Source organism: Streptococcus sp. SR4, assembly GCF_000517725.1.
GTDB classification, from domain to species: Bacteria; Bacillota; Bacilli; order Lactobacillales; family Streptococcaceae; genus Streptococcus; species Streptococcus salivarius_F.
Genome location: NZ_AZYW01000046.1, coordinates 1 through 57671, shown reverse-complemented (window position 1 = coordinate 57671; position 57671 = coordinate 1). Strand labels below are relative to the sequence as shown.

Below are 57671 nucleotides of genomic sequence, written 5' to 3'. Positions count from 1 at the left end.
CCTGAAAAAGGCCGTTATCAATTAGAAATTTTTTCCGTTTACCAAGACCACGCAGAGGATTTAGCTTCTCTCATGAAAAAATTTATGCTCGATGCTAAGGTTTTGAGTCATAAAAATGGGTTTGTGACCTATCTTCAAAAAGCTGAGGACATTATGGATTTTCTCCTTGTTATCGGTGCAATGAACTCTAAGGATACCTTCGAAGAGGTCAAAATTATGCGAGAAACCAGAAATGATCTGAATCGTGCCAATAATGCGGAAACAGCCAATATTGCTAGAACGATTAGTGCTAGCATGAAAACAATTAATAATATTATCAAGATTATGGATACGGTTGGCTTGGAGATTTTACCGGTGGAGCTGCGCCAAATTGCCCAACTCCGTATTGCCAACCCAGATTACTCTATCCAGCAGATCGCAGATAGTATAGAACCTCCTCTGACCAAGAGTGGTGTTAACCATCGTCTCAGAAAAATCAATAAGATTGCCGACGATTTGTAAGTAGAAAGGAAGCTTTTATGGCTTGTACAACGATTTTAGTAGGTAAGAAAGCCTCATATGATGGCTCTACCATGATTGCACGTACTGAGGATTCTCAATCAGGCGTTTTTACGCCCAAAGAATTTCTCGTCGTGAACCCTAAAGACCAACCGCGTCATTACCAGTCTGTGCTTAGCAATTTTTCAATTGATTTGCCAGATAATCCTCTACGTTATACTTCTGTTCCAGATGCGCTTGGGAAAGATGGTATTTGGGGTGAAGCTGGAATTAACTCAGCTAATGTTGCCATGAGTGCAACAGAAACAATTACGACCAATGCGCGTGTTCTCGGCGCTGATCCTCTTGTTAAAGATGGTTTTGGAGAAGAGGATATGTTGACTTTGGTCTTGCCATATATCAAGACGGCGCGTGAAGGTGTCCTTCGTTTAGGAGAACTCCTTGAAACTTACGGAACTTACGAGTCTAATGGAATTGCTTTTTCAGACACTGAAGAAATTTGGTGGTTGGAAACAATTGGTGGTCACCATTGGATTGCAAGACGTGTTCCAGACGATGCCTATGTTACTAATCCAAACCAACTTGGTATCGATCACTATGAGTTTGAAAATCCAGACGATTATCTTGCCTCACCAGACATTCGAAATTTTATTAATAAACATCACTTGGATTTGACTTATTCTAATGAACACTTTAATCCACGTTATGCTTTTGGTAGCCAACGAGATAAGGATCGTCATTATAATACACCACGCGCTTGGGCTATGCAGAAATTTTTGAACCCAGAAAAAGATTATGATCCAAAATCATTCTTTATTCCATGGTGCCAAAAACCATACCGCAAAATTACAGTTGAAGATGTTAAATATGTCTTGAGTCTTCATTACCAAGATACGCCTTATGATCCTTATGGACCTCAAGGAGATGCAGTGAGTCAACGCCAATTTCGTCCAATCGGTATTAACCGTACTAGTCAAACAGCTCTCTTGCAAATGCGTCCTAACAAACCATCAGAAACAACTGGTATTCAGTGGTTAGCCTATGGATCAATGCCATTTGGTACAATGGTGCCATTCTGGACTCAGGTCGGAACAACACCTGCTTATTTCCGTCAAACAACTGATAAAGTAGATACAGGCAATTTCTACTGGAGTAATCGCTTGATTGCTGCTATCTGTGATCCTCATTTCCAACAGCATGAAGCTGATTTGGATGCCTATGTAGAAACAACGATGGCTCTAGGCCATGCCATGATTAATCATGTCGATAATGCTTTAGCAAATGGCGAGAGTATTGATTTTGAATCTGAAAATCAAAAAATTAGTGATAAGATTCAGTCAGAAACAGATAAACTATTGGCAAAAGTCTTAGATGATGCAAGTAACTTGATGACTAATCGTTTTTCTATGAGTGATTAAAGTCATCAAAAAAACCTTTCCATAAAATTGGAAAGGTTTTTTTAGTATTCTAAACATTACTTGTTTTCTTCATCCAGTTTCGAGAGAATCTGATAAAGTGTAATGAAAAAGAAAAGATTGACTGAAATGAGAAGGCCTGATGCCCATGGCAAATCGCTTTCTAAATTTCGAAGAGGTGAATTCCAAGCAAAGTGTGCCACAAAAGCACCGCAAGCATAAAGAATACCAATAAGACTGTACTTGGAATTAATGAGTTTTTGACGTGAACGCCATATAAGGACTAGCCCCATTGCAAGGAAGGATGTGTAAAGCCAGTGAGATGATACAGCACCAACAGTACGACCAAGAATCCCTGAAATCGTATAAGAAAAACCATCAGGCAAATCTGAAAGAATATAGGAGAAGTCTTCACTAATCTGGAAGCCAAGACCTGCCGTAATAGCGACAAGCAAGAGCTCCTTGTAACTTTTTGTTGGCACCATATAGATAGCAAAGAGAAAAGCAGCTAGTTTGAGGGGTTCTTCAACTAGGGGAGCCATAAGAGCATCCTCAAAGCGGTAGAAGAAACTCTTTGAAGAAAGATGAGCAGTCACCCAGTCGTGAGAAATGGTATTGGCATAACCAGCTATCCATCCTGTGATAAAGACTCCACCAATTAGAGCAAATATGAGAACAAGTGGTTTCACCTGCCATCTCTTGCCTAAGTATCGAACCAGAAATATTCCTGGTAGGATATAACATAAGGCAATTAGTGTTGATAGTCCAATAATACCGTATGCTGAACCAGACAAGGCACCTGAGGTGTATGATTGTGTATCATAAGTCAGGCCAATGGATGCAAGCAATAAAAAAAGATATAGGGTTAATTTACGAAACATGTATAACCTACTTTCCAAATGATATTTCCAGTATATCAAATAATTCTTTTTCATCGAAATATTTCAATTTTTTTATTTTAGTACTTGCAAAATAAATGAAGTGTGATATACTTAACCAGTAAACTATTAACTGGTTAAGTATTTTGAAAGGAATATCATGAAAAAGAAACGCATTTTTGGCCTAGCAGGAATAGCAGCAGTTGTTTTAGCTGCTGGTGCAGGTATTTATTATACGACTAGTCACCACGGTTCAAAAGGAAATAGCGACTTGAAGGTTGTGACCAGCTTTTACCCTGTTTATGAATTTACAAAGCAGGTTGTTGGCGATGAGGGAGAGGTGTCTTATCTTATTCCCGCTGGTAGTGAAGCCCACGATTTTCAACCATCTACTAAGAATGTCGCTGATATTGAAAAAGCAGACACTTTCGTCTACCTAAATGAAAATATGGAAACCTGGGTTCCAAAAGTTGAAAAGTCTATCAACACTAAAAATACAAAAATCATTAAGGCAAGTCAAGGCATGGTTCTCTTACCTGGAATAGAGGAAGAAGATCATGATCACGGTGGAGAAGAGCATCACCACGAATATGATCCTCATGTTTGGCTCTCACCTAAACGTTCTCAAAAATTAGTTGAAACTATTAGGGACGGTTTGATTGCTCAACACCCAGATAAAAAAGCAGTCTTTACAACTAATGCTGAGAAATACCTTAAAAAATTAAAGACTTTGGATAAGGAGTATACTGAAGCCTTAAGTCAAGCGAAACAGAAAAGTTTTGTTACCCAGCACTCAGCTTTTGCCTACCTTGCTTTAGATTACGGTTTGACACAAGTACCAATTTCAGGTGTTTCAGCTGAATCTGATCCATCTGCAAAACGTATCGCTAGCCTTTCTAAGTATGTCAAAGAATATGACATTAACTATATCTACTTTGAGGAAAATGCTTCAAGTAGCGTTGCCAAAACCTTAGCTAATGAAGTAGGAGTTAAGACAGCAGTTTTAAATCCAATTGAATCACTAACTAAGGAACAGTTGAAAAAAGGTGAAGATTATGTCAGTGTTATGACTGAGAATCTTAAAAACCTTCGTTTAACAACAGATGTTGAAGGTAAAGCTATCCAACCTGAAACAGGAAGCGATGATAAGAAAACAGTCCAAAATGGTTACTTTGATGACAAAGATGTCAAAGATAGGGAACTTTCTGATTGGTCTGGTGAATGGCAATCGGTCTATCCTTACCTCCAAGATGGTACTTTAGATCAAGTATTTGAATACAAAGCTCTATTGAATAAGGATAAAACCGCACAAGAGTATAAAGAGTACTACACTAAGGGCTATCAAACAGATGTTTCTAAAATTGCTATTGATGGTAAAAAGATGACCATGACTTTCACAAAAAATGATGGAAGTAGCGTGACACACACTTATCGTTATGATGGTTATAAGATTTTGACTTATGCTTCTGGTAAAAAAGGTGTCCGTTATCTCTTCACAGCAACTGACAGTCAAGCTGCTGACAATCCTTACCAATATGTCCAATTTTCAGATCATCAAATAGATCCAACAACTTCAGCACATTTCCATATTTTCTTCGGAAATAGTAGCCAAGATGAGATTCTAAAAGAGATGGATAATTGGCCAACTTACTATCCTGGAAAACTTAGTGGCTTTGAAATTGCCCAAGAAATGGTTAGTCATTAATACTAGAATTGCGCTCATTCGTGAGTGTTTTTCTTTTTTTAAAAAATCTTTCATTTCTTAAACTCTTAGAAAATCGCTAGTGTCATTATTTTTAAATAGAAATTTAAAGCATGGTATTTTTTCTAAAAAAATCCTGTAAAAAATTAAATAATTACTACATTTTTTCATTCTTTAGTGGTACAATAATAGTACGATTTTCAGATGACCAGGAGAGACCCATGAACCAGTATTTAGTAGCGATACATTATATTCAACTGCTTCAAGCAGAACTCGATATTCTAAATCATGATGCACGCTTGCTTTTTGATTTAAAGATTGAACCAAATCTTGCTAAACGAGAGCTTGCTGACTTGAAAGTATCCCTATCTAAATTATCTGACAAAAACCTTTATATCGAAGGTACAATCTGGTATCAACCAAGTTTGTTTGCAATCATTGATCAAAATTTAGGGGTTATTGATGACTGGCTCAAGGAATTAGATGACTTCTTTGAATTTACCTATAGTACAACAGTTTTCACTGTTTTGAAAGAAAATGAAAATCGAAGTTACGACTTATTACTTGGTCTCTATAGCCGTCTTGAATACGTTATTTCAGAAATAAAAAATAGCCGTTAGTCATCTAACGGCTTTTAGTATATAGAAAAATATAGGTTCTGTTTTAAATATCAAATAATTTGACAAAATACCCAAATGTGTGTAAAATAAAATTTGAAAATACTCTAATAAAAATAATGTTAAGTTAAAGGAAGATAACAACTAAGTGAGTAAACAGGGGTTGAAATTGGGGGCTTTTGTTAAATATTATTTGGTGAGCCTTGCGTCACTGAGCTTTTTATGTCTTATTTTGTATGGGCTATATTCTTTAAATGGGCTCATTCCTTTTTCTCTAGACAGAACTTCAAGTCTTGAAGTAAAGCATTATTCAGGGCAGACCACCTCTTCTGTAAAAAAAGATGGTGATTATAAGGTTCAGGATATTAGTGGTGAAACTAAGAGTTACAATGTTGATTTGAAAGTAACAAACGATGGGGACAAGGTTATTCAAACCTATGTCTTTGAGTATAAAAAATGATTCTATAATAAAAACTCACAAACTTAGCAAGATTGTGAGTTTTTTAGATGTCTTTTACCAAAGTCCTAATAGCTTTTGCATGAGAAGAGAAGCAAGACTGATTAATAACCAACAAACTCCTCCCACTAGAAGTGCTGAGCCTCCTTTAGTGATTAGTTGTTTGAGATTTGTTTGGAAACCAATAGCTGCCATGGCCATAACAATCATAAATTTCGAAAGGTCTTTTAAAGGTGAAAAGACGGCAGGTGTTACACCGAGTGACATTGAAACAGTTGTAATCAGTGAGGCCAAAAGGAACCAAAGGATAAAGTTAGGCACTGCTTTGGCTAGCGAGAATGCTTCCTTTGTATTGTCCTTTCGCGACTGCCATACAGAAAGCCCAAGAGTTATAGGGATGATAGCAAGCGTTCGAGTCAACTTAACAATTGTTGCCTGCTCTAGAATGGATGTTCCATGTAAGCTATCCCAAGAGCTGGCTGTAGCAGTTACAGAAGAAGTATCGTTGACAGCTGTTCCAGCAAATATGGCAAAGCCTTGATTACTAAGTCCCAACCAGGATCCCAAGTGAGGGAAGAGTAGAGCTGCTAAGATATTGAAAAAGAAAATTACAGAGATTGCTGTTGCAATAGATTCATCTTTAGCCTTGATTACAGGAGCAGTTGCAGCGATAGCAGATCCCCCACAAATAGAAGAACCAACACCTACTAAAGTAGCAATTTCACTATCTAGCTTGAACACGCGATGGACGACATAAGCAGTAAGCAGTGCTGTAGTAATAGTTACTAGAATAATGGGAAGTGATGTTACGCCAACCTTAAAGACTTGGGAAAGATTTAGTCCAAATCCAAGAAGAATAACAGCGTATTGTAATACTTTTTTAGAAGTGAATTGCATTCCTGCTTTAAGTTTCTGTGAATCTCTTAGAATTATTCCTAGCAGAAGTCCTATAAATAAACCAAGGACAGGTCCACCAATGATAGGGAACAAGTTTCCAAGGAACCATGCTAGGAGAGATATAAGTATTGCAATACTTAATCCGAGTAAGAATTCTTTTATTTTCATTCATCTATCTCCTTAAAATTTGACTATATTATAGCTTATTATAAATATGATGTAAAGATGACATTTGCTTTATTTATCAAGGAAAATAGGTCTGAAAGTTGCGACTTGTCAGTTTTTCTGATAGAATAGTATTAAAATATTATAATCGAAAATATTATGAAGGAAGGGTGTATGTATCGTCATTTAAAGAAGTATATGATTTTTATCGTGGGAGCTTTTATGTGTTCACTTTTTTTGGTTCTAGCTTTCACAACAGATAGAAAAAATGATAACAGTGTTAATGCTAAAGCTGAAGCTGCCTACAATCAAACTACGACGGCTTTTATTGATAGTATCGGAGAGACTGCTAGACAGATTGGTCAAGATTACAATATCTATGCTTCTGTTCTAATTGCTCAAGCCATTCTGGAATCAAATTCAGGTCAGTCAGGTTTGAGTCAAGCTCCTTATTACAACTTCTTCGGGATTAAGGGCTCTTATAACGGGAATTCTGTGACCATGCGTACTTGGGAAGACGATGGTACAGGGAAGACTTATGAGATTGATGAACCTTTCCGTTCTTATGGAAGTCTAAGTGATTCTTTAGCCGATTATGCTGCTTTGATGACGTCATCAACTTATGCTGGTACATGGAAATCAAATACAAGTAGTTATGCAGATGCCACTCAAGCACTGACAGGAACTTATGCAACTGACAGTCTTTACGCTTCTAAATTAAATAGCATTATTGCATACTATGGTTTGACTGCCTACGATCAAGCTCCAGTTACTCAAGCAACTGCTTCAACAAGTGGCCTTGTTTGGAATAGCTATAGAGGCTCATACACAGATGCTGAGACCTTATCTATAGATGAGGCTTGGGCAAGCTATAAAAATTATAAATAATGATGAGAGTCGAAAGGCTCTTTTTTTGTGCACCAAAATTGAATAGTTTGGGCGATAAAAAGTCCCCAACATTATATGCTGGGGACTAACATCTATTAGTTGTCAAAAGTGACTTCTTTAACGAGGTTATCTAGGAATTTTTCCCCCATTTTAGAGAGGGTTGCCTTTTCATGCTTCAAGTAAACAATATCAATCTCATCATCAATATCAAGCGGGATAGAGACAATGTTATCACCATTCAAATTACTATTTAAAATACCTGTAGCAATGGTATAACCATCCAAACCGATTAATAGGTTGAAGAGTGTCGCGCGGTCTGAAACCACGATGGATTTTTTATGGGGAATCTGAGAGAGAATTTCTTCAGAATAGTAGAAGGAATTATGAATCCCTTGGTCGTAGCTAAGGTATGGGAAGTCTTCTAAATCTTCTAAAGAGACAACTTCATGCTTAGCCAAGGGATTTGACTTGCTGACAAAGATATGTGGTCTAGCTTTGAAGAGACTGGTATATGTGAGACGGTTGTCGTCAAACATCTTAGTCAAGACATCTCGGTTATAGCTGTTAAGGAAGAGCACACCAATTTCTGAACGGAAGTTCTTAACATCCTCAATTATTTCGTAAGTACGTGTTTCACGTAGGAAGAGCTCGTAACGTGTCATATCAGCTCTCTTAAGAAGTGAGACGAAGGCATTGACAACAAAAGCGTAGTGTTGAGAGGAAACACTAAACAATTCACGTGTCTCTGTGTGACTCTTGTAGCGTTCTTCCAAGAGATTCGTTTGTTCCACTACCTGACGGGCATAAGAGAGAAATTCAACGCCATCCTTCGTTAAGGTGATTCCCTTAGGGTTACGGATAAAGATATCAATTCCCATTTCTCTTTCCAAGTCACGAACAGCATTTGAAAGACTTGGTTGTGTGATGAAAAGTTGTTTTGCAGCTTCATTCATTGAGCCGGTTTCGACGATTTTGATAATATAATGTAATTGTTGAATTCGCATAGCCTTATTATAGCATATTTTAAGGATTATTCCTTAGGATAAGAGGCGAGTAAAAAGTCTTTTTAGGACTATACCAATTTTTATGCTTGACAATGTCAAATATATGGAATATACTGTCCTCGTTAAGCTTTTTAAAGAGCTTATTGACTATACCAATTTTAAATGAAGGAGACATGACCTCTTTGATCTGAGGTTATTATTAAAAATATGTGTGGAATTGTTGGTGTTGTAGGTAACACAAATGCAACTGATATCTTGATTCAAGGACTTGAAAAGCTAGAATACCGTGGTTATGATTCAGCTGGTATCTTTGTAGCGGGCGATGCATCTAGTCAATTGGTTAAGGCTGTTGGCCGTATTGCGGAACTTGCTGCTAAAACTGAAGGAGTAGAAGGAACAGCCGGTATTGGACATACTCGTTGGGCAACTCACGGTAAACCAACAGAGGACAATGCTCACCCACACCGCTCAGAAACAGAACGTTTTGTTTTGGTTCACAATGGTGTTATTGAAAACTATCTTGAAATTAAGGAAGAATACCTTGCTGGTCACCATTTCAAAGGTCAAACCGATACTGAAATTGCAGTTCACTTGATTGGAAAATTCGTTGAAGAAGATGGTTTGTCAACTCTTGAAGCATTCAAGAAATCTCTTCACATTATCCGTGGATCATATGCCTTTGCTCTCATGGATTCTGAAGATGCCTCAACAATTTACGTGGCAAAAAACAAATCACCACTTTTGATTGGTCTTGGTGATGGCTATAACATGGTCTGCTCAGATGCCATGGCTATGATTCGCGAAACTAATCAATACATGGAAATTCACGATCAAGAGTTAGTTATCGTGAAAGCTGATAGTGTTGAAGTTCAAGATTATGATGGCAATGTAAAAGAACGTGATAGCTACACAGCTGAACTTGACCTATCTGATATTGGTAAAGGCACTTACCCTTACTACATGCTCAAAGAAATCGATGAGCAACCAACAGTGATGCGTAAGCTTATCCAAGCCTACACAGATGATAAGGGGCAAGTGACTGTAGATGCTGATATTATCAAGGCTGTTCAAGAGGCTGATCGTATCTATATCCTTGCGGCAGGAACATCATATCATGCTGGTTTTGCTTCTAAGAAGATGCTTGAAGAGTTGACAGATACACCAGTTGAGCTTGGTATTTCTTCTGAGTGGGGTTATGGTATGCCACTCCTTAGCAAGAAACCTCTCTTTGTCTTTATTAGCCAATCAGGTGAAACAGCAGATAGCCGTCAGGTTCTTGTTAAAGCTAACGAGTTGGGTATTCCAAGTTTGACAGTGACAAACGTTCCGGGATCTACTCTTTCTCGTGAAGCTGACCATACAATGCTTCTTCATGCTGGCCCAGAAATTGCCGTAGCTTCTACTAAAGCTTACACTGCTCAGATTGCAGCTCTTGCTTTCTTGGCTAAAGCAGTCGGTGAGGCTAATGGTAATGAAAAAGCTAAAGCTTTCGACTTGGTACATGAATTGTCACTTGTAGCACAATCTATCGAATCAACACTCTCTGAAAAAGAAGTCATTGACGAGAAAGTGGCAGCTCTTCTTGCAGAAACACGTAATGCTTTCTATATTGGTCGTGGTCAAGATTACTACGTTGCTATGGAAGCTAGTCTTAAATTGAAAGAAATCTCATATATCCAATGTGAAGGTTTTGCAGCAGGTGAGTTGAAACACGGAACGATTGCTTTGATCGAAGATGGTACACCTGTTATTGCGCTCTTGTCTGACGCTGTTCTTGCTAGCCACACTCGTGGTAATATCCAAGAGGTTGCAGCACGTGGTGCTAAAGTGTTGACTATTGCTGAGGAAAATGTTGCTAAAGAAGGTGATGACATCGTTCTTAATAACGTTCACCCTTACTTGTCACCAATTTCAATGGTCGTACCGACACAATTGATTGCTTATTTTGCAACACTCCATCGTGGACTCGACGTCGATAAGCCACGTAACTTGGCTAAATCAGTTACTGTTGAATAAAAATACCAACATCTCTTACAGTGTAAGGGATGTTGTTTGTTTTTATCGTTTTCACCCTTGCTTAATTAGGAAATCTAAAGTAGAATAGTATCTATATCACAATCTTAGGAGAGAATTATGTCATTACCAAATTGTCCAAAATGTAACTCAGAGTATGTTTATGAAGATGGAATCTTGCTTGTATGTCCTGAATGTGCCTATGAGTGGGATCCAAACGAAGTTGCAGAAGAAGAAGGACTTGTGGTTCTTGATAGCAATGGCACACGTCTTGCTGACGGTGACACTGTTACAGTTATCAAAGATTTGAAAGTTAAAGGTGCGCCAAAAGATATTAAACAAGGTACACGTGTTAAAAATATTCGTTTGGTTGAAGGTGACCACAACATTGATTGTAAGATTGATGGTTTTGGTGCTATGAAACTTAAATCTGAATTTGTTAAGAAAATCTAAATAAGCTTTAGAAACACTAGACTTAAGTATAGTTTGTTTCTTAGGACCGATTATTTAAGTCTCTCAGGAGTGTGACTATGAACTCATTTAAAAAGTGGGTCTAGTCGCACTCCTTTTTACTATTTTCAAAATCTTATATCATTTTTTTTAAAAATTTGGTATAATATTCAACAATACTAAATAATTATAGGAGTTTATATGTCATACGTTTTGGAAGTATTACCAGCCCTTTTGAACGGTGCGGTAGTCACACTTCAAGTATTCTTCATTGTTATCGTACTGTCGATTCCATTAGGGATTGTACTTGCTTTCTTAATGCAGATTAAATTCAAACCTTTAAATTGGTTACTAACCCTTTATGTTTGGATTATGCGTGGAACGCCCCTCCTTTTACAATTGATCTTCGTTTATTACGTTCTTCCGAGTGTTGGGATTGTCTTTGATCGTCTGCCAGCTGCTATTCTTGCTTTTACGCTTAATTATGCAGCTTATTTCGCAGAGATTTTCCGTGGAGGAATCTTGGCTATTCCGAAAGGACAATACGAAGCAGCTAAAATGCTTAAACTTAGTCCTTTCCAAACTATCAGATATGTTATTCTTCCTCAGGTGGTTAAGATTGTCTTGCCAAGTATCTTTAACGAGATCATTAACTTGGTTAAGGATTCATCATTGGTTTATGTGCTTGGGGTTGGAGACCTTCTTTTGGAAAGTCGTACCGCTGCAAACCGTGATGCAACCTTAGCACCGATGTTTGTGGCTGGAGCTATTTATCTCATCCTTGTTGGTGTGGTGACTGTGGCTTCTAAACACATTGAAAAGAAATTTAACTACTACAAATAGGAGACCTTATGTTAGAATTAAAAAATATTTCCAAGCAATTTGGTCAACACAAAATTTTTGATAAGTATAATTTGACGGTAGAAGAAGGGAAAATCTTGGCTATTGTCGGACCATCTGGTGGTGGGAAAACGACTCTTTTGCGTATGCTAGCAGGACTTGAAACTATCGATTCAGGACAAATTATTTACGAAAATGAAGAGATTCCTTTGGATCAGATGGAAAGTCGTAACTTGCTAGGTTTTGTTTTCCAGGATTTTCAACTGTTTCCGCACTTGACAGTCTTAGAAAACCTAACGCTTTCGCCAATTAAGACGATGGGGATGTCTAAGGAAGATGCCCAGAAAAAAGCTCAAGCGCTACTTGACCGTTTAGGTCTTGGAGCACATGGAAATGCTTATCCTTACTCTCTTTCAGGAGGACAAAAACAACGTGTTGCATTTGCGCGTGCCATGATGATTGATCCGAAAATTGTCGGCTATGATGAACCAACGTCAGCTCTTGACCCTGAATTGCGTCAAGAAGTTGAAAAATTGATTTTGCAGAATCGTGAGACTGGGATTACGCAAATCGTTATTACTCACGATATGCAGTTTGCACAACATATCGCCGATGAGATTGTCACTATCAATCCAAAATAGTGAGGATTTTCCATGAAAAAAATAGTAAAAACGATTTTGCTAGGTTGTCTTGTCGTCTTGCCTTTGTTTGCGCTATCGGCTTGTAGCTCGCGCTCACATTTTGCAACTCAGAAAGACCAGTGGCAAACCTATACCAAAGAAAAGAAAATCAAAATTGGTTTTGATGCGACCTTTGTTCCTATGGGATATGAGGAAAAGGATGGTAGCTATGTTGGTTTTGATATTGATCTTGCCACTGCAGTTTTTAAATTGTATGGCATCGATGTCGAATGGCAGGCTATTGACTGGGATATGAAAGAAACAGAACTGAAGAATGGGACAATTGACCTCATTTGGAATGGTTACTCGGTCACGGATGAGCGTAAGCAGTCTGCAGACTTTACAGTGCCTTATATGGTCAATGAACAAGTACTGGTAACCAAAAAGTCTTCGGGAATTGATTCTGTTGCAGGAATGACAGGTAAGACCTTAGGTGCCCAAGCAGGCTCTTCCGGTTATGATGCTTTCAATGCTTCTCCGAAGATTTTGAAGGATATCGTGGCTAACCAAAAAGCAGTCCAATATTCGACCTTTACTCAGGCCTTGATTGACCTTGATAGTGGACGTATTGATGGTCTATTGATTGACCGTGTATATGCTAATTACTACTTAGAAAAATCAGGAGTTCTGGATCAGTATAACGTTATGCCTGCTGGTTACGAGGGTGAAAGCTTTGCTGTAGGTGCTCGTAAGGCAGATAAGACATTGATTAAAAAAATCAATCAAGGATTTAGAACCCTTTATAAAAATGGAGAATTCCAAAAGATTTCTGACAAATGGTTTGGTGAAGATGTTGCCACCGACCAAGTTAAAGGGAAAAAATAGAAGGATAACAACATTCTAGAAGGGATGTTGTTATTTTTTTGTGGAAAATACTTGAAATAAAACAAGTTATATTTTATACTAATGTTAGTTTATAAACTAACGAAAGGGTGAGCATGGGATATTTTGATTATTCAAGAGAACCGCAAAGTGATATTGCTTTTGTAGATATGAAATCTTTCTATGCAAGTGTGGAGTGTGTTGAACGTGGACTACACCCTCTTAAAACTTCTCTATGTGTGATGAGCCGAGCGGAAAATGCTAATGGTTTGATACTAGCTTCTTCCCCCATATTTAAGCAAGTTTTTGGCAAGTCAAATGTTAGTCGTTCTTATGACTTACCTTTTGACATTCATTCTCGAAAGTTTCATTATTATAATGCCAAAAAACAAGGTCTTCCAACGGATAGAGATTTTGTAGATTACATCGAATCTTGGGCTAAGGTTACCTTTATTGTTCCTCCTAGAATGGACCTCTATATAAAAAAGAATATACAGATTCAACACATTTTCCAGAATTATGCCAGTGTTGAAGATATTCTTCCTTATTCCATTGATGAGGGTTTCATTGATCTCACGTCGTCACTGAATTACTTTATTCCCGATAGAACAGTTACAAGAAAAGATAAGTTAGATATGATTTCAGGGCGTATTCAAAGAGATATTTGGAGGGAGACAGGCATTTACTCGACAGTTGGGATGTCTAACAGCAATCCCTTATTGGCCAAGTTAGCTCTTGATAATGAGGCCAAACATACGGCTACTATGAGAGCCAACTGGTCCTATGAAGATGTCGAGACTAAGGTTTGGAATATTCCCCATATGACCGATTTTTGGGGGATTGGAAAGCGGATGGAGAAGCGTTTAAACAAGTTGGGGATTTTCTCTATTCGAGAACTTGCTAATAGCAATCCTGATACTCTTAAAAAGGAGTTAGGTATTGTGGGTTTAGATCTTTTTTTTCATGCCAACGGTATCGATGAGAGTAATGTTCATAAACCTTATAAACCAAAGTCACATGGCTTAGGGAATTCCCAAATCTTGCCACGAGACTATGAGCGTCAAGCTGATATTGAATTGATTCTAAGAGAGATGGCAGAACAGGTAGCTATTAGGTTAAGACGAGCCCATAAGAAAGCTTGTCAAGTTTCCATCAGCATTGGATTTTCAAAGTTAGAGGGCAAGCGTTCGCTACAAGCACAGATGAAGATTGAACCCGCTAATAATACAAGAGTACTAATAAGCCATGTCATTGAACTCTTTAGGAAGAAATATCAAGGAGGGGCTGTTCGAAGTGTCAGTGTCTCTTATGCAAATTTTGTAGATGAAAGGCTTCAGATTCTTTCTTTATTTGATAATCCAGATGACATTGATAAAGAAGAAAGACTTCAGGCAGTTATAGATAGTATTCGACAGGAATTTGGCTTTACGACCATTCAAAAAGCAACTGCTTTACAGGAGGCATCTAGGAGTCTTGCTCGAAGTAAGCTTATTGGTGGGCACTCTGCTGGAGGATTAGATGGCTTAAAATGATAGACCGTAGTTACCTTCCCTTTCAATCAGCTAGGGAACATCAAGACAGGGGAATGATGAAGTGGATGGGCTTTTTCTTATCAGAACATACAAGCTCCCTACATGAAGATAAGACTAAAGAAAATCTTAGGAGTCATTTGGATGATTTAGAGAAGTTTACTTTATTAAACCAGCTTTATTCAGGTCAATTATTGGGAAGTTTCCAGATAAAGGATCAAGGTAGGCGCTGTAGATGTAGTGGCTATGTGGTTGACTTGGATTTTAATCAAGTTACTATAAAATCTTGCAAGCGACATAAATGTATTCGAACAAAGGATATATTAGAAATTAGTTTGGGGGTTGAAAACATAGATGAGGAAGAGAAAAATTTATGATGATAAACTTCAAATTGACTATTTTTCTGATAGCTATTTAAAATTTGAAGAAGACTTTTATCGCTATTCTGCCATGGATATTCCCTTAACCTTTTTGACGGATGATATTATGAGGGAGATGGCTATCAGTCAAAAGAATTATTTTCTATTAAATAAAGAGAATGCCAGAGATGGACGCAATCATTATTTCCATTTTGAAGTCAGTCTACCGGATTCCAAGACACTTGTGAGACAGTATAGGTATCTTGGAAATGATTGAAACAAAGCAATATCAGCAGCAGAAATAGTAGCAATTCCACTTGTATAGAGAGTTTTCAAGAAAGTTTTCGCAAGCTAAGAAAAGCTTTATGTAAGCGTTGACATTGTCTGTGTGAGTGCTATAATGAAGGTGTTAAAGTTATCATATGGAGGTAATTAAGATGAGAGCAGTTGTTGTTAATCAAGCAAGTACAGGTGTTGAAGTTGTTGATCATGAAAAACCATCTGTAGTTGGTCATGGTCAAGCTTTGGTTAAAGTTGAATATTGCGGTGTCTGCCATACTGACCTTCACGTAGCTCATGGAGACTTTGGTCAAGTACCAGGTCGTATACTAGGTCACGAAGGTATTGGTATTGTCGAAGAAGTTGGTGAAGGTGTTGAAACACTTAAAAAAGGTGACCGTGTATCAATTGCTTGGTTCTTCGAAGGGTGTGGCCATTGTGAATATTGTACGACTGGTCGCGAAACACTCTGCCGTTCTGTAAAAAATGCTGGTTATAGTGTTGACGGTGGTATGAGTGACTATGCTTTAGTTACTGCAGACTATGCTGTGAAAGTTCCAGAAGGACTTAATCCAGCTCAAGCTTCATCTATTACTTGTGCGGGAGTTACAACCTATAAAGCTATTAAAGAAGCTAAAGTTGAACCTGGTCAATGGGTAGCTATTTATGGTGCTGGAGGACTAGGTAATTTGGCTATTCAATATGCTAAGAAAGTTTTCAATGCACGAGTAGTGGCCGTTGATATCAACCAAGATAAACTTGATTTGGCTAAAGAATCTGGTGCTGACTTAGTTGTGAACGGTAAAGAAGTTGAAGATGTAGCGGGTTATATCCAAGAAAAAACTGGTGGTACACACAGTGCTGTTGTAACCGCTGTTTCTAAAGTTGCCTTCAATCAAGCTGTCGATAGTGTACGTGCTGGTGGAACAGTCGTTGCGGTTGGTCTCCCATCTGAATATATGGAGCTTTCAATTGTCAAAACAGTTCTAGATGGTATCCGTGTTGTTGGATCTCTTGTAGGTACACGTAAGGATTTGGAAGAAGCCTTCGACTTCGGTGCACAAGGCTTGGTAGTGCCAGTTGTTGAAACTGTTCCTGTTGATACAGCGGTAGAGGTCTTTGACCAAATGGAAAAAGGTGAAATTCAAGGACGTAAAGTATTGGATTTCACTAAGTAAGCAAACATCTTTCTGTGCTACCCTGACTATGTGAAGAGTCTAGTGGTGTAAACTTGAACTGATACTAGAAAGTTAGACAAATAATTTAAGTGAAGGATTTAGTTCTCTACTATATAGGACTAGGTCCTTTTAGTTTTACCTTAATTCGTTTGTAGTTGTAATATGTACTGTACTCAAAAAGATAGACAAAATTTTAGTCATTTGAAAAGTAGTAAAAAAGTTATATAATGATTTCGTAAATAAAGAAGTTAAAGAATATTATCATTTATAACAAGGAGTATGAAGTGGATTCTACCAACTTGGACTCGGAACTATTCATAGAGTTTAAATCACGTGGGAAACGATGCCAACTTTTTTATATATCCGATAGCCATAGTGAAGGGTTATATGAGATTGTTTCTATTGAACGAGAACGTCTTGCTATGTGGCTTCCTTGGGTGGAAGAAATGAAAAGTATTGAAAATGAAAGAGCGTTTATAAAGTATGCACGTGAAAAAATGGAGCGTAATGAGTTATTTATGTTAACAATTTGCGTCAATCAGACACCAGTAGGGATGATAGATATACATAATATTGATTTGCAAAAACATCAAGCTGAAATTGGATATTGGATATCAGAAAAATATGAAAATCAAGGTTTTGTAAAGCAGGGATTAAAACAATTAATAAAAATCATTCCATCCAAATTTAAAATTGATAAGCTTTTGATTTATATAGATGTTGATAATGTTAAAAGTAAGTTTATACCAATCAGTTTAGGTTTTAAAAAGGAAAGAGAAATTTCCCAATTCGAGTTCTATAATGGATCCTATCATGATTTTGAAATTTATGGGCTAAATGTGAATGAAGGAAATATAGCAAATGATTAAAGTGAATTTTTTTACAAATAAATAACTATCAGAGAGTTTTGATTTTACCCCATTATCTAGGTATGATGTAAGAGTTAGTATTGAACATCAGAAAAGGAAAAATTTTTCTGACCCCATAACATTGCTTATTGATTTATTTTTGTAATTAAGATATAAAAAATCCCCACCAGAAAGAAATTCTGGTGGGGTATTTGGTGGGGAACCAAATATAATTAATTATATTTTAGCATTTTCAAATAATTCAAAATGCTGTTAAATTAATCAATTCACTTTAATTTAGGTTTATATTTTACTCCCACTCAACAGTTGCAGGTGGTTTACTTGTAATATCGTAGACGATACGGTTAACGTGGTCAACTTCGTTAACGATTCGAACAGAAATCTTTTGAAGAACTTCCCATGGAAGTTTCGCAAAGTCGGCTGTCATACCATCAATTGAAGTGATAGCACGGATAGCGATAGTGTAGTCATAAGTACGGCCATCACCCATAACACCGACAGAACGTACGCCTGTGTTAACAGTGAAGTATTGCCATACATCACGATCAAGACCAGCTTTGGCAATTTCTTCACGAAGGATAGCATCAGACTCACGAACAGTTTCAAGTTTCTCTTCAGTGATTTCACCCATAACACGGATGGCAAGTCCCGGTCCTGGGAACGGTTGGCGCCAAACGACTTCATCAGGCATTCCCATTTCAGTACCAAGGGCACGTACTTCATCTTTAAAGAGGGTGTTGAGTGGTTCAATCAATTTAAACTGCATGTCTTCTGGAAGACCACCAACGTTGTGGTGAGATTTGATTGTTTGAGCTGTCTCAGTACCTGATTCAATAATATCAGTGTAGAGTGTTCCTTGAGCTAGGAAGTCTACACCTTTAAGTTTACTTGCTTCGTCATCAAAGACGTAAACAAACTCGTTACCAATGATTTTACGTTTTTTCTCAGGATCATCAACACCAGCCAAGAGGTCTAGGAAGCGTTTAGAAGCATCAACACGGATAATGTTAAGGCCAAATTTACCTCCGAGCATCTCCATAACTTGGTCACCTTCACCTTTACGGAGAAGACCGTGGTCAACAAAGATACATGTCAATTGATCTCCGATAGCTTTTTGCAAAAGGACACCAACAACAGATGAGTCGACCCCACCTGAGAGTCCAAGAAGGACTTTACGGTCACCAACTGTTTCACGGATTTGTGCAATTTGCATATCTACGAAGTTAGCCATTGACCAGTCACCTTTGGCACCACAGATACCAAAAGCAAAGTTTTTCAAGATATCGTTACCATATACAGAGTGACGAACTTCTGGGTGGAATTGGATACCGTAGAAGTTTTTCTCAGTATTTTCCATTGCGGCGAATGGGCAATCTACTGAGTCACCAACAAGATGGAAGCCTTCTGGAATTTCTGTAACTGCATCACCGTGGCTCATAAGAACGACTTGTTCTTCAGGAGTTCCTGCAAAGAGTTCTGATTGAGCACGAAGTCGAAGTGTTGATTGGCCATACTCACGGTTACCAGCTTCACCAGCAGGAACAACTTTACCACCAAGTTTGTGGGTCAAAAGTTGCATTCCGTAACAGATACCAAGAATCGGAATACCAAGTTCAAAAATTTCTTCGTCAATACCAAAGGCATCTTCGGCATAAACAGAGTTAGGACCACCTGATAGTACGATACCGATAGGATCGATGGCACGGACTTCATCAGCGGTAATTTTATGGCTTTTCAATTCAGAGAAAACGCCAAATTCACGAATACGACGTGCAATCAGCTGATTGTATTGGCTACCATAGTCTAGAACAATGATTTTCTGCACATCATTCAAAGTAGAAATGTCAGTCATTATTACCCTTTCTTTTTACGTCACACATGGACTCTTATGCAATCATTGTATCACAATTTTAAGGACTTAGCACCTAGATTTATACGATAAACTGTAAGTCTTGTCGTCACCTTTACAATTCTATTAGTTTTTTTGTAAAATAGGGGTAAAGAAGGGGGTATTAGATGCTACCAGCATATATTCGCATACATGATAAGATTAAGGCAGATGTTGATGATGGCACTTGGAAAATCGGACAACGTCTCCCTAGCGAGCGAGATCTTTGCGAGACTTTTGATGTGAGTCGGATGACTGTGCGCCAGGCGATAACACTTTTAGTGGATGAGGGGATTTTAGAACGCAAACCAGGCAGTGGAACCTTTGTGGCTAGCAGTCGAGTTAAGGAAAAGATGCGTGGAACCACGAGTTTCACAGAGATTGTTAAATCCCAAGGCAAGAAACCATCTAGTGAGCTCATTTCTTATAAACGTGTACATCCCAATGAATTTGAAATCAAGAATTTAGGTGTTTTACCGCAGTCCTATGTCATTCGTATGGAACGTGTTCGTTTTGCCGATGACATTCCAGTTGCCTATGAGATTGCCAGTATCCCTGAGAAAATTATCCGAGGTTTTAAGGAATCAGAAATTACCGAACACTTCTTCAAGACCTTAACTGATAATGGCTATGAAATAGGGAAAAGTCAGCAGACCATATCAGCAAGTTTGGCCAATAGTAGTTTAGCCAAGCACCTCAAGGTTAAAACTGGCGATGCTCTCTTGAGTCTGACACAAATTTCCTTCCTCCAAGACGGGCAGGCTTTCGAATATGTACGAAGTTACTATGTTGGCGACCGTTTTGAATTTTATTTGGAGAACAATTAACAGTCACGGCTTTTTTCTGCACAAGAATGGTGCTAACACCATGATTTTATGGTAAAATGGAGCTTATGGAAATTGAAAAAACCAATCGCATGAATGCCCTTTTTGAGTTCTATGCAGCCTTGTTAACAGATAAGCAGATGAACTATATTGAGCTATATTATGCAGATGATTATAGTTTGGCAGAAATTGCCGAGGAATTTGGTGTGAGTCGTCAGGCTGTATATGATAACATCAAGCGTACTGAGAAGATTTTAGAAGCTTACGAGATGAAACTACATATGTATTCAGATTACATTGTTCGTAGCCAAATTTTTGATGATATTATGGAAAAATATCCAGACGATAGCTATCTTCAGGAACAAATTGCTGTGCTCAGCAGCATTGATAATAGAGATTAGATTCAAGCAGAAAGTAAGAGAGGAAATGATATATGGCTTTTGAAAGCTTAACGGAACGCTTGCAAGGCGTTTTCAAAAATTTAAGACGTAAAGGAAAACTTTCAGAGAAAGAAGTTCAAGAAGTCACTAAAGAGATTCGTTTGGCACTTCTTGAAGCAGACGTAGCGCTACCAGTCGTTAAGACATTTATTAAACGTGTTCGTGAACGTGCTGTAGGTCACGAAATCATTGATACTCTTGATGCTTCACAACAAATTATCAAGATTGTTAATGAAGAATTGACAGAGATTCTTGGGTCTGAAACATCTGAAATTGAAAAATCTCCAAAGATTCCAACAATCATTATGATGGTTGGTCTCCAAGGGGCTGGTAAGACAACCTTTGCTGGTAAATTGGCTAATAAGTTGATTAAGGAACAAGAGGCCCGTCCAATGATGATTGCGGCGGACATCTATCGTCCAGCAGCCATTGATCAGTTGAAGACTTTGGGGCAACAAATCAATGTTCCTGTTTTTGATATGGGAACAGAGACACCAGCAGTTGAGATTGTCAAAAATGGTTTGGAACAAGCGCGTGCCAATAAGAATGACTATGTCTTGATTGATACGGCTGGTCGTTTGCAGATTGACGAGACTCTCATGCAAGAATTGCATGATATTAAGGATTTTGCTCATCCAAACGAAATTCTCTTGGTTGTGGATAGCATGATTGGTCAGGAAGCTGCTAACGTTGCCAAGGAGTTCAACGAACAGCTAGATATCACTGGTGTTGTTCTTACTAAAATTGATGGGGACACACGTGGTGGTGCGGCTCTTTCTATTCGTGAGATTACCGGCAAGCCAATCAAATTTACGGGTACTGGTGAGAAAATTACGGATATCGAGACTTTCCACCCAGACCGTATGTCAAGTCGTATTTTGGGTATGGGTGACCTTCTTACCCTTATCGAAAAAGCTTCTCAAGAGTACGATGAGAAAAAATCTCTTGAGTTGGCTGAAAAGATGCGTGAAAACACCTTTGACTTCAATGACTTCATTGACCAATTAGACCAGGTACAAAATATGGGTCCAATGGAAGATTTGCTTAAGATGTTGCCAGGTATGGCTAACAATCCAGCCTTGGCTAATGTTAAAGTAGATGAAAAGCAAATTGCACGCAAACGTGCCATCGTATCATCTATGACTCCTGAAGAACGTGAAAATCCAGATCTTTTGACACCAAGTCGTCGTCGCCGTATTGCCAATGGTTCAGGGAATACCTTCATCGAAGTAAACAAGTTTATTAAAGACTTCAACCAAGCCAAACAAATGATGCAAGGTGTTATGTCTGGTGATATGGAGCAAATGATGCGTCAAATGGGTCTTAACCCAAATAATTTGCCAAAAAACATGCCAAATATGCCTGATATGGGTAATATGGATATGTCTGCTCTCGAAGGCATGATGGGTGGCGCTGGTATGCCGGATCTTGGAAATATGGATCTTAGCCAAATGCTTGGTGGTGGCCTTAAAGGTAAGGTTGGTTCATTTGCCATGAAACATGCGATGAAGCGTCAAGCTAATAAGATGAAAAAGGCTAAGAAAAAACGTAAATAAGAGACTTAAAACGCTAGGGCATATTGCTCTAGTGTTTTTTTCTGAAAAATATTGACTTATATAACTATACACTGTAATATACTAATGTATATACAGTAAAAAGGAGTAAATTATGAAACCGAAAAAGAGAATTCAAGAAATGACCTTTGCAGCTTTATTAACTGCAATTGCTATCCTTATCCCAAGTATCATGCCAATTAAACTAATCATCCCACCGGCTTCGTATACTTTGGGTAGTCATGTTCCAATATTTCTAGCTATGTTTATATCCCCCTGGGTAACTGCTTTTGTTATCTTAGCTTCTAGTTTGGGATACTTTATGGCTGGCTATCCGATTGTGGTTGTTTTTAGAGCCTTTTCTCATATTATATTTGGTTTTTTAGGCGCACTCTATTTGAAAAAATTTCCACAAACGATAGAAAACCATAAATCATCATTACTTTTCAATTTTGTTTTAGGGCTTATCCATGCTATAGGTGAAGTTCTTGCTTGTGTGATTTTTTATTCCGTAACAGGAGAGGATTTCCAAAAACTGTTCTATGTTCTCTTTGTTTTAGTTGGTTTTGGCACTATTGTCCATAGTATGATAGACTATGTTATAGCATTAACGATTTTCAAAAGTATTCGAAAAATACGCTAGTTGAAAGAGGGATGGTTGGTCTATGGCTTCAAATCGTAAACAAGAATTATTGGCACTCTTAAAGGGAGCTAAAGAGGCAATGAATGGACAGAGTTTGGCGGAGCATTTTGGTGTGACACGTCAAATCATTGTTCAAGATATTGCACTCTTACGTGCAGATGGGGCCCAGATTATTTCAACTAATAGGGGATATATCTATAAAAGTAGCGATGACAATTCTTATGTACGTCGACTGTTTAAGGTGAATCATAAAGTGTCCGATATGGAAGATGAGCTTTTGGCTATTGTTGATAATGGAGGCCGTATTCAAAATATCATGATAGATCATCCAGTTTATGGAGAAATTCAGACTTTGTTGAAATTGACTTGTCGTCGAGATGTTAGTCATTTTTTAGACCAAGCCTCGTCAAATGACTTTCGCCCCTTATCTGATTTGACAAACGGTGTTCATTACCATCTTGTCGAAGCAGATAGTGAGCAAGATATAGATTATATTGAAGAGGCACTTAACCATCTAGGATTTTTAGTTAAAGAATGAGATAAAAGAGAAATGTAAAAGTAGTTACTTTCACTTGAAAACAACTGCTTTTTTTGATAAACTTATGTTAGTTTATTAACTTACGGAGGTAGCCATGTTTTCAGGACAAAGACTTAAGGAAATTCGAGAAGCACAAGGAATGAGCCAAGCATCAGTAGCTAAGCATCTAGGAATTTCACGCTCCTCTTATTTTAATTGGGAAAATGGTAAGACGAAACCTAATCAAAAGAACCTTTCGGTTTTGGCCGAACTTTTTGGTGTAGCTGAGACCTATTTTCTGTCTGAACATGAGATTGTAGAAGTCTACTTGGAATTAAATGAGGAAAATCGCCAAGAAGCTTTGCGACTCACTAAGGCTCTCCTAGAAGAGCAAGAAGCAGAAAAGCAAAAAGCACCTGTTGTTCCGCTTTACTCATACAAAGTTTTCGAGCGTTTATCAGCCGGAACTGGTTACACTTACTTTGGTGATGGCAATTATGATGAAGTTTTTTATGATGAAGAATTAGATCATGACTTTGCATCATGGGTATTTGGAGACTCTATGGAACCTACCTATCTGAATGGTGAAGTAGTGCTAATCAAACAAACAGGTTTTGATTATGATGGAGCTGTTTATGCTGTAGACTGGGATGGGCAAACCTATATTAAAAAGGTCTATCGAGAGGAAGATGGGCTACGTTTAGTTTCTCTCAATAAACGTTATGGTGATAAGTTTGCACCCTATGACGAAGATCCCCGAATCATCGGTAAAATTGTCGGTAACTTTATGCCTGTTGAGGCTTAGTCAACTTTTATCGATTGGGCATCTTAAACTAAATCTGATATAATATAAGTAAAGTAAAGCCAAGTCTTTGGCTTTTTTTAAAGAGTTTAAATCATATTTTACTAAGAAAATAAAGAGGAGAGATATACATGGCTACTATTCAATGGTTTCCTGGTCACATGTCCAAAGCTCGTCGACAAGTTCAGGAAAATCTGAAGCATGTTGATTTTGTAACAATTTTAGTGGATGCACGTTTGCCACTCTCAAGTCAAAATCCAATGTTGACTAAAATTGTTGGCGATAAACCAAAGCTTTTAATTCTCAATAAGGCTGACCTTGCTGATAGTAATCGTACAAAAGAGTGGCGTAGCTATTTTGAGAGTCAAGGGATTAAAACCTTGGCCATCAATTCCAAGGAACAATCTACAGTTAAATTAGTGACAGACGCTGCTAAGAGTCTTATGGCTGACAAGATTCAACGACTTCGTGAACGTGGTATTCAGAAAGAGACCTTGCGAACCATGATTATTGGGATTCCAAATGCGGGGAAATCTACCTTGATGAATCGTTTAGCTGGTAAAAAAATTGCCGTTGTAGGAAATAAACCTGGTGTGACAAAAGGTCAACAGTGGTTGAAGTCTAATAAGGACTTGGAAATTCTGGATACTCCTGGGATTTTGTGGCCTAAGTTTGAAGATGAATTGGTCGGCTTGAAGCTTGCTTTGACCGGAGCTATCAAGGACCAGCTTTTGCCAATGGATGAAGTCACGATTTTTGGACTCAACTATTTTAAAACTTACTATCCTGAACGTTTAGAGGAACGCTTTAAAGGGATTGACCTTGAAGAAGAGGCACCAGAAATCATTATGGAAATGACTCGAAAACTTGGCTTCCGTGAAGATTATGACCGTTTCTATAATCTATTTGTCAAAGAAGTTCGTGATGGAAAACTAGGTCGTTACACACTTGATATTGTTGGGGTCGATACTGATGGCGACAATTAAAGAAGTCAAAGAGCAATTGTCCACTTTGACAGACCTTGACGATTACCGATGGGCAAGTTTTGAGGAAGATAGTCGAGCTGGTGTACAGACTGCCATTAAGCAACGCCGTAAAGCTATCCTAGCTGAGATTGCTGAGGAAGAACGCTTAGAAAAGATGCTAAGTTACGAAAAAGCGCTTTATGCTCAGGGAGTTGAACTCATTGCAGGTGTTGATGAAGTTGGACGTGGTCCTTTGGCTGGGCCAGTGGTAGCTGCAGCGGTGATTTTACCAAAGCTTTGCAAAATAAAAGGTCTTAATGATAGTAAAAAAATACCAAAATCAAAACATGAAGCTATTTATAAGCAGGTCATGAAGGAAGCGGTAGCCGTCGGGATTGGTATAAAGGACAATCATGTGATTGACGATGTCAATATTTATGAAGCAACCAAGCTTGCTATGACTGAAGCTATTGAAAAACTTAGTCCCAAACCAGAACATTTGTTAATTGATGCCATGACTTTGGACCTACCAATAGGACAAACATCAATTATAAAAGGGGATGCTAATTCTTTATCGATTGCGGCAGCTTCTATCGTAGCAAAGGTAACCCGTGATAAGATGATGGCTGACTATGATCAGGAGTTTCCTGGTTACGCATTTGCTAAAAATGCAGGCTATGGTACCAAGGATCATCTGTCTGGCCTAGATAAATTTGGTGTTACTCCAATTCATAGAAGAAGCTTTGAACCCATAAAGTCAATAATAAAAAGTAGGTGAAGTGGCGTGATTTTAGCTATTGATATTGGAGGAACCTTTATCAAGTTTGGGTTAGTTGATGATGATTTTAGGATTAGCAATCAATCTAAAGTTCCAACACCACCAACGTTAGACGACTTTTGGTTGACTTTAGAGCATATTGTCTCGTCTCACAAGGATATCATTTCTGGGATTGCCATTGCGTGCCCAGGAGAAATAAATAGTAAATGTGGCTTCATTTTCAAGGGAGGTCTTATCCCATATTTAACGGCTATTCCTCTTGGGTCTCGATTGACTAAAACATTTCAACTGCCTGTAAAGATTATTAATGATGCTGACGCGGCAGCTTTGGCTGAAGCCAGATATGGAAGTCTACAAGACTTAGATTGTGGGGCTGCTTTGGTTTTAGGTACGGGTGTTGGTTTAGGACTTGTCTCACAGAAGGACTTGCTATCACCTCTGTCAGTCACCCAATATCTGCGAGCTCCAAGTCCCCAAAGCATGAGTCAAACATCTCTTCCCTTCCAGTGGGAATTGTTTATGCATGGCTTAGTAAGCCTTGTCGATAATAAGGGTTCTGCAGTTGGCTTTGTTCATGAAGCCAGTCAATTACTTGGGTTAAATCAAGACGATGGTCCAGCCGTATTCTCAGCTATAGAGGGAAATCAATCGGAGGATCTAAATCTTTTATTTAAAGACTATTGTCATGAAATTGCTGTTCTTGTGCTAAATTTGCAGAGCTTCTTTAGGCTGGAAAAAGTTGTTATCGGTGGTGGTATCAGTAGGCAAGGTACTTTAATAGAAGGAATAAGTGATGCCTATGAGGAGTTATTTAAGGATAAGCCTGAATTAGGTTTTGAGCCCATAACTATTCAAGCCTGTCATTTCCATAACGATAGTAACCTACTAGGCGCGGCGTCTTATTTTGCTTCTGAAAATGATTTGTAATCACGGAAAGTTCCATAATGGAGCTTTTTTCTTTTCTGTTACGAATAATGAAAAGGAGGTATTTATATGAATAATTTTGAACTTTTTAAACTTAAAGCCGCTGGGTTGACGAATTTGAATATCTTAAATATTTTGGACTATCAAAAGACACAAGATAGAAAATTGAGTTTACGTGATATGGCAGTGGTATCCAAGTCTAAAAATGCCGTTCTTTTTATGGAAAAATACAAGAGTTTAGATATTAAGCAACTCAAAGAACAATTCGACCGTTTTCCTACGTTATCGATTTTTGATAAAGAATATCCCATTGAGCTGAAGCATACCTATAATCCTCCTGTTCTTCTTTATTATCAGGGAAATCTTGATTTACTGAGTAAACCAAAGCTAGCTGTTGTTGGGGCAAGAAAGTGTTCCGAAACAGGCAAACAGTCTGTTCGCAAAATTGTTAGTGAACTTGGTAATCACTTTACTATTGTGAGTGGATTGGCGCGTGGGATTGATACTTGTGCGCATATGGAGGCCTTGAAAAATAAGGGGAACACGATTGCAGTTATCGGGACAGGTCTTGATGTTTATTATCCTAAAGAAAATAAAGCTTTGCAGGACTATATGGCTAAAAATCATTTAGTTCTTTCAGAATATGGACCGGGTGAGCAGCCGCTTAAGTACCACTTTCCTGAACGCAATCGGATTATTTCTGGATTGTGTCAAGGAGTTATGGTCGTAGAAGCAAAACTTCGCTCTGGAAGTCTTATTACTTGTGAGCGTGCCATGGAAGAAGGTAGAGATGTTTTTGCTATTCCAGGAAATATTTTAGATGGAAAGTCAGACGGATGCCATCACTTAATTCAAGAGGGCGCAAAGTGCATTACGACAGGGTTTGACATCCTATCAGAGTTTTCTTGAAAATCAAAGTTTTCCTATAGAGATAAAGTTTTTTATTGACAGTTAAAGAAAAGGACGGTATCATGTTAGTTGCTCGGTCCAAGATGTTTCATTTTTTAATGTCTTGTGACTAGATTTTAGACAGATTAGTGGCGCAGCCAGTTTATAACATTATAAGGAAATAGCCTATGGCGACAGCAACGACAACAAAAACGAAAACTAAAACAACAAAGAAAACGACAGCCAAAAAGGCGACTAAAAAGAGAGCGACACCAAAGAAAAATTTGGTCATCGTGGAGTCTCCTGCTAAAGCGAAAACGATTGAGAAATATCTTGGCCGCAATTATAAAGTTGTAGCCTCTGTTGGGCATATCCGTGATTTGAAAAAATCAAGTATGTCGATTGATTTTGAAAACAACTACGAACCTCAGTACATTAATATTCGAGGTAAGGGACCTCTCATCAATGAATTGAAGAAAGAAGCTAAAAAAGCCAAGCAAGTCTTTCTCGCAAGTGACCCGGACCGTGAAGGGGAAGCCATTTCATGGCATTTGTCACATATTCTTGGATTAGAGCCAGATGATAAGAATCGTGTTGTTTTTAACGAAATTACTAAAGACGCAGTAAAAAATGCCTTTGTAGAGCCACGCGCCATTGACATGGACTTGGTAGATGCCCAGCAAGCTCGTCGTGTCTTGGACCGTATTGTGGGTTACTCTATTTCACCGCTTCTATGGAAGAAGGTTAAGAAAGGTCTTTCTGCAGGTCGTGTACAATCGGTAGCGCTTAAGCTTATTATTGATCGTGAAAATGAAATTAAGGCCTTTAAACCAGAAGAATACTGGACTATTGATGGTGCCTTTAAGAAGGGTGCTAAGAAGTTTCAGGCTAGCTTCTATGGTTTGGATGGTAAAAAGCTTAAGCTCAACAATAATGACGATGTTCAAGCCGTTCTCTCTCGTATCACAAGTGATGATTTTAACGTTGATAAGGTAGAGAAAAAAGAACGTCGTCGTAATGCGCCATTGCCATATACAACATCATCTCTCCAACAGGATGCTGCCAATAAGATTAACTTCCGTACACGTAAGACCATGATGGTTGCCCAACAGTTGTATGAAGGGATTAATCTGGGTTCAGGCGCTCAAGGTTTGATTACCTATATGCGTACGGACTCAACACGTATCAGTCCTGTTGCACAAAACCAGGCTGCTGAATTTATTACAGAACGCTTTGGTTCTAAGTATTCAAAACATGGCAGCAAGGTGAAAAATAGTTCGGGAGCACAAGACGCCCATGAGGCTATTCGTCCGTCAAATGTTTTCCAAACACCAGAAAGCATTGCAAAGTATTTGGATAAGGATCAGCTTAAGCTTTATACTCTTATCTGGAATCGTTTTGTAGCGAGTCAAATGACAGCTGCAGTATTTGATACGATGAAGGTAACCTTGTCTCAAAACGGAGTCATTTTCACAGCAAATGGTAGCCAAATCAAGTTCGATGGTTATATGGCCGTTTACAATGACTCTGATAAGAATAAAATGCTTCCTGATATGGCAGAAGGTGATACGGTTAAGAAGGTTGTGACAACGCCTGAACAACACTTCACGCAACCACCTGCCCGTTATTCTGAAGCGACATTAATTAAGACTTTGGAAGAAAATGGTGTTGGTCGTCCGTCAACTTATGCACCTACACTTGATGTTATTCAACGTCGTTACTATGTCAAATTAGTAGCTAAACGTTTTGAACCAACAGAACTTGGTGAAATCGTTAATAGCTTAATCGTCGAATTCTTCCCAGACATCGTGGATGTTAAATTCACTGCCGAGATGGAAGGAAAACTCGATAAAGTTGAAATCGGTAAGGAACAGTGGCAAAAGGTTATTGATGAGTTCTTCAAACCTTTCCAAAAAGAATTGGAAAAAGCTGAAGAAGGAATTGAAAAAATCCAAATCAAGGATGAGCCTGCTGGTTTTGATTGTGACCTCTGTGGTCACCCAATGGTTATCAAACTTGGCCGTTACGGTAAGTTCTATGCATGTAGTAACTTCCCAGACTGTCACAATACTAAGGCTATAACTAAAGAAATTGGCGTTACTTGCCCAACCTGTGGTAAAGGTCAGGTCATCGAACGTAAGACAAAACGAAATCGTGTCTTTTATGGTTGTGATCGCTACCCTGACTGTGAATTTACATCTTGGGATATCCCTGTTGGACGTAACTGTCCTAAATCAGGCGATTATCTTGTCGAGAAGAAAGTCCGTGGTGGCGGCAAGCAGGTTATCTGTAGTAACGAAGAGTGTGACTACAAAGAATCTATTGTTAAATAAAAAGAAAGCTATCTCAAGTTAAGTCTTGAGATAGCTTTTTTGCATTTTATCAAAAAAACTGATACTTTCCTTAAATTTGTTTTTTATACTAAGGATGAAAAGAAAGGAGAGTTATTATGAAACGTTTAAGTCTATCAGGTTTCCAACTCAAATATATAGCACTAATTACTATGGTATTCGACCATATTCATTATTTTTTTGACTATACTGGGAAAATACCCATTTGGTTTGCTATGATTGGGAGATTAGCGGCCCCCTTGTTTCTATTTGCTGTGATTGAAGGTTTCGTCCATACACACAATCGAAAAAAATACTTCCTAAGGATTTATGCTTTAGCTATTTTGATGGGATTGATTCAGTTTGGATTTTATAATTTTTTACATCCTCTTGTAAGGCCAGATGGTTTCTTTCCACAAAATATGATGTTGTCGTCATTCGTTATCTTACTCGTTGCTTTTCAAGGCATTGCTTGGATTCAAGAACAGAAATACCTTAAAGGGATACCAACATTACTTTTCCCATTGTTGCTTCCATGGTTAATGGTGCCTTTTTATCTGCTAAGTGTGAACAAACCTATGTTAGGTTTTTTACTAAATTTACTCAATTATACAGTGTTGCCAACTCATACATCTATTAGCGATGGAGGAACATGGTTGCTTTTGACTGGTATCGCTATGTATCTTTGTCATAAGAATCCTAAGAAAGAAGTGCTTGCTTTTGTGAGTGTTAGTCTTGTTTGGGCACTAATTGCGATAGTTCTAAGTAGACCTTCTTTTCACGATTTAATGTTTAAATACATTGAATGGATGGAAATATTTGCAGCTCCCTTAATGCTTTGTTATAACGGTCAAAGAGGTAAAGGGTCAAAATATTTGTTCTATGTCTTTTACCCAACACATATTTATCTACTCTACGCCTTGTCAGTTATCTTCTATAGATGATATGATAAGGGTAACTTTGTACGAAAGGAAAGGTTATGGCTCAGATACTTGTTGTTGATGATCAGGAAGATATTGTTCAATTGGTTGTAAAGGCTTTAGAGCTTCAAAATCATAAGGTAACGGGGCTTACAAGTGTTTTAGATTTGGATAAGAACTCGTTGCCACGGTTTGACTTGATTTTACTGGATATCATGATGCCTGATGTTGACGGTCTCCAGTTTTGTCATGAGATTCGTGATCAGGTGGATTGTCCTATACTCTTTATTACAGCCAAAACGCAAGAGGCTGATATTGTCCAAGGGTTAACTTATGGTGCAGATGATTATATTTGTAAGCCATTTGGGGTTAAAGAACTGCAAGCGCGTGTGGCGGCTCACTTGAGACGTGAACATCGTGAGCGCCACCATAAGCTATTAATTGGAAATATTCAGTTTGATTTGTCTGCTCAGGAGCTCTATGTTGAGAATCAGTTGTTAGATTTGACTAAGTCAGAATATGGTATCTGTCAGTTTCTGGCTGAAAATAAGGGCCAAGTCTTTTCCAAAGAACAAATCTACACGCATTTGTACGGCTATGAGGATAAAGGGAGTCCGACAGCAGTGGCCGAACATATCAAAAATATCCGTGCAAAGCTCAAAAATGTTGGGCAAAGTCCTATTGAAACAGTCTGGGGGATTGGTTACAAGTGGCACTAATTAAAAAAAGAGAACACTCTCTAAGAACAATCTTGTTATCTTATGTCCTTTGCCTTACAGTTCTATCAGCAATCAGTAGCCTACTTATTTTGTCTTTATTCAGCTTGTCTTATCGTTTTGGCGTTTTGTTTCCAGCAAATCAGGTAGAAAGTGATTTGCATGCTGTCAGGAATGATATTGAAACTTCTAAGGTCTTTAATCCAGATGTCTTGCCTGATGGTACAAGCTATGTCTTTTTGACTAGGGATTTTAAGCTTAAGAAGTCTAACATGCCAGTTAACTTGCAAGAAGAATCCTTGCTAGATTACCAATTCAAGAATGCTCATGGTGGCAAATATGGCTATTTTCAGTCATTTGAACGGTCAGATGGGATAGTCATTGTCAATTATCAACTATCACCTCGGTATCGTAATGAGTGGATGAACCAGCATTTGCCTAATGCTAATCTATTGATGATTGGCTCAATGATGGTGTCTGTCCTACTCATATTTATTACTTTAACTTTTTACTATGCTAGTAAATTGAGTCGAGAGTTGAGACCAATATTGAAGGCAACAGAGAAAATAGCAGAGCAAGACTTGGATTTTCAAACGTCCAAATCTAAAATTACTGAGTTTAACCGGGTTTTAAATGGTTTGGATAATATGCGAGTAGCACTTCGTGAGTCTTTGATAGAAAATTGGAAGGCAGAGCAAGATAAACAAAATCAGATTTCTGCTCTGACACATGATTTAAAGACACCCCTAACAGTTGCCCGTGGGAATGCTGAACTCTTAGCTATGACCTCCTTGGATGCGGAACAGATGGATTTGTTAGAGCATTTTCAAAAAGGGATTGCACAGGTTGATGCTTATGTGAAAGAGTTGTCTGAACTCAACAAAACGAGTTTGAAGAAAACTTTGACGCTTGAAGAAATTCCAGTTAAGGAATTTGTTGAAGACATTTACGATCAAACCTTGTCATTATCACAAACGAAAAAAATCAATGTGGTATTTGACAAGAAGAAAATTGCGAAAGAAACCATAGGCAATTGGGACAGGTCCTTGTTGAATCGAGCTTTTATGAATATCCTTTCGAATGCGGTAGAACATACGCCTAGTGGTAGTCAGTTGCTCTTAACTGCTAGGGTAGAAGATGATGAATTCAAGTTTGTTTGTCTTGATTCTGGCCCTGGATTTTCCCTTGAATCACTTGAAAAGGCCACTCAGCTCTTTTATCAGGAGGATAAAAGTAGACAGAGCCGCAATCATAGTGGACTTGGTCTGACTATTGCTAATGATATTATTCGCTTACACCATGGTAGTCTTTCTCTTTCAAATGACAATGGCACAGGTGGTGCTAAAGTGACTATCATGTTACCCCTTTAAATACAGATGACTCCTAGTCGCCAGATGAGGAGTTTTTTGCTATACTACTAAGAGAAAAAATGAAGAAAGATTTGTGGGAGCAGGATTTTATCTTGTTCCCGAAGAGGTATTAGTGTCATGTCTCAATCAAAAGCAGATTATATTAACGTGATTGGAGCTGGTTTGGCCGGATCCGAGGCGGCTTATCAGATTGCCAAACGTGGTATTCCAGTAAAACTTTATGAAATGCGTGGGGTCAAAGCAACACCACAGCATAAGACAACAAATTTTGCAGAATTGGTTTGTTCTAACTCTTTTCGTGGAGATAGCTTGACCAATGCTGTAGGGCTTCTTAAAGAAGAAATGCGTCGCTTGGACTCTATCATTATGCGTAATGGAGAAGCTCACCGTGTGCCAGCTGGTGGTGCCATGGCGGTGGACCGTGAAGGTTATGCAGAAGCAGTGACAGCTGAAATTGAAAATCATCCATTAATTGAAGTTATCCGTGAAGAAATCACAGAAATTCCTGATGATGCCATTACAGTTATTGCTTCAGGACCATTGACTTCTGATGCTTTAGCTGAAAAAATTCATGAACTAAACGGTGGAGATGGCTTCTATTTCTATGATGCCGCTGCACCAATCGTTGATAAAGCGACTATCGACATGAACAAGGTTTACCTTAAGTCACGCTATGACAAGGGTGAGGCAGCTTATCTAAACTGTCCAATGACTAAGGAAGAGTTCATGGCTTTCCATGAGGCTTTGACAACAGCTGAAGAAGCTCCTTTGAATTCTTTCGAAAAAGAAAAGTATTTCGAAGGGTGTATGCCTATCGAGGTCATGGCTAAACGTGGTATCAAGACAATGCTCTATGGCCCTATGAAACCAGTTGGTTTGGAGTATCCTGATGATTACAAAGGTCCACGTGACGGCGATTTCAAGACACCTTATGCGGTTGTTCAGCTTCGTCAGGACAATGCGGCTGGTAGTCTCTATAATATTGTTGGTTTCCAAACTCACCTTAAATGGGGAGAACAGAAGCGCGTCTTCCAAATGATTCCAGGACTTGAAAATGCTGAATTTGTGCGTTATGGGGTTATGCACCGCAACTCTTACATGGATTCGCCAAACTTGCTCAAACAGACCTTCCAATCAAAATCAAACCCTAATTTGTTCTTTGCGGGACAAATGACTGGTGTTGAAGGTTATGTTGAATCAGCTGCCTCAGGTTTGGTTGCTGGAATCAATGCAGCCCGTCTCTTTAAAGGTGAAGATGAAGTTATCTTCCCTCATACAACAGCTATCGGAAGCCTCCCATATTATGTGACACATGCTGAAAGCAAACATTTCCAACCAATGAATGTTAACTTTGGTATTATCAAAGAGTTGGAAGGTCCACGTATTCGTGACAAGAAAGAGCGTTACGAAAAAATTGCTGAGCGTGCTCTTAAAGATTTACAACCTTTTATTCAAGCTTAGACAATATTAAAATCCCTTACCGAATTCGGTAAGGGATTTTTCAGATCTAAAAGTATCCAATTAACCAAAGAATTTCTTAGCGATATCTTGACCTTGTTTAATTTTAGCCCATTGTTGTGGTGTTGCCAACTCATTACCTGAGTCACATGAGGCGAAACCACATTGGTGAGAAAGGAAGAGACGCTCTTTAGGAAGGATTTGACTAGCTTTTTCAAGCAAGTCAAGAACACGTTCTTCGTCGTCAAGTTCAGTTGTTTTAGATGACAAAAGTCCTAGTACAACTTCAGCTTTGCTATCTTTGAGGGCTTCGAGAGCCTTGATATCACCAGCTGTATCGCTGTCCCATTCAAGGAAGAAGCGATCATAGTGTTGCTCTGCCAAGAACTTCTTAGCAATGGCTTCGTAAGTTCCTTCGGCAGCAGAACGGCTTTCATAGTTACCACGACAGTTGTGTGTCCAAACCGTTAAACCAAGTTCATGAGCATAATCTACAACTTCATTATTGATTGATACAAACTCATCAGCCAATTCTGCCAAATCAGAATTACCTTCCGCAAAGAAACTTGCAGGGTTTGATGGGTCAAAGAGTTCCCAGAGACAGTCGTCAAATTGAACGATTTTTCCACCAACTGTCTTGTATTCTTCCAAGAATTCTTTATAGGCATTAATCAAACCTTTTTTAAGGTCTTCATTTGTTTCATAGACTTGTCCTGGACCAGCCAAACGGTCAAAGATAGCAAGTTCAGTGTAGGCATGAGCAGGTCCCCAGATAGTTTGTTTGGTATCTTCATCACCAGCTTCAGCCTTAACCAATTTATAGATATCTAGGTAATGGTGGTTTTTACCTGAGAGAGGTTCAGTGATACGAATCCCAATATCCTTACGAGTCTCATATTGTCCGCCATCGTGGTCTTTAAATGTATAACCATGCTCAGCAATGTAACGTTCGATCCCTTTGAGACCCCAGACAAAGTCCAAGTGCCACATAGAACGCCCGAACTCACCATCGGTAAGGATGTCAATACCATTAGCCTTTTGGTCAGCTACAATTTGCTTAATATCTGCAGTTTCAGTTTCTTGATAACCAGGAAGGGCATCGTAGAAAGGATACTGGATATCGTCACGGTGCTCGATTTCGTCCTTGTATTTACGGAGATCTGCAGGACGAAGGAGAGAACCAACTAATTGAAATTTAGATTTTGTCATAAGATTCACCTCAAAATAAGATTTTATGTCTATAATACTTTTTATTTATTTCAATTGAAAATAGTTATTTTCTTCCTGTGGGTATAGTTTAAGACTATATAAAGTTTTGGTCTGCAAAATGATACTTCCTATGGTAAAATGAAAAGAAAACAATGAAGGTTGGGAACATGCAAAAAACATTTTTTATTATTAAACCAGATGCTGTAAAACGACACTTGATGGGACAAGTGATTGATCGTATTGAACGTCGTGGTTTCATTATTGAACGAATGGAAATGCTGACACTTGACGAAGAACGTCTTAAAGAACATTATGCTCAATTGGTTGATAAACCTTTTTTTCCTAGCATTGCAGAATTTATGATGAGTGGTCCATCCGTTATTGGTATTATTTCTGGTCCAGGTGTTATCAAGTCATGGCGTGATATGATGGGAGCAACTAATCCTGGGGATGCTGTTCCTGGAACGATTCGTGGAGACTTTGCAACCGCACCAGATGGTGACATGATTCCAAATATCGTTCATGGCTCTGATTCAGAAGAATCTGCGGCTCGAGAAATTAAGATTTGGTTTGGTGAGTAGGATGGATATAGTACAGATTCAATCAGATTTAGCTAAGGGTGGACTATTGATTGATGTCAGAACTCCAGAAGAGTATGGAGAAGGTCATGTTAAGGATGCCTTATTAATTCCTCACACGCAGGTTTTCACCGCTGACATTCCAGCTAAAAAAGACGATTCCATTTATCTTTATTGTAAAATGGGACCTCGTGCTGAATTTGCTGCATCAGTTCTTAAAGAGCGAGGCTATACTAAGGTGACTAACTTGGGCGGCTTGGACGATATGGAAGCACTAGGTTTTGAATTTGAGGAATAATAGGAATAAGGTCACCCAAGGGTGGTCTTATTTGTTTTCAGAAAAGTTTGATAATTACTTGACAACGTTTTCATAAAGGGGTAGAATTTTATTTGAGTTAAGACAAAGCCTATGAAAATGACTTTGCCAGAACTTGACTAACTTAGCGTATTCCAATTGAGATAAGAACTATTATTGGGTCCGTTACTCAATTGGTAGAGGAGGATTTCGTATGTCAAAAGTTGCTATTGTTACAGGTGCAGGTCAAGGTATTGGTTTTGCGATTGCAAAACGTTTGGTTGAAGATGGTTTTAAAGTCGGAGTATTGGACTACAACGCTGAAACTGCAGAAAAAGCTGTTGCTGAATTGTCAGCAGACAAAGCATTTGCAGTTGTAGCTGATGTATCTAAACAAGCTGAAGTAGCAGCTGCTTTCCAAAAAGTTGTTGATCACTTTGGCGATTTGAATGTTGTTGTTAATAATGCCGGTGTGGCTCCAACAACACCTCTTGATACAATTACTGAAGAACAGTTCCAACGTACATTTAACATCAATGTCGGTGGTGTTATCTGGGGTGCTCAAGCTGCACAAGCACAATTTAAAGCACTCGGCCATGGTGGTAAAATCATCAATGCAACATCTCAGGCTGGTGTCGTTGGTAACCCTAACTTGACTGTATACGGTGGTACTAAATTTGCTGTGCGTGGTATCACTCAAACTTTGGCGCGTGATTTGGCTGATTCAGGCATCACTGTCAATGCTTATGCACCAGGTATCGTTAAGACTCCAATGATGTTTGACATTGCCCACGAAGTTGGTAAAAATGCTGGTAAAGATGATGAATGGGGTATGCAAACTTTTGCTAAAGATATTACCCTCAAACGTTTGTCTGAACCTGAAGACGTAGCAGCAGCAGTTAGCTTCCTTGCTGGACCTGACTCAAACTACATCACAGGTCAAACAATCATCGTTGATGGTGGTATGCAATTCCATTAAGATTGAAAGGGAGAGCGAGAAGCTCTCTTTTTTTGCTTGATATAACATAATATTTCTGATAATATAATGGTAATTAATTATGCTTTAAAAGGAGTATCCCGATGTCAGACATTTTGCAGTATATTGTTGAACACCCATTTTTCTGTCTTATTCTATTAGGGGTTGTTGTACTTGCCTGTGGGTTGGGGCCATTTTCAAGTAGTTCAACAGAAAACAAGCGCTCAGCAATTATTAATAAGCACTACAACGATACTTTTAAGAAATAAGAAGGACTAATGCAGTCAGAAAGCAGATATTAGAGATAGGCAAAAGCCTGTCTTTTTTGTATAATAGAAGGTAACGATTAGTTTTTTTATAATCACAAGTAAGAACTAGGAAAGATAAAAATGCCAAATATTGAAGAATTAAAACAACGACAGGAGAAGATTCGTAACTTCTCTATTATTGCTCATATTGACCATGGTAAATCAACGCTTGCTGACCGTATCTTGGAAAAAACTGAGACTGTGTCAAGTCGTGAGATGCAGGCGCAGCTCCTTGATAGTATGGATCTTGAGCGTGAACGTGGTATCACTATCAAACTAAATGCCATTGAGCTTAACTACACAGCTAAAGATGGTGAGACTTATATTTTCCACCTTATCGACACACCGGGACACGTGGACTTTACTTATGAGGTGTCACGTTCCCTTGCTGCCTGTGAGGGGGCTATCTTGGTGGTGGATGCAGCTCAAGGGATTGAAGCACAAACACTTGCCAATGTTTATTTGGCGCTTGATAATGACTTGGAAATCTTACCAGTTATCAATAAAATCGACCTTCCAGCTGCAGATCCTGAGCGTGTACGTACAGAGGTTGAAGATGTTATCGGACTAGATGCTTCGGAAGCTGTACTTGCATCAGCTAAGGCTGGTATTGGTATCGAAGAGATTCTCGAACAAATCGTTGAGAAGGTTCCTGCGCCTCAAGGTGATGTGGAAGCACCTCTTCAAGCCCTTATCTTTGACTCTGTTTATGATGCGTATCGTGGTGTTATCCTCCAAGTGCGTGTGGTTAACGGAATGGTTAAACCTGGTGATAAGATTCAAATGATGTCTAACGGTAAGACCTTTGACGTTACAGAGGTTGGTATCTTTACGCCTAAGGCTGTTGGCCGTGACTACCTTGCGACAGGGGATGTTGGTTATGTCGCAGCCTCAATTAAGACAGTTGCGGATACTCGTGTCGGTGATACAGTGACACTTGCAGACAATCCTGCGGCAGAACCACTTCATGGTTATAAGCAAATGAACCCAATGGTATTTGCAGGTCTTTATCCAATTGAGTCAAATAAATATAACGACTTGCGTGAGGCTCTTGAAAAGCTTCAATTGAATGATGCCAGTCTTCAATTTGAGCCTGAAACGTCTCAAGCCCTTGGTTTTGGTTTCCGTTGTGGTTTCTTGGGTCTTCTTCATATGGATGTTATTCAAGAGCGTTTGGAACGTGAGTTTAACATTGATCTCATCATGACAGCACCATCAGTAGTTTACCATGTTAACACTACTGACGGTGAAATGCTTGAAGTGTCCAACCCATCTGAATTCCCAGATCCTACACGTATTGATGCCATCGAAGAGCCTTATGTTAAAGCTCAAATTATGGTTCCTCAAGAGTATGTTGGTGCTGTTATGGAGTTGGCGCAACGTAAACGTGGTGATTTTGAAACTATGGAATATATTGATGATAATCGTGTTAACGTTATCTATCAGATTCCACTTGCCGAAATCGTCTTTGATTTCTTTGATAAATTGAAATCATCAACACGTGGTTATGCAAGTTTCGACTATGAATTGTCAGAGTACCGCCGTTCACAATTGGTGAAAATGGATATTCTCCTTAATGGTGACAAGGTCGATGCCCTTAGCTTCATTGTTCACAAGGAATTTGCCTACGAGCGTGGAAAACTTATCGTTGATAAACTTAAGAAAATCATTCCACGTCAACAATTCGAAGTGCCAATCCAAGCGGCTATCGGTCAAAAAATCGTTGCCCGTACAGATATCAAAGCCCTTCGTAAAAACGTCTTGGCTAAGTGTTACGGTGGTGACGTTTCACGTAAACGTAAACTCCTCGAAAAACAAAAAGCCGGTAAGAAACGTATGAAAGCCATCGGTTCGGTTGAAGTCCCACAAGAAGCCTTCTTGTCAGTGCTTTCAATGGACGAAGATGAGAAATAAAAGTAATAGTCAGAATGTGATGTTCTGGCTATTTTTGTAAAAAAGTTATGATAAAGAAGATTTTAAGATTTCCCTTCTCGAAGCGTGGAAGGATTTATACTGCGACTTTACTCACACTTTTCTTTTTAGGAAATGCTTATGTCAAACATAAATTTCATGAAAAAGCTGTAGAGGAATTACAGACTGCTCTAAAAGCGGATAAGGTAACTGACAATGAGATTTTTGGTAGCCGCAATCAGTATGTTGCCATTAGTCAGGAAGAACCCACTTACTATAATTCTGAAGATAAGGTAGCGACTGAGTTGATTGGTAGAAATCATTTTGTTCGCTATTACGATACCATGAGTAGTCTGCATCAAGCTCATTTGGTAGTTTATGATATTAACAAAGATTTAAAAAAAGAAATTATTAATCTGGCTCCATATTTGAAGAAAATCAGGGATTTTAAGGAAATCAAAGAATTGACTGTGTCTTTAAGAACGATTGATGGTTATGATTATGTTTTCTTGACGAATTCTCGAAGCGATAAGCAATTCGCTTACAATTTGGATACGAACCAATTTTTAAATAGTAATTTACCAGATTATTCTTATAGTAAGGATGAATTGCTTTATTTTGGTGATAAGAGTTCTGCTCGAAATCAGATGAATGATAGCACCATGTGGGGATATTTAAAGAGAGAAGGAAACTTGGATGAGCTTTTAAGGAAGTCCCCAGCCCCAAAAGACAGCTATTTATCTGCTCAGCTAAACCTTATCATAGAAATTGATAATGTGGACATTACCAAAGAGGAAAATCAGATTAATCTATTTAACGACAATCCTGAAGTCAAACATATTTACGAAGAAGCTGTTAATCAGACAACAACAAATAGTAATACAATAAAGAAATTTAAAGTATTGACCCGTCAAGGCAAGGAGGGAGATTTTCCAGCTGGTCCAACTGAGCCAGTGAAAAGAAAAGGACCTGATAAACCTAGTGAACCAAAAAAAGTTCCAGAATTAAACGTTTTTCCTGATTCTATTTTTCCTATTAAAACCTTAAGTTTTAGTGAGATTCTTAACAAAAAGACTCAACAAGACTATCAGAAAGACTATCGAGCTTACGAAAAAGCACGTCAAAAAGTTCAAAAGGATTACGATAGGGAATATAATGCCTATAAAAAGCAAATAGCTCAATATGAGTCTTATAGAGATAGAGAGTACGAAAGACAATCACAAATCTATTTTTCTCCTGAAGAGCAAACAAATGATATTTTACATTGGTTGGGAACAAATGGAGAAGATACGATTGTAGCTTCCGTGGAGGACAGTGCTGGTATTAAGAAAGATATCCATTCTTTTGCTGATATAAAGGATTGGGTGGAAAAACATGATTATGATTCCAGTATTAAGTCAGACTTTAGAGACTACAAAGGGGGCGACTAAGTATTCTTGAATGTCTATGTGGCTTCTACAAACCCTACACAAGCTTTTTTCTCGGCTTTAGGCTATAATAGACAAAAAGGAATGTTGGGAGGGCCATTATGGATATCACAAGTTTTATTCCTAGTCAGCGACAGGCTATTCTGGAGCGTTTTCAGCAAGTGGAGGCCTTGGGCCTAGGGGCAATTCGTATTGAGTTGAAGGTTGCGAATCCTGTTGGCATCATCTATGAGTGCTACATTATGGCAGGGGAGAATTATTTTTCTGATCAAGCAGTGCTATCCTTCCGTATTCTTTACGAAAAGGACTTGGAACGTATTTCTTTAGATGTCGTTGACATCCCTGGTCGCTCAAGTTTGTCTAATTATCTCCAGTTACTAGAGATTTTTGAAGGCTTGCAAAATTATCTTAATCGAGAGTTTGCTAAGGTAAAAAATACATGAACATCTGATAGCAATCAGGTGTTTCTTTTTGTGTTAGAAGTTCAAAAATTCACAATCCTTTTTTCACAAGATTGTCTGAAAACTGTGCTATAATGATAACAGAATTGTGAAGTGACGAAAGTTTGTGAAAAAACGAGCAGACTTTGGCACTTTGTGACTTATACTTGAAAGGAAAGTTGGCTCTAACATTTTAGGGCCAGAAGGACTGTGTTCATGTCAGAAGAAAAGCAATTGTATGGTGCGGATTTAGTGGTTGATAGTTTGATCAACCATGATGTTGATTATGTCTTTGGGATTCCAGGTGCAAAAATCGATAGAGTCTTTGATACCTTGGAAGATAAAGGACCTGAATTGATAGTTGCCCGTCATGAGCAAAATGCTACTTTTATGGCTCAAGGTGTTGGACGTATTACAGGGAAACCTGGTGTAGTATTGGTAACATCTGGTCCAGGTGTCTCTAATTTGGCTACTGGTTTGGTAACAGCGACGGATGAAGGAGATCCTGTTCTTGCCATTGGTGGTCAGGTTAAGCGTGCAGATCTCTTGAAACGTGCTCACCAATCAATGAATAATGTTGCCATGCTTGAGCCAATTACCAAGTATGCTGCTGAAGTACATGATGCTAATACCCTTTCTGAAACGGTAGCAAATGCCTATCGTCATGCTAAGTCAGGGAAACCAGGTGCAAGCTTTATTTCAATTCCTCAAGACGTGACCGATGCTCCGGTCAGTGTTAAGGCTATCAAGCCTATGACAGATCCAAAACTTGGTTCAGCATCTGTTTCTGATATTAACTATCTCGCACAAGCCATAAAAAATGCAGTGTTGCCAGTCTTTCTTTTGGGGAATGGTGCCTCATCAGAAGCCGTCACTTACTCTATTCGTCAAATTTTGAAGCATGTTAAATTGCCAGTTGTTGAAACTTTCCAAGGTGCTGGTATCGTGTCACGTGACCTTGAAGAAGATACTTTCTTTGGTCGTGTGGGTCTTTTCCGTAACCAACCGGGAGACATGTTGCTTAAGAAGTCTGACTTGATTATTGCCATTGGGTATGACCCAATCGAGTATGAAGCACGTAACTGGAATGCTGAAATTTCAGCCCGTATCATTGTAATTGACGTTGAACCTGCTGAGGTGGATACTTACTTCCAGCCAGAACGTGAGTTGATTGGTAATGTTGAAGCAACTTTAGATTTGCTCTTGCCAGCTATTCAAGGTTATAAATTACCTGAAGGATCAGTTGAATACCTTAAAGGGTTGAAGAATAACGTTGTTGAGGATGTTAAGTTTGATCGCCGACCTGAAGAAGGAAAGGTACATCCGCTAGATTTGATTGAAGTTTTGCAAGACCAAACCAAAGATGATATGTCAGTCACCGTTGACGTTGGTAGTCACTACATTTGGATGGCTCGCTATTTCAAATCTTATGAACCACGTCATTTGCTTTTCTCAAATGGGATGCAAACTTTAGGTGTTGCTCTTCCGTGGGCCATCTCTGCAGCTTTGGTTCGTCCTAAGACAAAAGTCATTTCTGTTTCTGGTGACGGTGGTTTCCTTTTCTCAGCACAAGAATTGGAAACGGCAGTTCGTTTGAAATTGCCAATTGTTCATATTATCTGGAACGATGGCCATTACAATATGGTGGAATTCCAAGAAGAAATGAAGTACGGTCGTTCATCTGGGGTTGACTTTGGTCCTGTAGATTTTGTAAAATATGCTGAGAGCTTTGGAGCGAAAGGTTATCGTGCAACAAGTAAAGAAGAGTTTGCTAGCTTGCTTCAAGAAGCCTTGGCTCAAGCTGTAGATGGACCAGTCCTTATTGATGTTCCAATCGACTATAAAGACAATATTAAACTCGGCGAAACGATTTTGCCAGATGAATTTTACTAAAAAGAGGGTGTAGACATGTCTGAAGCCATAAAATTATTTCAATATAATACTTTGGGAGCCTTGATGGCTGGGCTTTATGGAGGTACTTTAACAGTTGGAGAATTGTTGGAGCATGGAGACTTGGGTCTGGGAACATTAGATTCTATCGATGGTGAGTTGATTGTTCTTGACGGTAAAGCCTATCAAGCCAAAGGGTCTGAGGGTAAGGTCGAAGTGGTAGAAGTTTCTCCTGATGAAAAAGTACCTTATGCAGCAGTCGTACCTCACCAAGCTGAAGTTATTTTCCGTCAACGTTATGAAATGACTGATAAAGAACTTGAGGATCGTATTGAATCTTATTATGATGGGGTCAATCTTTTCCGTTCTATCAAAATTAAAGGTCATTTTAAGCATATGCACGTGCGCATGATTCCAAAATCAAATGCCGATATTAAGTTTGCGGATGTTGCCACACGCCAACCTGAGTACGAGGTAGATAATATTTCAGGTACTATCGTTGGTATTTGGACGCCAGAAATGTTCCACGGTGTGAGTGTTGCTGGGTATCACCTCCATTTTATTTCAGACGACTTGACATTTGGTGGTCACGTTATGGACTTTGTTATTGAAAATGGTATTATTGAAGTTGGACCAGTTGACCAACTCGACCAACGTTTCCCAGTTCAAGACCGTCAGTATCTTTTTGCTAAATTCAATGTCGATGAGATGCGTGAAGATATTACTAAGGCTGAATAAAATTTTTTAAGACATCAAAAATCATAGAAAGGACTTTCCTAGATGATTAGGGAAGTTTTTTTGTTTTTTGAAGTTATTTCCATATCGAAATTGTTGACGGATGTAACAGACAGTGATACAATAACTTTAATATTTTGATATCGAACAAAAAGGAGACAAAATGGACAAAATGTTAGGGGGCTACCAAGCTCTACAGATTCGTTTGTTGAATGGGCGTATTTTTCAAAAACTCTTGAGCAAGGAACCAGATGCTCAATACAGAAGTGAACAAGGGAAAATTTTAACAGTGCTTTGGCAAAATGAAGATGGTCGGGCAACTGCTACGGATATTGCCCTTGCTTCAGGACTAGCAAACAATACTCTGACTAGTATGATTAAGAAATTAGTTGACCAGGGCTTGGTTACGATTGAACAGAGTGACCAGGACAAGCGCAAGAAGTTTGTCGTTTTGACCGAACTTGGTTGGGCGCAAAAAGAAATTGGAGACCGTGTCAGCGAAGAACTTGGAGAGATTTTCTACCAAGGCTTTTCAGATCATGAAATCCGAGAATTTGAAGCCTATCAAGAGCGTATTATCACAAATCTAAAAGCTAAAGAAAATGATATGTAGGGAAAGGAAGTAACAGTTATGATTGGAATAACAGGTGTAACAGGGAAATTAGGCTCTTATGTGGCTAATCTTGTCGATCAGCAAGGAATTTCTTCTATCCATCTGGCAAGAAGCCCAGAGAGTGCAAAAGTCTACGCGTCAGCGGAAATTCGTAAGATGGTGTATGCCAATACTCCAGAGGTGGTTGAGGCCTTAAAGGGAATCGATGTCTTATTGATGGTCTCTGCTCGGGAAAATCCAGAGCGTGTTGAGGAACACAAGAGTTTTTTAGATGCCGCAAAGCTTGCTGGAGTGCAACATATCGTTTATACCTCCTTTTACGGAGCAGATGAAAAAGCAACCTTTACCTTGTCTCGAGATCATGCCCAGACGGAAGCCTATATCAAGAAGTTAGGATTCACCTATACATTTTTGAGAGATAATTTTTACTTGGACTTCTTTATTGATATTGCTCTTGAAAATGGAGAAATTCGTGGTCCGGCTGGCAGGGGCCGTGTGTCAGCTGTTGCTCGTAAGGACACTTCTAGGGTCGCAGCAGAGATTCTCTTAAACCCTAAGGAATGGGAAAATCAAACCTTGAATCTAACAGGACCAGAGGATCTTTCTATGGAAGAAATCGTAGAGCTTCTCTCAAAAGAGACCGGTAATGCCATCACGTATGTAGACGAATCGGTAGAAGAGGCCTATGAGTCACGGAAAAAATAGCCAGCACAAAACTGGGAGTACGATGCTTGGGTCAGTACCTATACAGCTATCAAAGTTGGGGAACAAGCTGGAGTTTCAACAGATGTCGAAAAAGTCTTAGGACGTCCAGCAAGTAGCTTATTGGATATTCTTAGAGACAGAAAACTTATTGAGGAAGATTAAATGATTGAATACAAACATGTAGCCTTGCGCTACACGGAAAAGGACATTTTGAAAGATGTCAATCTCCGTATTGAAAATGGAGAATTCATGGTGCTAGTGGGTCCTTCAGGATCTGGTAAGACCACCATGATTAAGATGATTAACCGTCTTTTGGAGCCGACAGATGGCAATATCTATATGGATGGAAAACGCATTAAGGACTATGATGAACGGGAGTTACGTCTCAGTACCGGCTATGTCCTTCAAGCTATTGCCCTATTTCCAAACTTGACAGTTGCGGAAAATATTGCTCTCATTCCTGAGATGAAGGGCTGGACTAAAGAACAAATCGCTTCTAAAACAGAAGAACTCTTGGATAAGGTTGGCCTGCCTGCTGCAGAGTATGCAAAGCGCATGCCTAGTGAATTATCTGGTGGGGAGCAACAGCGGATTGGCATTGTGCGAGCTATCATTGGGGAACCCAAAATTCTATTGATGGACGAACCTTTTTCAGCTTTGGATGCCATCTCTCGCAAGCAGTTGCAAGAATTGACCAAGGCCTTACATAAAGAATTCGGCATGACGACCATCTTCGTAACACATGATACGGACGAGGCCTTAAAATTAGGGGATCGAATTGCAGTTTTGCAGGATGGGGAAATTCGTCAGGTGGCAGAACCTGAAACAATTTTAGAAGCTCCTGCGACAGACTTTGTAGCAAACTTGTTTGGAGGTAGCCTTCATGTCTAATTTGATTTCAACTTTTCAAGAACGTTTTGGGGACTGGTTAACGGCCCTCGGACAGCACTTACAATTGTCTCTTTTGACCTTAATTATTGCCATTTTCCTCTCAATTCCTTTGGCCATTTATCTTAGCACGCGCGAACGTGCGAGTAACTGGGTCTTGCAACTCGCTGGTGTCTTTCAAACCATCCCTTCCATGGCCCTTCTGGGACTCTTTATCCCTATTATGGGAATTGGAACGCTTCCTGCTTTAACAGCTCTAGTCATTTATGCGATATTCCCAATTTTGCAAAATACTATTACAGGATTGCGTGGGATTGACCCTAGTTTGGAAGAAGCTGGTATTGCCTTTGGGATGACCAAGTGGGAGCGCCTCAAGAAGTTCGAGATTCCACTGGCTATGCCTGTGGTGATGTCAGGGGTAAGGACTTCTGCTGTAATGATTATAGGGACAGCGACCTTGGCAGCCTTGATTGGGGCTGGAGGACTTGGTTCCTTTATCCTTCTAGGTATTGATCGAAGAAATTATAGCTTGATTCTGATTGGGGCCATTTCTTCAGCGGTTCTTGCTATTTTATTCAATATTGTTCTAAAATGGATGGAAAAGGCCAAGTTACGCACGATTTTTGCAGCTTTCGCTATCATGGTGCTTGGTTTGGGAGCAAGTTACGCACCAAGCATGATGCCTCAGAAAGAGAAAGAAAATCTAGTCATAGCTGGTAAATTGGGACCTGAGCCAGAGATTCTCATGAATATGTACAAGCTTCTCATTGAGGAAAATAGTGACATGACGGTGACGGTTAAGCCTAACTTTGGGAAGACAGATTTCCTTTATCAAGCGCTTAAAAAGGGTGATATTGATATCTATCCAGAATTTACAGGGACCATTACAAGCTCTCTCTTGCAGCCAGCTCCTAAAGTCAGCAACGACTCCAAAGAAGTTTTCGAGGTTGCGCGTGATGGTATAAAGAAACAAGATAGTCTAGCTTTGCTCAAACCCATGGCTTATCAAAACACCTATGCAATTGCTGTTCCGAAAAGTATTGCGAAAGAGTATCATCTGAAGACGATTTCTGATCTCAAGAAAGTTCAGGACAAGCTCAAAGCTGGTTTCACGTTGGAATTTAACGACCGTGAGGACGGAAACAAAGGACTTCAATCAGTTTATGGACTAAATCTTAATGTAGCTACCATGGAGCCGGCACTTCGCTATGAGGCAATCCAACAAGGCAACATCCAAATAACAGATGCCTATTCAACAGACCCAGAAATTGCTCAATATGATTTAGTTGTTCTAGAGGATGACCAACACCTCTTCCCACCTTACCAAGGAGCACCCCTCATGAAAGAAGCTCTTCTTAAGAAACATCCAGAATTGGAAGGTATTCTTAATAAGTTATCTGGTAAAATCACAGAGAGCCAAATGAGCCAAATGAGCCAAATGAACTACCAAGTGGGAGTAGAAGGAAAACCTGCTGCTAAAGTCGCACGTGAATTTTTGGTAAAACAGGGATTATTGAAGAAATGATCAAGCAAGAAAAAACACAAGAAACTCTTCTGCGACTCTGTAAGCACTATGGAGAACAAAATTGGTGGCAATCGGATAACAAGATTGAAGACTTGGTATCGACTATTCTGATTCAGCGAACAACAGAGAAGAATGCTAAGTTGGCTTTAGCTGGTCTAATGGATGTCATGACAGTTGAGGCTATCCTGGCTTTACCGCTAGAAGAGTTACAGGAACGTATTCGACCTGCTGGATTTTTTAAGCAAAAATCTCAAACGATTAGGGGACTTTTGATCTGGTTAAGAGAAGTTGGTGGTTTTGAGGTTCTGTCTAAGATTGGAACAGAAGATTTACGGAAGCAACTTTTGGAGTTAAAAGGGATTGGACCAGAGACTGCAGATGCACTTTTACTTTATCTTTTTGATCGTCCAGTTTTTATTTCTGATGAATATGCGAGAAGACTTTTTCGACGCTTAGGATTTGGAAACTTTGATACCTATAATGACATGCACGCTGTTTATGGTAACGTTTTGGAAGGCCTCACTCTTAAACAATGCCAAGAGATTCATGCTGTCATTGATGAACATGGGAAAGCTTTTGGCAAAAGTAAAGGCCAGTTAGACGAAAGTTGGTTACGATAAAAAGAGCCTAGGACAGTAGTCCTTTGACTCCACAAAAGAAACTGATTTTGTACTAACCTAAAGTTAGACAATTTATTTAAGCAAAGGATTTAGTTCTGTATTGCACAGGACTAAGTCCTTTTAGTTTTATCTTAATGCGTTTGTTGTTGTCATAATTAATATAGTCTACAATAGCTTGTTCCAAATGCTCAATTGACTTAAACGTCTTCTCATAACCATAAAACATTTCCGATTTTTAAATACTAAAGAAGGATTCCATCATGCCCTTGTCTGGACTATTGTATTTACATGACATAGATGACTGGAGTATAAGAGTCATCCAAAAGAATGTGTCTCCTTGTTCACTATCAAAAAATTGGTGAAATGAATAGCGAATATCCCTTTTTATTTTGCTCCAAATCAGATTTTTGGATGGAAATACCAGATGATAAAGTAAATCATTTAAAAAATAAAAAAGACAAACGCCCACAATGACGTTTGTCTAGAACAGGGAAGTTATCCTTGTACTTTAGCTCTACTTTATTAGCTTAAATCGTATGTTACTCAACAGATTTTAGGGCTTCGAGCATATTGACTTTCTTAAGGTGTTGGTTCACAAAAATACCGAGACCTGTCAGAATGACAATAACTACAAGTGTTGGAATATCATAGATGAGCCAGCTCAGACCTGGATTGAACATGATATTTTCAGGAGGGATAACCTCTACCATGTATTGATGCAATCCCAAACCAAGTCCGAATCCGACCAAGATACCAATGATAGAGAGATAAATGGTTTCTCGATAGATGTAGAATGTCACTTCTTTGTCAAAGAAGCCTAGAACCTTAATGGTTGATAACTCACGGATACGTTCTGCCACATTGATATTTGTCAAATTAAAGAGAACAACTAAAGCAAGAAGAACAGAAATCCCAATCAATACTGCCATAACACGGCTAAGGGAGTTGACGATGGTCTTGATTTGTGCCTTTAGAGTAGTATTTTGAACAACACCTTTGACACCATCAAGCTCCATAAATTGACTAGCTGTTTGCTCAACGTTTTTGTCTGAGTGATTCTTCAGTGTTAGAATAGTAGCGTTTTGGCTCGCCTCTTTACCAAAAGCATTTCTGTAAGTAGTTTCATTCATAAAGATGAAGTGGCCCATATACATTTCAGAAATACCAGCAACTTTGAGTTTGATATCCTTGTCTTGACTATTTTGAACGGTTAACTCATCTCCTACAGAAACGCCAGCTAAGTCTGCCAATTTCTCAGAAATAATAATCCCTTTGTCGGTCAATTCGAGTTTTTGACCAGTTTCACGATTATTGAGCTTGATGTAATGTTGTAGAGTTTCTTGATCCTTGTCTTTGACCACAAGGGTTGTGATATCTTGACGATCGTTATTAGTTCCTGCCTCTTTTGAAAGCATTTCGTAATGAATAGAAAGATGTTCCTTGACCTTGCTATCGTTAATTAATTTTTGGATGTTTTCCTTTTCCTGCTCATCTAGATGATCCTTGTTTGCGACAATCATATCATAGCGAATGATGTTAGGGAATTGGCGTGTGTTAAGGTCTCCGATAGAAGAACGAATACCGAGTCCAGCAAAGAGAAGTGCGATGGAACCGCAGACACCAAAAATAGTCATGAACATCCGTTGCTTGTAGCGGAAAATATTACGGGCAGTGACTTTTTGTGTAAAGTTCATCCGGTTCCAAAGTGGGGTGATGCGCTCCAGAAGAATTTTAGAACCAGATGTTGGAGGTTTTGGAAGAAGAAGTTGGGCTGGTTTTTCACCTAATTCGCGCTTGGCTACCATAAAGGCAGGAAGAACTGTGGACAAAAGACCAAGCACAATTGCTAGAAGAGTCTTAAACGGATAGAAGTGTAACTCAATCGGTGCGAGGAGGATTCGCTCTTTATAACTATTGTATATGATAGTTGGAAGGAGAATGTGACCTGCAGCAACCCCAATAGCAGTACCAATCATACTCGTCACAAATCCATAAATAATAAATTTACGGATGATGTCCTTGCTTTGGTAACCGAGAGCTTTTAATGTCCCTGCCTTAATCCGTTCTTCTTCGACGAAGCGTCCCATTGTTACAAAGGTAACCAAGGCAGCAATAAAATAGAGGATAACAGGGAAGATATTACTGAGGTTCTGAAAAACAGAAGCGTTGGTCTCATATGAAACGTACCCTTCTGACCAAGGAGCTTCACGACGTGTGTAGACATCGTAGCTTGGTTCAGCAATGCTATCGAGTTTTTCTTGAGCTTCCTTTATTTGCTCCTTCTTTTCAGCGATTTCATCTTGTGCTTGTGTCAATTGTCCCTGGACAAGAGGATTCTTATCCTGACCGCTCGCTTTTGCTTGTTCTAGTTTCTTGTTAAGTTCAGTCTCTGCCGTTTGAAGTTGACTTGTTTGTTGGTCAATCTCAGCCTGTGGATCAGCTTTTAATTCTTTCAAACGGTTAGCAGGTTGATTTTTTACTAATTTTTCGAGCTCATCCTCGTGTTTGGAAACCTTGTCAGTGTAATCCTGGGTATAGGGGTTAGCAGTACTGACGTCTTTGTAAGCTAAGCGTGCAATCATGTAGACGTCGGAATCAAAACTAGATTCAGGGACAACCGCATAACCTTTGAGTTCCCCACTACCAGCTGTAGATGAACCGAGATCAACACTTGATAAGATTTCAGATGACTGAACAAAGCCAGTGATGGTAAAGGTGTGTTCTTTTAAGACATCCTTACCATTGTCACCTTCTTTTTCAGAAAACGAGATCTTGTCACCAATCTTATATTTGTCTTGATAGACTGAAGAAAGAGCAATTTCACCTTGCTTACTTGGAAGTTTTCCTTTTACAACCTCATAAGTTGAGATATCTTTTGGTTTTGAAAATAATCGAAAGGCATCAGTGGAATCTTTCAGAACGACATCTTTAAAGTAACCGTACTCAATGTTTGCCTCTGATGAGACTTGATTTAAGAGGTCTTGATCCGACTGGTTAAGTCCATAGCTACCAGTAACTGTGAGGTCAGCTGTTTGGTGTTTAGTGAAATAGCTTGTTGCCGTGTGTTGCATATCGGGGGTGGTCACCTTTAGACCCACAAGAGCGAAAGAACCCAAGGCCATGAGTGAAGCAATAGAAACCACCCGTCCTTTAGAACTAGAGAAAGACTTTCTGACATCTTTCCAATAAGTTTTACGATTCATGAGATATCCTTTCTAGTATTCGAGGCTATCAATATCTTGTGGAGTTGCATTGAGTTCAATACTTTGAACACGCGCATCATGCATATGAATCACACGATCAGCAATCGGGGCAAGCGCCCCGTTGTGGGTGACAATGATAACAGTAGCTCCTTCATTGCGAGCCTTATCTTGGAGAATCTTCAAGACCTGTTTTCCAGTATTGTAATCCAGGGCTCCTGTAGGTTCGTCACATAGGAGAATTTTAGGATTTTTTGCGACGGCGCGAGCAATAGCTACTCGTTGTTGTTCACCACCAGACAATTGTGCAGGGAAGTTGTTGATGCGTTTTCCTAGACCAACATCAATCAAAGTTTGTTCCGCATCTTTAGCATCCGCGACAATTTCAGAAGCCAACTCTACATTTTCTTTGGCCGTTAAGTTTGAGACCAAGTTATAGAATTGAAAGACGAATCCGACATCGTCTCTGCGATAAGCTGTTAATTGTTTCGCATTAAAATTGGAGATGTCTTTCCCATCGATGATGACCTTTCCTTCATCATTGGTATCCATACCACCAAGAATATTGAGAACAGTTGATTTTCCTGCCCCAGAAGAACCGAGTATAATCACTAACTCCCCTTTTTCGATCTCGAATGTGATATCATTGTTTGCGATGATTTCCACATCACCTGTTTTATACCGTTTGTAACTATGTTTCATTTCAATATACGCCATGTGTATTTGTCTCCTTTAAAAGTTATCGGCTGCTAAAACAACAACCTGTTGAATGATTACGAACGTTATTTTATGATTTTTTTAATACGATTGCTACAACAAAAAACAACAATGTGTTGAAATAAGGATACGAAAGTGATATTAATAAATGAAAATCCTTGATGATGGTTGACAATTACAAAAATCAAGATATACTTTAATCAACAATATGTAGAAACAAGGGGTTTGTATGCAGCAGAGACAAACGACAACTAAGTCAGATATTAAAGAAGCCTTCATTCAGCTTTTAGCGACAAGAAACTTAGAGGATATTACGATTAGTCAGTTAACCAAAAAAGCGGGTGTTAACCGCTCGACATTTTATCTGCACTACCTAGATAAACAGGATTTTTTAGAGCAATTAAAAGAAGAAACCATAACGACGGTTCGTATGATTTTAAGGAAAGAAACCTCTTATCCCAAAGAAGCCTTAGAAGCCATCTTGTCTTATTTCCAAGAGAACAGTGCTTTTTTTTCTGAAATTGCAAAAAATCCAAGCTTTCGTTTTGCAGACAACATTCGTTCTTTTATTTTGGGGATGATTGAGTCAACACCACGTTCTCGACCAGTCATTGTGGCAGCTTATCAAATGCCAGAGCGCTATGCTATTACCATGTATGTTTCTGGTTTGACAGGACTTATTGTCGACTGGATTATCAATGGGACTCAAGAAAGCCCACAACAATTGACCAAAATTATACTGGATTCTCCAGGGATGGAGTGGTTTAAGGGGTAAGGTGTAGATGGACAAGAAATAATTTAATTTGATTATTTACTAAATTTTCTACACTCACTTGTAGTTTTAAAACAAGGTTAACAATTTAAGGAGCTGTCTATGTCAATGAGTCAATATACCATCCAACAATTTATCGTCGATGCTTTTACAGATTCTGTTTTCAAAGGGAACCCGGCGGCTGTTTGTCTTCTAGATAAATGGTTGTCAGATGATACTTTACAGAATATTGCTAAAGAAAATAATCTTTCAGAGACAGCTTTTACGGTTAAAAATGGTGACCACTATGAATTACGTTGGTTTACTCCCGGTGGGGAAATCGATTTGTGTGGTCATGCTACCTTGGCAACAGCCTTTGTTCTCTTTCGATTTATTGAAAAGGATGTTGAAAGTTTAACTTTTGCAACACAGAGTGGGGAACTTTTAGTTACCAAAAAAGGTGAGTACTTTGAGCTGAATTTTCCAGCATATTCCATGCAACAGGTTGCGGTCACAAGTGAGATGGAAGAAGCAATCGGCGTCCGTCCGCTTGAAGCATGGCTTGGAAGAGATCTAGTTTGTGTCTTACCTCATGAAAATGATGTCATTAATGCAAATCCAGATATTGATAAAGTAAAAGATTTAGAGGGGCTCCTCCTGAATATCACTGCCAAAGGAAGCAAGTATGATACTGTCACACGAAGTTTCGCTCCAAAATTATCAGTCAAGGAAGATCCAGTCTGTGGCTCAGGACACTGTCATGTCATTCCTTTGTGGGCTAATAAGTTGGCACAAGAAGATTTTAGGGCCTACCAAGCTTCTGAGAGAAGTGGACTTCTCATTTGTCGTTTGGAGGGCAATCGGATTTATCTTGCAGGAAAGGCTGCCCTCTATAGTCGTGGAGAAATTTATGTCATGGACTAAATTTCTGTCGATTACGAAAACGTAGAAGTATTAGTGACAGTAATGAAAACAAAATCCCAGTCGAAAGATGTCTAGCTCAGCTAGGCATTTTAAATTTCACAACATTTTTTAAAGAATTTTCAGAAAAGACTTGACAATTTTGAAAATAAGCGTATTATAAGACTATGAACTTTTAAAAATAGTAATTTTACTATATTAACTCATGTCGACTACGGATGGTATGGTAAAGTGACTATATGGTTCTAATAACTATTCTATAGAGCGTTGCGTCCGAAAGTCATTCCTGACACGGCTCTTTAAAAACAAAAGGAGAAGATTATGAAAACAGAACCGATTCATCGTACCAGTATGTGGAAATTTAAGTTAAGTGCTGCCACCATGACTTTGATTCCCGCTGCCGTGGGGATTAACTATGTTGCCAAAGCCTTGGCGGAGGGGTTAAAGTTACCCGTTTGGCTGGGGTCTTTGGGAACCTTTCTTGCCAGCATGTTGGCTGGGCCGGTTGCCGGTGCCATCAGTGGTTTCATCAACAACGTGATCTATGGGCTTACCTTATCGCCAATTTCAACCGTGTATGCGATTACCAGCATCGGAATTGGGATTGCTGTCGGAGTTTTGCACGCCAATGGGTGGTTCTCGTCAGCGCGACGAGTATTTGTTTCTGCTATTATTATTGCCTTCGTTTCAGCTGTCATTTCAACGCCACTCAACGTCATCTTTTGGGGTGGTCAGACCGGTATCGCTTGGGGTGACTCATTGTTTGCGGTAATGGTCGCCAATCATGCACCAGTGTGGCTGGCCTCATTTACCGATGAGTTTGTCTTGGATATTTTGGATAAAGTCTGCGTGGCCTACCTCGCATTCTTCATCTATCGTCAGCTGCCGAAGCGGATGGTGCACTTCTTTAGCGGTGATAAATGATGACTGATCAAACATTGATTTCTGGAGCGCCACGGGTCAAGCTCAAGTGGTACCAGGTGATCGATCCGATTACTAAGCTCTTGTTCATCTTGGACATGACGTTGTTGAGCTTTACCAGTATGAATTTATTGCTTCAGGCCGGATTAATTCTTGTCGCAACACTGCTATTGTTATTTTCCAAATTGAGTTCTACCATCTTTAAGGCGCTAGGATTCAGCCTGTTTCTGATTTGCACCATGCTGATCATCCAAGGGTTATTTTACAGTCGGAATCAAACTGTGCTGTTTTCTGTGCTTGGGGTGTCGTTCTACAAAGAAGGCCTGATTTACGCCACCACTCTGGGTTGTCGAGTATTGGTGATTATTTTGACCAGTGGCTTTTTTATGGTGACCACGAGTATTTCAGAAAACGCGGCCTATTTGGAAATGTCCGGATTGTCTTATAAAACCGTCTACGTTCTGATGTCGGTGTGTTATATTTTACCGGAAATGATGCGAAATATGCGGAAAATCCAGCAGGCTCAAAAAGTTCGCGGAACCAATCCGCAAAAAACGTTGATTCAGAAATTAAAGTCAGTCCTGCCGGTTCTAATTCCATTGGTGATTAAGACCTTGGATCAATCGATGACGCGGTCGATTTCTCTCCAACTGAGAGGTTTTGATAATCTCAACCGGACTGTCAGAACCTCCCAGCGCGTGTATCGCCTGTCGCGGACGCTGCACATTGGTCTGACTGGATTGGCAATTTTATTGATTGGGTGGAAGATATGGACGAAGATAAACGGATTGTAATTGAAAATTTGACTACCCGTTATCCGGGTACTGAGCAACCACAACTGCGTCAGATTAACGCGGAGGTTCATACCGGCCAGGTGGTTGGGATTATCGGGAATAGCCACTCCGGCAAATCGACTTTGTGCCATGTGCTAGCAGGGGTCATTCCCAAAATTGTGTCTGCTGAGATTGAGGGCGACTGGCACATGTTTGGCCAGCGAGTGTCCGACAATTGGCCCGTTTATAATGCCATGAATGGAGTTGTACTGCAAAATCCAGCTGGCCAACTAAGCGGGTTGGCAGACACGGTTGCCGATGAAATCGCCTTTGACTTGATTAATCAGGGAATGGCTGAAGGACTGATTCAAAAACGGGTTGAAGAAGTTGCCACGCAAATGGGGCTGATTGAACAGCTGAATTTGCGTCCCGAGAGCCTTTCCGGTGGTCAGAGCCAGCGGTTGGCAATTGCCACGGCGATTGCGGCTAACCCGGCTGTTTTGATTATGGATGATCCGACCAGTCAGATGGATCCCCTTGGCCGCCGACAATTTTTCCAATGGCTGGCCCAAGTCAAAGAGACGACTGTCTTCATTGTCACCAGTGAAATTGACGATTTGTGCGAAGTCGCCGACGTTGTGTGGGTGCTGCACGAGGGTCAAATGGTAGCCCAGGGCAGGCCGGGTGAGGTGTTTAATCATTTGGCAGCTGACTGGCAGATTCCAGCCCCGACAATCCAGCAACTTGCTCAAAAAATGGATTGGCACTTGGCTGATGGCCGGTATCCGGTGAATTACGCTGATCTGAAGGAGGTTCGTTATGTCCACAATTGAACTGAACAACCTGACGTTCACTTATCCGGAACGGTCCTTTAGCTTGGATGTTGAAGACAAACACTTCGCCGATCCGATGGTGGCGATTGTCGGCCAAAATGGTGCCGGCAAATCAACGCTCTTCAAATTGTTGACGGGCTTGCTGACACCACAAACCGGTGTGATTAAGATCGATGGAGAAAATTTTAATGATCTTAAACCAGTCGAAAAGTTACTGAAGGTTGGGATTACTTTTCAGAATCCTGACGATCAGCTTTTCAACCCGACCGTTCAACGAGAGGTGGAGTGGAGTGTCGCGCAGGTCATGGATGACCACGACACGATTACGAGGCGGGCTTTAGCGGCTCTAAAAAGAGTTGGCTTGGATGATAAAATAGCTGAAAGTCCATATGACCTGTCATTGTCGGAACGCAAGCTGTTGAGCGTTGCCACAGTTTTGGCAGTGGATCCGGCGATTTATTTATTTGATGAGCCGATGATGTCGCTTGATTGGGAAAGCCGACGCAAGTTGACCGAAATTTTCCATCAGTTGGCTGATTCGGGCCACCAAGTTGTGACCATCACCCATGACATGGATTGGGTCGCCGCCGAGTTTGAGTCGGTGTATGTTATGGAACACGGGAAGTTTGGCTTCGCCGGCAGTCCACGGGAATTGTTCAGCGATCACGAACTTGTCCAGCGAGTGGGATTACTACCACCGCGGATTATGGACATAGCGGAGTCGCTGGGTGATTCACAGACATATTTATCGGTTAATGATTATTGCCAGAAAAATCGAGATGTATAGAAAAAGTCACCTCTGCGGGTTTTCCAGGTTGAAGGATTAACTTCAGCTTCTGGCAAGAACTCACATGGGTGACTTTTGTGTTTAATAGGCTC

General features: G+C 39.3%; 57 protein-coding genes and 3 pseudogenes (1 of these 60 running past the window's edge). 51 read left to right on the top strand and 9 right to left on the bottom strand.

Going from position 1 to position 57671, the window contains the following annotated elements; genetic code table 11:
- Both whiA and HMPREF1519_RS05015 read left to right on the top strand, forming a co-directional pair.
- Positions 1-501, top strand: the 3' portion of a protein-coding gene (gene whiA / locus HMPREF1519_RS05020; RefSeq protein ID WP_022496679.1) for a DNA-binding protein WhiA. The gene continues 411 nt to the left of window position 1, outside the view; only the last 501 of its 912 coding nucleotides appear in the window; its start codon lies beyond the left edge, outside the window; its stop codon occupies positions 499-501.
- A 17-nt stretch (positions 502-518) separates the two neighbouring features.
- A complete protein-coding gene (locus HMPREF1519_RS05015; protein WP_022496678.1) occupies positions 519-1916 on the top strand; it encodes a C69 family dipeptidase in 1398 nt (465 codons plus the stop codon).
- Between the two features lie 56 nt (positions 1917-1972).
- On the opposite strand, the gene HMPREF1519_RS05010 is transcribed toward HMPREF1519_RS05015, so the two are convergent.
- The gene (locus tag HMPREF1519_RS05010) at positions 1973-2794 is read right to left on the bottom strand and encodes a PrsW family glutamic-type intramembrane protease (RefSeq protein WP_022496677.1); all 822 of its coding nucleotides are present in this window, start codon (positions 2792-2794) and stop codon (positions 1973-1975) included.
- 157 nt (positions 2795-2951) lie between these two features.
- Here HMPREF1519_RS05010 and HMPREF1519_RS05005 point away from each other — a divergent pair, with 157 nt between their 5' ends.
- The 3 genes from HMPREF1519_RS05005 (at position 2952) to HMPREF1519_RS04995 (ending at position 5570) form a co-directional block, all read left to right on the top strand.
- Positions 2952-4496 (top strand): zinc ABC transporter substrate-binding protein AdcA, encoded by a 1545-nt coding sequence (locus HMPREF1519_RS05005; RefSeq protein ID WP_022496676.1) that lies wholly within the window; start codon positions 2952-2954, stop codon positions 4494-4496.
- Positions 4497-4714: 218 nt separating this feature from the next.
- The gene (locus HMPREF1519_RS05000) at positions 4715-5113 is read left to right on the top strand and encodes a hypothetical protein (RefSeq protein WP_004182057.1); all 399 of its coding nucleotides are present in this window, start codon (positions 4715-4717) and stop codon (positions 5111-5113) included.
- 145 nt (positions 5114-5258) lie between these two features.
- Complete coding sequence (locus HMPREF1519_RS04995) at positions 5259-5570, top strand: hypothetical protein (RefSeq protein ID WP_022496675.1); 312 nt, start codon at positions 5259-5261, stop codon at positions 5568-5570.
- A 54-nt stretch (positions 5571-5624) separates the two neighbouring features.
- Here the strand turns inward: HMPREF1519_RS04995 and HMPREF1519_RS04990 are convergent, their stop codons facing one another.
- Complete coding sequence (locus HMPREF1519_RS04990; protein ID WP_022496674.1) at positions 5625-6632, bottom strand: YeiH family protein; 1008 nt, start codon at positions 6630-6632, stop codon at positions 5625-5627.
- A gap of 171 nt (positions 6633-6803) precedes the next feature.
- Between HMPREF1519_RS04990 and HMPREF1519_RS04985 the strand changes: the two genes are divergently transcribed.
- Complete coding sequence (locus HMPREF1519_RS04985) at positions 6804-7517, top strand: glycoside hydrolase family 73 protein (RefSeq protein ID WP_022496673.1); 714 nt, start codon at positions 6804-6806, stop codon at positions 7515-7517.
- A 95-nt stretch (positions 7518-7612) separates the two neighbouring features.
- On the opposite strand, the gene HMPREF1519_RS04980 is transcribed toward HMPREF1519_RS04985, so the two are convergent.
- Complete coding sequence (locus HMPREF1519_RS04980; protein ID WP_002891090.1) at positions 7613-8521, bottom strand: LysR family transcriptional regulator; 909 nt, start codon at positions 8519-8521, stop codon at positions 7613-7615.
- A 207-nt stretch (positions 8522-8728) separates the two neighbouring features.
- On the opposite strand from HMPREF1519_RS04980, the gene glmS reads away from it, so the two are divergent.
- The 9 genes from glmS (at position 8729) to adhP (ending at position 16671) form a co-directional block, all read left to right on the top strand.
- Positions 8729-10537 carry a glutamine--fructose-6-phosphate transaminase (isomerizing) gene (gene glmS / locus HMPREF1519_RS04975; RefSeq protein ID WP_037611377.1) on the top strand — a complete coding sequence of 603 codons (1809 nt, stop codon included), beginning with the start codon at positions 8729-8731 and terminating at the stop codon, positions 10535-10537.
- 117 nt (positions 10538-10654) lie between these two features.
- Entirely contained in the window at positions 10655-10987 is a 333-nt protein-coding gene (locus tag HMPREF1519_RS04970) for a zinc ribbon domain-containing protein YjdM (protein WP_002891088.1), read from the top strand.
- Positions 10988-11185: 198 nt separating this feature from the next.
- Positions 11186-11827 (top strand): amino acid ABC transporter permease, encoded by a 642-nt coding sequence (locus HMPREF1519_RS04965; protein ID WP_022496670.1) that lies wholly within the window; start codon positions 11186-11188, stop codon positions 11825-11827.
- Positions 11828-11835: 8 nt separating this feature from the next.
- The gene (locus tag HMPREF1519_RS04960) at positions 11836-12465 is read left to right on the top strand and encodes an amino acid ABC transporter ATP-binding protein (RefSeq protein WP_022496669.1); all 630 of its coding nucleotides are present in this window, start codon (positions 11836-11838) and stop codon (positions 12463-12465) included.
- A gap of 12 nt (positions 12466-12477) precedes the next feature.
- Positions 12478-13329 carry an amino acid ABC transporter substrate-binding protein gene (locus HMPREF1519_RS04955; RefSeq protein ID WP_022496668.1) on the top strand — a complete coding sequence of 284 codons (852 nt, stop codon included), beginning with the start codon at positions 12478-12480 and terminating at the stop codon, positions 13327-13329.
- Between the two features lie 113 nt (positions 13330-13442).
- Positions 13443-14858: a Y-family DNA polymerase gene (locus tag HMPREF1519_RS04950; RefSeq protein WP_037611376.1), complete on the top strand. Its 1416-nt coding sequence runs from the start codon at positions 13443-13445 to the stop codon at positions 14856-14858.
- Positions 14855-15232: a hypothetical protein gene (locus tag HMPREF1519_RS04945; RefSeq protein ID WP_037604998.1), complete on the top strand. Its 378-nt coding sequence runs from the start codon at positions 14855-14857 to the stop codon at positions 15230-15232. The genes HMPREF1519_RS04950 and HMPREF1519_RS04945 overlap by 4 nt, the downstream gene beginning before the upstream one ends.
- The gene (locus tag HMPREF1519_RS04940; protein ID WP_037611375.1) at positions 15210-15491 is read left to right on the top strand and encodes a DUF5960 family protein; all 282 of its coding nucleotides are present in this window, start codon (positions 15210-15212) and stop codon (positions 15489-15491) included. The genes HMPREF1519_RS04945 and HMPREF1519_RS04940 overlap by 23 nt, the downstream gene beginning before the upstream one ends.
- A 160-nt stretch (positions 15492-15651) precedes the next feature.
- Complete coding sequence (adhP, locus tag HMPREF1519_RS04935; protein WP_037611373.1) at positions 15652-16671, top strand: alcohol dehydrogenase AdhP; 1020 nt, start codon at positions 15652-15654, stop codon at positions 16669-16671.
- A gap of 109 nt (positions 16672-16780) precedes the next feature.
- Here the strand turns inward: adhP and HMPREF1519_RS10765 are convergent.
- Positions 16781-16846: pseudogene (locus HMPREF1519_RS10765) on the bottom strand (IS3 family transposase); the annotation flags it as partial.
- A gap of 109 nt (positions 16847-16955) precedes the next feature.
- On the opposite strand from HMPREF1519_RS10765, the gene HMPREF1519_RS04930 reads away from it, so the two are divergent.
- Positions 16956-17540: a GNAT family N-acetyltransferase gene (locus HMPREF1519_RS04930; RefSeq protein WP_037611371.1), complete on the top strand. Its 585-nt coding sequence runs from the start codon at positions 16956-16958 to the stop codon at positions 17538-17540.
- Between the two features lie 289 nt (positions 17541-17829).
- Here HMPREF1519_RS04930 and guaA read toward each other — a convergent pair whose 3' ends face one another.
- Positions 17830-19392 carry a glutamine-hydrolyzing GMP synthase gene (gene guaA / locus HMPREF1519_RS04925; protein ID WP_037611370.1) on the bottom strand — a complete coding sequence of 521 codons (1563 nt, stop codon included), beginning with the start codon at positions 19390-19392 and terminating at the stop codon, positions 17830-17832.
- A 164-nt stretch (positions 19393-19556) separates the two neighbouring features.
- Here guaA and HMPREF1519_RS04920 point away from each other — a divergent pair, with 164 nt between their 5' ends.
- The 15 genes from HMPREF1519_RS04920 to trmFO all read left to right on the top strand — a co-directional run bounded on the left by HMPREF1519_RS04920 (position 19557) and on the right by trmFO (position 34559).
- On the top strand, positions 19557-20255 hold the full coding sequence (locus HMPREF1519_RS04920) for a GntR family transcriptional regulator (RefSeq protein ID WP_037611368.1): 699 nt from the start codon (positions 19557-19559) through the stop codon (positions 20253-20255).
- Between the two features lie 65 nt (positions 20256-20320).
- Positions 20321-20653, top strand: a complete 333-nt coding sequence (locus tag HMPREF1519_RS04915; protein WP_002883908.1) for a putative DNA-binding protein — start codon at positions 20321-20323, stop codon at positions 20651-20653.
- 32 nt (positions 20654-20685) lie between these two features.
- A complete protein-coding gene (ffh, locus tag HMPREF1519_RS04910; RefSeq protein ID WP_002883924.1) occupies positions 20686-22248 on the top strand; it encodes a signal recognition particle protein in 1563 nt (520 codons plus the stop codon).
- A 112-nt stretch (positions 22249-22360) separates the two neighbouring features.
- Positions 22361-22888, top strand: coding sequence for an ECF transporter S component (locus HMPREF1519_RS04905; RefSeq protein WP_002883896.1), 528 nt, complete (start codon positions 22361-22363; stop codon positions 22886-22888).
- 22 nt (positions 22889-22910) lie between these two features.
- Positions 22911-23426 (top strand): transcription repressor NadR, encoded by a 516-nt coding sequence (locus tag HMPREF1519_RS04900; RefSeq protein ID WP_037611366.1) that lies wholly within the window; start codon positions 22911-22913, stop codon positions 23424-23426.
- Positions 23427-23520: 94 nt separating this feature from the next.
- Positions 23521-24210, top strand: coding sequence for an XRE family transcriptional regulator (locus tag HMPREF1519_RS04895; RefSeq protein ID WP_013990509.1), 690 nt, complete (start codon positions 23521-23523; stop codon positions 24208-24210).
- 128 nt (positions 24211-24338) lie between these two features.
- Positions 24339-25193 carry a ribosome biogenesis GTPase YlqF gene (gene ylqF, locus HMPREF1519_RS04890; protein ID WP_014634567.1) on the top strand — a complete coding sequence of 285 codons (855 nt, stop codon included), beginning with the start codon at positions 24339-24341 and terminating at the stop codon, positions 25191-25193.
- Positions 25180-25950: a ribonuclease HII gene (locus tag HMPREF1519_RS04885; protein ID WP_037611364.1), complete on the top strand. Its 771-nt coding sequence runs from the start codon at positions 25180-25182 to the stop codon at positions 25948-25950. The genes ylqF and HMPREF1519_RS04885 overlap by 14 nt, the downstream gene beginning before the upstream one ends.
- Positions 25951-25956: 6 nt before the next feature.
- Complete coding sequence (locus tag HMPREF1519_RS04880; protein ID WP_037611363.1) at positions 25957-26877, top strand: ROK family protein; 921 nt, start codon at positions 25957-25959, stop codon at positions 26875-26877.
- A gap of 66 nt (positions 26878-26943) precedes the next feature.
- Positions 26944-27783 carry a DNA-processing protein DprA gene (dprA, locus tag HMPREF1519_RS04875; protein ID WP_037611362.1) on the top strand — a complete coding sequence of 280 codons (840 nt, stop codon included), beginning with the start codon at positions 26944-26946 and terminating at the stop codon, positions 27781-27783.
- Positions 27784-27950: 167 nt separating this feature from the next.
- The gene (gene topA / locus HMPREF1519_RS04870; protein WP_014633069.1) at positions 27951-30095 is read left to right on the top strand and encodes a type I DNA topoisomerase; all 2145 of its coding nucleotides are present in this window, start codon (positions 27951-27953) and stop codon (positions 30093-30095) included.
- A 116-nt stretch (positions 30096-30211) separates the two neighbouring features.
- Complete coding sequence (locus tag HMPREF1519_RS04865; RefSeq protein ID WP_037611361.1) at positions 30212-31036, top strand: TraX family protein; 825 nt, start codon at positions 30212-30214, stop codon at positions 31034-31036.
- 35 nt (positions 31037-31071) lie between these two features.
- The gene (locus HMPREF1519_RS04860; RefSeq protein WP_037611359.1) at positions 31072-31731 is read left to right on the top strand and encodes a response regulator transcription factor; all 660 of its coding nucleotides are present in this window, start codon (positions 31072-31074) and stop codon (positions 31729-31731) included.
- Complete coding sequence (locus HMPREF1519_RS04855) at positions 31722-33098, top strand: sensor histidine kinase (protein WP_156024874.1); 1377 nt, start codon at positions 31722-31724, stop codon at positions 33096-33098. The genes HMPREF1519_RS04860 and HMPREF1519_RS04855 overlap by 10 nt, the downstream gene beginning before the upstream one ends.
- Positions 33099-33215: 117 nt before the next feature.
- On the top strand, positions 33216-34559 hold the full coding sequence (gene trmFO, locus HMPREF1519_RS04850; RefSeq protein ID WP_037611357.1) for a methylenetetrahydrofolate--tRNA-(uracil(54)-C(5))-methyltransferase (FADH(2)-oxidizing) TrmFO: 1344 nt from the start codon (positions 33216-33218) through the stop codon (positions 34557-34559).
- A 60-nt stretch (positions 34560-34619) separates the two neighbouring features.
- Here trmFO and HMPREF1519_RS04845 read toward each other — a convergent pair whose 3' ends face one another.
- On the bottom strand, positions 34620-35765 hold the full coding sequence (locus HMPREF1519_RS04845; RefSeq protein ID WP_037597859.1) for a cobalamin-independent methionine synthase II family protein: 1146 nt from the start codon (positions 35763-35765) through the stop codon (positions 34620-34622).
- Positions 35766-35932: 167 nt separating this feature from the next.
- Here HMPREF1519_RS04845 and ndk point away from each other — a divergent pair, with 167 nt between their 5' ends.
- The 14 genes and pseudogenes from ndk to HMPREF1519_RS04780 all read left to right on the top strand — a co-directional run bounded on the left by ndk (position 35933) and on the right by HMPREF1519_RS04780 (position 48676).
- Positions 35933-36346, top strand: coding sequence for a nucleoside-diphosphate kinase (gene ndk, locus HMPREF1519_RS04840; RefSeq protein WP_197016865.1), 414 nt, complete (start codon positions 35933-35935; stop codon positions 36344-36346).
- Between the two features lies 1 nt (position 36347).
- Positions 36348-36641 (top strand): rhodanese-like domain-containing protein, encoded by a 294-nt coding sequence (locus HMPREF1519_RS04835; RefSeq protein ID WP_037611354.1) that lies wholly within the window; start codon positions 36348-36350, stop codon positions 36639-36641.
- 211 nt (positions 36642-36852) lie between these two features.
- Positions 36853-37617 carry a (S)-acetoin forming diacetyl reductase gene (locus HMPREF1519_RS04830; protein WP_002883902.1) on the top strand — a complete coding sequence of 255 codons (765 nt, stop codon included), beginning with the start codon at positions 36853-36855 and terminating at the stop codon, positions 37615-37617.
- A 101-nt stretch (positions 37618-37718) separates the two neighbouring features.
- Positions 37719-37883 carry a hypothetical protein gene (locus HMPREF1519_RS10585; protein WP_175057156.1) on the top strand — a complete coding sequence of 55 codons (165 nt, stop codon included), beginning with the start codon at positions 37719-37721 and terminating at the stop codon, positions 37881-37883.
- Positions 37884-38003: 120 nt separating this feature from the next.
- A complete protein-coding gene (gene lepA / locus HMPREF1519_RS04825) occupies positions 38004-39836 on the top strand; it encodes a translation elongation factor 4 (protein WP_037611351.1) in 1833 nt (610 codons plus the stop codon).
- A gap of 47 nt (positions 39837-39883) precedes the next feature.
- Positions 39884-41263, top strand: coding sequence for a hypothetical protein (locus tag HMPREF1519_RS04820; RefSeq protein WP_037611350.1), 1380 nt, complete (start codon positions 39884-39886; stop codon positions 41261-41263).
- Between the two features lie 98 nt (positions 41264-41361).
- The gene (locus HMPREF1519_RS04815) at positions 41362-41703 is read left to right on the top strand and encodes a hypothetical protein (protein ID WP_037611348.1); all 342 of its coding nucleotides are present in this window, start codon (positions 41362-41364) and stop codon (positions 41701-41703) included.
- A 213-nt stretch (positions 41704-41916) separates the two neighbouring features.
- The gene (alsS, locus tag HMPREF1519_RS04810) at positions 41917-43593 is read left to right on the top strand and encodes an acetolactate synthase AlsS (protein WP_037611347.1); all 1677 of its coding nucleotides are present in this window, start codon (positions 41917-41919) and stop codon (positions 43591-43593) included.
- 15 nt (positions 43594-43608) lie between these two features.
- A complete protein-coding gene (gene budA / locus HMPREF1519_RS04805; RefSeq protein ID WP_002883899.1) occupies positions 43609-44328 on the top strand; it encodes an acetolactate decarboxylase in 720 nt (239 codons plus the stop codon).
- Positions 44329-44488: 160 nt separating this feature from the next.
- A complete protein-coding gene (locus HMPREF1519_RS04800) occupies positions 44489-44938 on the top strand; it encodes a MarR family winged helix-turn-helix transcriptional regulator (RefSeq protein ID WP_037611346.1) in 450 nt (149 codons plus the stop codon).
- Positions 44939-44956: 18 nt separating this feature from the next.
- A pseudogene (locus tag HMPREF1519_RS04795) lies at positions 44957-45805 on the top strand (SDR family oxidoreductase).
- Positions 45806-46534 carry an ATP-binding cassette domain-containing protein gene (locus HMPREF1519_RS04790; protein WP_022496228.1) on the top strand — a complete coding sequence of 243 codons (729 nt, stop codon included), beginning with the start codon at positions 45806-45808 and terminating at the stop codon, positions 46532-46534.
- Positions 46527-48056, top strand: coding sequence for an ABC transporter permease/substrate-binding protein (locus tag HMPREF1519_RS04785; RefSeq protein WP_037611345.1), 1530 nt, complete (start codon positions 46527-46529; stop codon positions 48054-48056). The genes HMPREF1519_RS04790 and HMPREF1519_RS04785 overlap by 8 nt, the downstream gene beginning before the upstream one ends.
- Positions 48053-48676, top strand: coding sequence for an endonuclease III domain-containing protein (locus HMPREF1519_RS04780; protein WP_022496226.1), 624 nt, complete (start codon positions 48053-48055; stop codon positions 48674-48676). The genes HMPREF1519_RS04785 and HMPREF1519_RS04780 overlap by 4 nt, the downstream gene beginning before the upstream one ends.
- Before the next feature lie 76 nt (positions 48677-48752).
- On the opposite strand, the pseudogene HMPREF1519_RS04775 reads toward HMPREF1519_RS04780, so the two are convergent.
- The 3 genes and pseudogenes from HMPREF1519_RS04775 to HMPREF1519_RS04765 all read right to left on the bottom strand — a co-directional run.
- Positions 48753-48980 (bottom strand): annotated as a pseudogene (locus tag HMPREF1519_RS04775) (IS3 family transposase); the annotation flags it as partial.
- A gap of 235 nt (positions 48981-49215) precedes the next feature.
- Positions 49216-51879: an FtsX-like permease family protein gene (locus tag HMPREF1519_RS04770; protein ID WP_022496225.1), complete on the bottom strand. Its 2664-nt coding sequence runs from the start codon at positions 51877-51879 to the stop codon at positions 49216-49218.
- A 12-nt stretch (positions 51880-51891) separates the two neighbouring features.
- Positions 51892-52593, bottom strand: a complete 702-nt coding sequence (locus HMPREF1519_RS04765; protein WP_022496224.1) for an ABC transporter ATP-binding protein — start codon at positions 52591-52593, stop codon at positions 51892-51894.
- A 229-nt stretch (positions 52594-52822) separates the two neighbouring features.
- Here HMPREF1519_RS04765 and HMPREF1519_RS04760 point away from each other — a divergent pair, with 229 nt between their 5' ends.
- The 6 genes from HMPREF1519_RS04760 (at position 52823) to HMPREF1519_RS04735 (ending at position 57579) form a co-directional block, all read left to right on the top strand.
- Positions 52823-53368 carry a TetR/AcrR family transcriptional regulator gene (locus HMPREF1519_RS04760; protein ID WP_022496223.1) on the top strand — a complete coding sequence of 182 codons (546 nt, stop codon included), beginning with the start codon at positions 52823-52825 and terminating at the stop codon, positions 53366-53368.
- Positions 53369-53467: 99 nt separating this feature from the next.
- Complete coding sequence (locus tag HMPREF1519_RS04755; protein ID WP_022496222.1) at positions 53468-54268, top strand: PhzF family phenazine biosynthesis protein; 801 nt, start codon at positions 53468-53470, stop codon at positions 54266-54268.
- 318 nt (positions 54269-54586) lie between these two features.
- Positions 54587-55189 (top strand): membrane protein, encoded by a 603-nt coding sequence (locus HMPREF1519_RS04750; RefSeq protein WP_002884905.1) that lies wholly within the window; start codon positions 54587-54589, stop codon positions 55187-55189.
- Positions 55189-55980 carry an energy-coupling factor transporter transmembrane component T gene (locus HMPREF1519_RS04745; protein ID WP_002885125.1) on the top strand — a complete coding sequence of 264 codons (792 nt, stop codon included), beginning with the start codon at positions 55189-55191 and terminating at the stop codon, positions 55978-55980. The genes HMPREF1519_RS04750 and HMPREF1519_RS04745 overlap by 1 nt, the downstream gene beginning before the upstream one ends.
- Positions 55956-56792: an ABC transporter ATP-binding protein gene (locus HMPREF1519_RS04740; protein ID WP_037611342.1), complete on the top strand. Its 837-nt coding sequence runs from the start codon at positions 55956-55958 to the stop codon at positions 56790-56792. Before HMPREF1519_RS04745 ends, HMPREF1519_RS04740 begins: the two co-directional genes overlap by 25 nt.
- A complete protein-coding gene (locus HMPREF1519_RS04735) occupies positions 56779-57579 on the top strand; it encodes an energy-coupling factor ABC transporter ATP-binding protein (protein ID WP_014634540.1) in 801 nt (266 codons plus the stop codon). The genes HMPREF1519_RS04740 and HMPREF1519_RS04735 overlap by 14 nt, the downstream gene beginning before the upstream one ends.
- Positions 57580-57671: the final 92 nt, after the last annotated feature.

Coding starts and splice junctions, on each gene's coding strand:
- HMPREF1519_RS05015 (WP_022496678.1), top strand. CDS start 519: ATGGCTTGTACAACGATTTTAGTAGGTAAGAAAGCCTCATATGATGGC.
- HMPREF1519_RS05010 (WP_022496677.1), bottom strand. CDS start 2,794: ATGTTTCGTAAATTAACCCTATATCTTTTTTTATTGCTTGCATCCATT.
- HMPREF1519_RS05005 (WP_022496676.1), top strand. CDS start 2,952: ATGAAAAAGAAACGCATTTTTGGCCTAGCAGGAATAGCAGCAGTTGTT.
- HMPREF1519_RS05000 (WP_004182057.1), top strand. CDS start 4,715: ATGAACCAGTATTTAGTAGCGATACATTATATTCAACTGCTTCAAGCA.
- HMPREF1519_RS04990 (WP_022496674.1), bottom strand. CDS start 6,632: ATGAAAATAAAAGAATTCTTACTCGGATTAAGTATTGCAATACTTATA.
- HMPREF1519_RS04985 (WP_022496673.1), top strand. CDS start 6,804: ATGTATCGTCATTTAAAGAAGTATATGATTTTTATCGTGGGAGCTTTT.
- HMPREF1519_RS04980 (WP_002891090.1), bottom strand. CDS start 8,521: ATGCGAATTCAACAATTACATTATATTATCAAAATCGTCGAAACCGGC.
- glmS (WP_037611377.1), top strand. CDS start 8,729: ATGTGTGGAATTGTTGGTGTTGTAGGTAACACAAATGCAACTGATATC.
- HMPREF1519_RS04970 (WP_002891088.1), top strand. CDS start 10,655: ATGTCATTACCAAATTGTCCAAAATGTAACTCAGAGTATGTTTATGAA.
- HMPREF1519_RS04965 (WP_022496670.1), top strand. CDS start 11,186: ATGTCATACGTTTTGGAAGTATTACCAGCCCTTTTGAACGGTGCGGTA.
- HMPREF1519_RS04960 (WP_022496669.1), top strand. CDS start 11,836: ATGTTAGAATTAAAAAATATTTCCAAGCAATTTGGTCAACACAAAATT.
- HMPREF1519_RS04955 (WP_022496668.1), top strand. CDS start 12,478: ATGAAAAAAATAGTAAAAACGATTTTGCTAGGTTGTCTTGTCGTCTTG.
- HMPREF1519_RS04950 (WP_037611376.1), top strand. CDS start 13,443: ATGGGATATTTTGATTATTCAAGAGAACCGCAAAGTGATATTGCTTTT.
- HMPREF1519_RS04945 (WP_037604998.1), top strand. CDS start 14,855: ATGATAGACCGTAGTTACCTTCCCTTTCAATCAGCTAGGGAACATCAA.
- HMPREF1519_RS04940 (WP_037611375.1), top strand. CDS start 15,210: ATGAGGAAGAGAAAAATTTATGATGATAAACTTCAAATTGACTATTTT.
- adhP (WP_037611373.1), top strand. CDS start 15,652: ATGAGAGCAGTTGTTGTTAATCAAGCAAGTACAGGTGTTGAAGTTGTT.
- guaA (WP_037611370.1), bottom strand. CDS start 19,392: ATGACTGACATTTCTACTTTGAATGATGTGCAGAAAATCATTGTTCTA.
- HMPREF1519_RS04920 (WP_037611368.1), top strand. CDS start 19,557: ATGCTACCAGCATATATTCGCATACATGATAAGATTAAGGCAGATGTT.
- HMPREF1519_RS04915 (WP_002883908.1), top strand. CDS start 20,321: ATGGAAATTGAAAAAACCAATCGCATGAATGCCCTTTTTGAGTTCTAT.
- ffh (WP_002883924.1), top strand. CDS start 20,686: ATGGCTTTTGAAAGCTTAACGGAACGCTTGCAAGGCGTTTTCAAAAAT.
- HMPREF1519_RS04905 (WP_002883896.1), top strand. CDS start 22,361: ATGAAACCGAAAAAGAGAATTCAAGAAATGACCTTTGCAGCTTTATTA.
- HMPREF1519_RS04900 (WP_037611366.1), top strand. CDS start 22,911: ATGGCTTCAAATCGTAAACAAGAATTATTGGCACTCTTAAAGGGAGCT.
- HMPREF1519_RS04895 (WP_013990509.1), top strand. CDS start 23,521: ATGTTTTCAGGACAAAGACTTAAGGAAATTCGAGAAGCACAAGGAATG.
- ylqF (WP_014634567.1), top strand. CDS start 24,339: ATGGCTACTATTCAATGGTTTCCTGGTCACATGTCCAAAGCTCGTCGA.
- HMPREF1519_RS04885 (WP_037611364.1), top strand. CDS start 25,180: ATGGCGACAATTAAAGAAGTCAAAGAGCAATTGTCCACTTTGACAGAC.
- dprA (WP_037611362.1), top strand. CDS start 26,944: ATGAATAATTTTGAACTTTTTAAACTTAAAGCCGCTGGGTTGACGAAT.
- topA (WP_014633069.1), top strand. CDS start 27,951: ATGGCGACAGCAACGACAACAAAAACGAAAACTAAAACAACAAAGAAA.
- HMPREF1519_RS04865 (WP_037611361.1), top strand. CDS start 30,212: ATGAAACGTTTAAGTCTATCAGGTTTCCAACTCAAATATATAGCACTA.
- HMPREF1519_RS04860 (WP_037611359.1), top strand. CDS start 31,072: ATGGCTCAGATACTTGTTGTTGATGATCAGGAAGATATTGTTCAATTG.
- trmFO (WP_037611357.1), top strand. CDS start 33,216: ATGTCTCAATCAAAAGCAGATTATATTAACGTGATTGGAGCTGGTTTG.
- HMPREF1519_RS04845 (WP_037597859.1), bottom strand. CDS start 35,765: ATGACAAAATCTAAATTTCAATTAGTTGGTTCTCTCCTTCGTCCTGCA.
- ndk (WP_197016865.1), top strand. CDS start 35,933: ATGCAAAAAACATTTTTTATTATTAAACCAGATGCTGTAAAACGACAC.
- HMPREF1519_RS04835 (WP_037611354.1), top strand. CDS start 36,348: ATGGATATAGTACAGATTCAATCAGATTTAGCTAAGGGTGGACTATTG.
- HMPREF1519_RS04830 (WP_002883902.1), top strand. CDS start 36,853: ATGTCAAAAGTTGCTATTGTTACAGGTGCAGGTCAAGGTATTGGTTTT.
- HMPREF1519_RS10585 (WP_175057156.1), top strand. CDS start 37,719: ATGTCAGACATTTTGCAGTATATTGTTGAACACCCATTTTTCTGTCTT.
- lepA (WP_037611351.1), top strand. CDS start 38,004: ATGCCAAATATTGAAGAATTAAAACAACGACAGGAGAAGATTCGTAAC.
- HMPREF1519_RS04820 (WP_037611350.1), top strand. CDS start 39,884: ATGATAAAGAAGATTTTAAGATTTCCCTTCTCGAAGCGTGGAAGGATT.
- HMPREF1519_RS04815 (WP_037611348.1), top strand. CDS start 41,362: ATGGATATCACAAGTTTTATTCCTAGTCAGCGACAGGCTATTCTGGAG.
- alsS (WP_037611347.1), top strand. CDS start 41,917: ATGTCAGAAGAAAAGCAATTGTATGGTGCGGATTTAGTGGTTGATAGT.
- budA (WP_002883899.1), top strand. CDS start 43,609: ATGTCTGAAGCCATAAAATTATTTCAATATAATACTTTGGGAGCCTTG.
- HMPREF1519_RS04800 (WP_037611346.1), top strand. CDS start 44,489: ATGGACAAAATGTTAGGGGGCTACCAAGCTCTACAGATTCGTTTGTTG.
- HMPREF1519_RS04790 (WP_022496228.1), top strand. CDS start 45,806: ATGATTGAATACAAACATGTAGCCTTGCGCTACACGGAAAAGGACATT.
- HMPREF1519_RS04785 (WP_037611345.1), top strand. CDS start 46,527: ATGTCTAATTTGATTTCAACTTTTCAAGAACGTTTTGGGGACTGGTTA.
- HMPREF1519_RS04780 (WP_022496226.1), top strand. CDS start 48,053: ATGATCAAGCAAGAAAAAACACAAGAAACTCTTCTGCGACTCTGTAAG.
- HMPREF1519_RS04770 (WP_022496225.1), bottom strand. CDS start 51,879: ATGAATCGTAAAACTTATTGGAAAGATGTCAGAAAGTCTTTCTCTAGT.
- HMPREF1519_RS04765 (WP_022496224.1), bottom strand. CDS start 52,593: ATGGCGTATATTGAAATGAAACATAGTTACAAACGGTATAAAACAGGT.
- HMPREF1519_RS04760 (WP_022496223.1), top strand. CDS start 52,823: ATGCAGCAGAGACAAACGACAACTAAGTCAGATATTAAAGAAGCCTTC.
- HMPREF1519_RS04755 (WP_022496222.1), top strand. CDS start 53,468: ATGTCAATGAGTCAATATACCATCCAACAATTTATCGTCGATGCTTTT.
- HMPREF1519_RS04750 (WP_002884905.1), top strand. CDS start 54,587: ATGAAAACAGAACCGATTCATCGTACCAGTATGTGGAAATTTAAGTTA.
- HMPREF1519_RS04745 (WP_002885125.1), top strand. CDS start 55,189: ATGACTGATCAAACATTGATTTCTGGAGCGCCACGGGTCAAGCTCAAG.
- HMPREF1519_RS04740 (WP_037611342.1), top strand. CDS start 55,956: ATGGACGAAGATAAACGGATTGTAATTGAAAATTTGACTACCCGTTAT.
- HMPREF1519_RS04735 (WP_014634540.1), top strand. CDS start 56,779: ATGTCCACAATTGAACTGAACAACCTGACGTTCACTTATCCGGAACGG.